A 53818-nucleotide genomic window follows, 5' to 3' on the forward strand; every position below is an offset into this window, starting at 1 on the left:
GCCGAGGCCAGGAACACGGCGGTGCCGGGGAGTCTGGCGCTGCACTGGTTGACCGCGGTCTCGATCAGATCCTCCTCGGGCTGGCGCAGCTTCGCGCGTGCGGCTTCGACGAGCTTCACGCCGCTGCGCCAGGTCAGCATCAGGAAGGCGACGAAGCCCGCCAGCATCAGCGGAAACCAGCCGCCCTCGAACAGCTTGATCGAATTGGCCGAGAAGAAGATCAAATCGATCACGAAGAAGAAGCCGTTCACGGCAACCACGAGCCACGGTGAATAGCCCCACTGGATCGCGACCAGGGCGGCGAGCAGCGTGGTGATCGCCATCAATAGCGACACCGCGATGCCGTAGGCGCCGGCCAGCGCCTCCGAGCTGCCGAAACTCAGCACGGCGCCGAGCGTTGCGGCGGCGAGCAGCCAGTTCACCAACGGCACGTAGATCTGACCGATCGCGTCGCTCGTGGTGTGACGGATCTGCATGCGCGGCAGGAAGCCGAGCTGGATCGACTGCTGCGTCAACGAGAACACGCCGGAGATGATGGCTTGCGAGGCGATCACGGTCGCGACCGCCGAGAACGCGACCAGCGGATAATGCAGGGCGTCAGGGCAGAGCTGGAAGAACGGATTTTCGATCATGGTGGGATCGGTGATCAGCAGCGCGGCCTGGCCGAAATAGTTCAGCACGAGCGCAGGCAGGCAGATCGCGAACCAGGCCAGCCGGATCGGCAGGCGGCCGAAATGCCCCATGTCGGCGTACATGGCTTCGCCGCCGGTCACCGCGAGGAAGGCGGCCCCCAGGATCGCGAAGGAGACATGAAAATCCTGATGGATCAGGAAGTCGAACGCATAGAGCGGGCTGAGCGCCGCCAGCACCGCCGGCGCCTTGACGATGCCGTGGATGCCGAGCGCTGCCAGCACGAAGAACCAGGCCAGCATCACCGGTCCGAAGATGCGGCCGATGAAGCCGGTGCCCTGCTTCTGCATCATGAACAGTCCGATCAGGATGACGACGGTCACGGGCACAACCGCCGGCGCGAGCGAGGGTGCGTCGACCTTCAGACCTTCGATGGCTGAGAGCACGGAGATGGCCGGCGTGATCGCGCCGTCCCCGTACAGTAGCGCGGCGCCGACGAGGCCGACGACCAGCAAATGCGCGCGCCAGGTACCGGGTTGAGCGTTGCGGGCATGCAGCAAGGCCAGCAGCGCGACGATGCCGCCTTCGCCGCGGTTATCCGCACGCAGAATCAACAGCGCATATTTCAGTGAGATGATCAGCAACAGCGCCCAGAGGATCAGCGAGGCGACGCCCAGAACGGCATCGTTCGTCAAAGTGCCGCCATGGGCGGCGGCCTTGGCGGCTTCCTTCAGGGCGTAGAGGGGGCTGGTGCCGATATCGCCATAGACCACCCCGAGGGCGCCCATCGTCATGGCAATCGGCAGTGGATCAGGTTGATGGCCGGAGGCGACTGCAGGCGTACTGGACAATGGCGACCCCCCGATGGGATCGCGCCCGACGGGTCATTCCGACGGGCGCGAGCATCAGGCAGTGTGCGACGGGACGTCGCAAATATCCATGGGGTATATCTTTGGGGTTTATCTTGAGAGTTAGCTGACGCGAAACTGACAGACCCCCACTACGGAGTACGGTTGGCAGTCACAAGGCGAGCCTCGCGGATGTTGGCTTTGGTGCCGGCCTGGCGGAGGCAGGACGCTTCGAAATTCGGCCAGGCCTGCTGCGAGCAGTCCTTGCCGACGGTGCGGATATCGAGCCGGTCGCTCTTGGCAAGCGGCTGCGGCACGCTCGCCTCGACGGTGGGGGCGAAGCCGGGCAGGAGCGTGAGGGTGGCAGCAACACACGCAGAAATGGCGATCGCCGAAAGAGCCTTGATCATGACAGTCCCCTGTGATGCGGCCGCTACGCCCAGTGTGCGGCCCGTCGTTCGTTGGCTGGATTAGTAACCATGGCCAGTTTCCGGACGTCTTCGCGAACGCGGGAAATGGTTTCGTTCGCGCTCCGTTTTGTGTCGTGGCCGCCCTCAGGACGAAACAATTCGGCGCATTCCGACACGCTTCTGCGGAAAAACCGCCAGGGAACCTGACCGGCTTGCCGGGCCGGGCAGGGCGCGGTAGGACGTGGCCATGCCGCGCATTGCCTTCTATCCAGGTTCCTTCGACCCCATCACCAACGGCCATCTGGACGTGGTCCGGCACAGCGTGTCGCTGTGCGACAGGCTTGTTGTCGCGATCGGGGTGCACCCCGGCAAGAAGCCTCTGTTCTCGGCCGAGGAGCGGCTGAAGATGCTCCATGACGTCTGCGGGCCGGTGGCCGCCCAGGCCGGCTGCGTGCTCGAGGCCGTGACGTTTGACGATCTGTCGGTGACCTCGGCGCGCAAGCACGGTGCCACGATCATGATTCGGGGCCTGCGCGACGGCACCGACCTCGACTACGAGATGCAGCTCGCCGGCATGAACGAGGCCATGGCGCCCGAGGTGCATACGATCTTCCTGCCGGCCTCTCCCATGGTCCGCCCGATCACCGCCACTTTGGTGCGCCAGATCGCTGCCATGGGCGGGGATGTCTCGGCCTTCGTTCCGCCGCTGGTTGCGGCCCAGCTCAAGGCAAAATTCGCCTGATAACGGCGCGTTTCCTTTCTCATCTCTGATCCGGAGTTGTCATGATCCGAATTCTCGCAGTTCTTACCGCGGTTCTGTTCGCGGTGCCGGCCTTCGCGCAAGCCTTGCCGGCCGGCCTCGACAAGGCCAACGCCATCGTCATCGACTCCACCAAGGGCCGCATCGTCGTCAAGCTCCGGCCGGACCTTGCGCCCCAGCACGCCGAGCGCATCAAGCAGCTCGCGCGCGAGGGTTTTTACAACAACGTGCCGTTCCACCGCGTCATGGATGGCTTCATGGCGCAGACCGGCGACGGTCAGAACTTCAATGGCACCGGCGGCTCGAAATATCCGAACCTGAAGCAGGAATTCTCGAAGGTGCATTTTGCGCGCGGCATCGTCGGCATGGCCCGGCGCGGCGACAGCGTCGACACCGCCAATTCGCAGTTCTTCATCATGTTTGCCGACGGCGGCAGCCTCGACAACCAGTACACCGTGATCGGCGAGGTCGTGCAGGGCATGGACGTCGTCGACAAGCTGAAGAAGGCGCCTCCCGGATCGAGCGGCGGCACCGTCACCGACCCCGACAAGATGGTGAAGGTGCAGGTCGCTTCCGACATCAAGTAGGAGCGGCGATGGCGCGCTGCGGTGGCAAGCTCCTGCTGGTTGCCGCGGTGCTGCTGCTCGGCGTCCCGGGCGCGGTCGCCGAGGACGCACAGGTCAACACCATCCAGGACATCTTCCGGCATTTGCGCACCTGCTGGAAGCCGCCGCCCGCCGCCAGGGCCCGCCCGATCGACATCACCGTCGTGGTGAGCTTCAACCGGGCTGGAAACATTCTGGGCCATCCGAGGATTACCTATGAATCCGCGGAGGCTTCCGACAATGACCGGCTGCAATACCGGGTCGCGGTGATGGAGGCATTGCAACGCTGCACGCCGATGCCATTTACCGATGCGATGGCCGGCGCCGCTGCGGGGCGTCCGTTCGCGATCCAGTTTCGCAACCGCAAATCTTCACCTGACAGGACTTCACCCCCAACCCAAGAGAGACGAGCATGAGCGCCACCGAAAACACACTGATCCTCGAGACCACGCAGGGCCCCGTCACCATCGAGATGCGGCCTGATCTGGCGCCCGGCCACGTCGCGCGCATCAAGGAACTCGTGCGCGAAGGCTTCTACGACGGCATCGTGTTTCATCGCGTGATCGACGGCTTCATGGCGCAGACCGGCTGCCCCCAGGGCACCGGCACCGGCGGCTCCGGCCAGAAGCTGAAGGCCGAGTTCAACAAGGAGCCGCATGTGCGCGGCACCACCTCGATGGCGCGCGCCGCCAGCCCGGATTCCGGCGATAGCCAGTTCTTCATCTGCTTCGACGATGCCCGCTTCCTCGACAACCAGTACACGGTGTGGGGCAAGGTCACCGAGGGCATGGAGAACGTCGACAAGATCAAGCGTGGCGAGCCCGTGCAGAACCCCGACAAGATCGTCAAGGCGCGGATGGCGGCTGACGCGGCGTAGGCGTTCAATCCTCATGGTGAGGAGGCGCGTGGCGCCGTCTCGAACCATGAAGGCCGAGCTGCAGCAGCGGGGCCTTCATCCGTCGAGACGCGCGTTCCGCACCCCTCAGGATGAGGAGTGACTGTGCGGCCCTGAGTCCGAGATGCGCACCGACCTCTTCGATTTCGACCTGCCCGCCGAGCGCATCGCATTGCGCCCGGCGAGCCCGCGCGACTCCGCGAAGATGCTGGTCGTCGATCGCGGCACGCTGCGCGACCAAATCATCACCGACCTGCCGCAATGGCTGAAGCCGGGCGACCAGCTCATCGTCAACGACACCAAGGTGATCGCGGCGCAATTGAAAGGCCGTCGCATCGGCCGCGAGACCGAGCCGAAGATCGAGGCAACGCTGATCAAGCGCCTCGACGGCTCGCGCTGGCAGGCGTTGGTGAAGCCTGCCAAGAAACTCATCGCCGGCGACCGCATCCGCTTCGGCAATGAGGGCAAGGTCTGCCTGCTCGGCCATCTCGACGCCGAGGTCGAGGCGAAGGGCGGGGAAGGCGAGGTGACGCTGTCATTTTCGTTTCACGGCCCGACGCTGGATCAAGCCATCGCCGATCTCGGCAGCCCGCCGCTGCCGCCCTACATCGCCTCGAAACGCACGCCTGATGATCAGGATCTCGCCGACTACCAGACCATGTTCGCTGTGAACGAAGGCGCCGTTGCCGCGCCGACAGCAGGCCTGCATTTCACCCCGGCGCTGGAGCAGGCGATGCACGCGCGCGGCGTCGGCATCAATCGCGTCACGCTGCATGTCGGGGCAGGGACCTTCCTGCCGGTGAAGGTGGACGACACCGAAGGCCACAAGATGCATGCCGAGTGGGGCACGCTGTCGGCCGAGACGGCGGAGCGGCTCAACACTGCGCGCAAGAACGGCGGCCGTATCATCGCGGTTGGCACCACGTCGTTGCGCCTGCTCGAAAGCGCAGCCAGCGAGGACGGCACCATTGAGCCGTTCGCCGCCGAGACGTCGATCTTCATCACCCCCGGCTATCGCTTCCGCGCCGTCGATGTTCTGCTGACCAATTTCCATTTGCCGAAGTCGACACTGTTCATGCTGGTGTCGGCGTTCTCCGGCCTGGAGGCGATGCAGCAGGCCTATGCACACGCGATCGCGACCGGCTACCGGTTCTATTCGTACGGGGATGCCTGTTTGCTGTTTCCGGCGCGGGAGTGACGCGGGCGGCGTTCTCGTGCTATATTGCTCATACGTTTTGCATGGATCGAGTGGCCGATGAACATCCGTTCCGCGAAAGTAGATGAGCTTGCCCAGCGCCTCGCCCGCCTGACGGGGGAAGATATCGAGACGGCGCTCGAACGCGCCATCGAGGAGCGCTTGTCTCGCGTGGCATCGCCGGCGGTCGATAGGAGGGCCGCCCTGACGTCGTTCTTCGAGCGAACCGCTGGCTTGCCCGTTCTCGATTCTCGGCCTGCAGACGAAATCCTCGGCTATGACCGTTTCGGGCTGCCGTCCTGATGGTGCTGGATACGTCTGCGATCGTCGCGACCGTCACCAACGAGCCAGATGGGCAGCGCTATCGGAAAGCCATGCTGGATGCTGCCAGCCTGTCGATGTCAGCAGTAGCAATCCTGGAAACCAAGATCGTTCTCTCTGCTCGCTTCGGAGCATCGGCCGTGAAGTTCTTCGACGAATTGCTGGAGACTGCCGGGATTGTCGTAGTGCCGTTCGACGCAGACATGGCGAAAGGCGCGTTCGAGGCATTTCAACGCTTCGGCAAGGGTCGGGGGACATCCGGCGCAGCTCAACATCGTCGATTGTGCGGTCTACGCTTGGCGAAAGCGCGTTCGCAACCGCTGCTCTTCAAGGGAGCCCACTTTGCTAAGACAGACATTCTCCCCGCGTTGACCTGACCGCGCTGTTTGCCATTGTAGGGTGGGCAAAGCGAAGCGTGCCGACCAACTTTCTTGATGCGAAGTGGTGGGCACGGCGCTTGCGCGCCTTTGCCCACCTTACGCATCTTCCGTTACGCCATCATCCGCTGCGGCAGGAGCTCCGCGATCTGCACCGCGTTGAGTGCAGCGCCCTTGAGCAGCTGGTCCGCCGCCACGAACATCGAGATCGAATGTCCGGAGGGGTCGCTGAGGTCCTTGCGGATGCGGCCGACCAGGACGTCGTCCTGGCCCGAGGCATCGATCGGCATCGGGAAGTAGTTCCTGGCACGGTCGTCGACGACCTTGACGCCGGGCGCTCGTGCCATGATGACGCGGACCTGGTCCTCGCTGATCGGCTTCTCGCATTCGAAGGTGATGGCCTCGCAATGAGCCCGCAGCACCGGCACGCGCACGCAGGTGACGCCGATCGCGATGTTGTCGTCCTCGAAGATCTTGCGGGTTTCGTTGATGACCTTGGTCTCTTCGTCGTTGTAGCCGGTGTCAGGGTCGATCGCCGTGTTGTGGCTGAAGAGGTTGAAGGCGTAGGGATGCGGCATCACCTTCGGCGTATAAACCTGCCCGTTGAGATTGGCGCGGGTGGACTCGACCAGCTCGTCCATGGCGGCAGCGCCGGCGCCGGAGGCCGCCTGGTAGGTCGAGATGATCACGCGCTTGATGCGGTTGCTCTGGTGGATCGGCCACAGCGGGACCAGCGCCGTGATGGCGGCGCAGTTCGGGTTGGCGATGATGCCCTTGTGGTCGCGGATGCGGTTCGCGTTGATCTCGGGGATCACCAGCGGCACGTTCGGGTCCATGCGGAAGGCGGAGGAGTTGTCGACGACGACGGCGCCGGCCTTGACCGCGATCGGCGCGAACTTCTTGGAGATGCTGCCGCCGGCGGAGAACAGGGCGATGTCAACGCCCTCGAAGGCGCGTTCGGTCAGCTCCTCGATGATGACGTCTTGCCCATGGAACGACACCGTCTTGCCGGCCGAGCGGGCGCTCGCCAGCGCCTTGAGCTTGCCGACGCGAAAGCCGCGCTTGTCCATGGTGGCGATGAATTCGGCGCCCACCGCACCGGTGACGCCGACAATCGCGACGACGGGATCGTTACTCACTTTGTCCTCCATTGAATTGCGATCTAAACAACAAAAAAGCCCCGGACCATCATGGGCGGGGCTTCGGTAGAGTGGATTGCGTTCTAGTCGACGACTACACGCGCACGCCTCCCCGGGCCCCGAAGGCCGTGGTGGTTTTAGTCGTGCGTTTGGTGGTCGCGAACATGGCGGGAGCTTATGCGGGAGAGTCCTGCCCCCGTCAATGGCTTTTCGGCGGGATTGGGGCTGCCGCTATTTGGTCCGGGCGCCCGGCGGTTCGAGGATGACCTCCTTGAGGTTGTCGCCACTGATGACGACGATCGCGAAATTCAGCCGGCCGCGTTCGCGCACCAGTCCGCCGCTGATGGCTTTGCCGGAGGCCGCGCGCTCGGCGACGTGGACGGCATCCGCAAGTCGGTGCTTGATGGCACCGAGCGCTGCGAGATTGCTGCGATCGTCGAGGTCGAGCTCGGCGAGAGGGAGGGCGGCTTCCCCGCCGACGAGCTCGCCGGTCGCGGCATTGATGGTGTGGCGCCAGATCCGGTCGTTGTGCAGGGTCTTCACCCGGTAGACCGGCACGCCTGAGGCTCCGTCGAAACTCACATCCGCCGTGGTGGCACCGACGTGGCGGGCTTCCGCAATCGCCATGGCCTGGTTGATCGAGATCGACGAGCTGCGGAAGCGCTCGATCTCGCGGCTGACCGCTTGGCGGTCGACCTCGGCGTCACCATCTGTGTCGCTGTGAAGGGTGGTCGGCGTGCCCGTGCTCACGATCGCCCGCGCCGGCGCTGCGAGGAGGAGTGCGGACAGGGCGATCGCGAGCAGTCCCGAGATCCGTCGTTTGGCCGTCGTCATGCTCGAACCCTCGGCCAGCGAGTATGCCGGATGATCGTCAAGAATTTGCGGCCGACCTTGGGCATCGGTCGGCCGCTGAGCGTCGCGACGGGCTGTACCGCCGCGACGATCGAAGCGGTGCGGACCTCTTGGGGCTGGTGAAAAAGCGATCCGCATCGCCCTATAATTAAACAATACCGTATCGTTTTGTTTCGGTCAACGGCGCGGCCACGAGATCTCCTGGAAAGATCGTAAGCTCACGGAATTGTCAGCGCGATGGGCGCCGCCGCTGCGTGCCCTTGGCGGCACTCTGGCTGCCGTCCGCTGATCCCAGCGCGCCTGCCAGGAACAGCTTGATCGCAGCGCGCATGCGCTTTTCCGCCGCCTTCATCTCCGGCGGCGTTCCAAACGTCGCCAGACGATGGTTATGACCGACGACGACGTCGAGAAACACTTCCGCCGCGATGGTGGTGTCGTCGACGTCGAGCGCGCCTTGCGCCACCAGATGGTCGAAGAAGCGTGCCGTGGTGGCGACGGCCTTGAGCCAGCCTTCCTTCTTGCCGAGCTTGGCGATGTCGGGAAAGTTGATGGCCTGCGACGTCATCATGCGGCTGAAGGCGACGGCATCGGGTCCGCAGGTGAATGTCAGCATCTCGCGCCCGATCTCGACCAGCCGTTGCTCGACCGAGATATCCGAGGCGCTGCCGAGCTGCGTCTCGGCTGCCGCGGACAGCGGTGCCAGCCATCGCGCGATCTCGCGTCTCAGCACGGCTGCAAACAGGCCGCGCTTGTCGCCGTAACGGGCATAGACGGTGGGCTTGCTCACTCGCGCGGCTTCCGCGACCGCATCGAGCGAGGTCGCGTCAAAGCCGCGATCCAGGAATAGGCGGGTGGCGACCTCGATCAGCCGCTGATCGCGCTCGATCGCGGCGCTTTTCGTCGGCCGGCCGCCGCGCGATTTCGGCACCTCGCGCCGCGGCGCCGCCGGTCTTGTCCTGGTCGCAGTCAATCCCATGCCCAATGATTCCTGCGCGGTCGTGACATCAGTCATTGCTCTATAACGCGCGGCAACGAGTGCGTCATGGCTAATCTGGCCGAATGACCGCATCGTCAACCGTCTCGGCACGGCCCCGTTCCTCACCGAGCGCTCACGGAAGCGTCGAAGTCCAGGCCTCGCCCGAAGCCGCCTTCTCGTATCCGTACTGATACAGCGCTCGCATATAAGCGGTGTCGAACCCTTCCGAGGGGGCGGCCGGATAATCGCGCGCGATATAGGAGAGATGGAAGCCCAGGCGGTTGCGCTTCGCAAAATCATAGGTCGAGAAGATGATCGACCGGGTCTGCGACTGGGTGATCGACGACAGGCTGCGGGAGGCAACGTCGATGGTGCTGTTGGAGACGAGCTCGAAATTGCGTTCGATCTTCTTGTTGACGAGGATGTAGATGTCCAGCTTCGCGGGGCCGGGCAGGCGACTGCCCTGGAAAAGCAGGGCTTCCGGCAGTGTCAGCACCGGGGCCGTCACGCCGCCGTCGACATGCATCTCCTGAAATCTGCGGCCCTCGCCTTCGGCGTCGATCATGATCGGCGGAAACACCAGCGGGATGCTGGCGGAGGCCGCCATCACGTCGCGAAACAGCTTGAGCGCCTCGGACGTGCCGACCGCGGCGATCTTGCCCATGTCCCAGATCGCGGTGCGCTGGGTGTCGAGATCGGTCGTCACCACCAGCAGCCTTCGGCCCTTGGCGTTTTCACGAGCGACTTGCGCCATGATTTCGGGGCCGACATAGCGGGCGACGAGCTCGCGCAGCCGCGTGTTGCCGAACAGGCCGGACCCGAACAGCACGCGCATGATGCTGGGATCACTCAAGAGGCTCTCCGCGACACCGCTGGTGTAGACCTCCTTCAACGTGTCGTCATATCGCGAGCCGAGAAACGCAAAGGGCGCAATCAGGCCGCCGGTGCTCACGCCCGAGACCACCGAGAAGGTGGGACGGGTTTTGGCCGCGGTCCAGCCGTTGAGCACACCGACGCCGTAGGCGCCATCTGCGCCGCCGCCTGACAGCGCCAGGTAGGACTTCGTCGCGGTGCTGGTGTCCTTCTCGAAATTGAATTTCGTGATGGGTTCGTCGGCGTAGCGCCGCAGGCCATCAATATCGAGCACGCGCGATGTGCTGGCTTCGGTGGCCGTATAGGGCGTGCGGGGCAGGGAGGTGCAGGCGCCGAGCGCCAAGCTGCACGTCAGGACCAGCAATCCGAACAGGCGGGCGCCGGTCCACCTCGTCCAGCCATGCGAACGGCCGGCTGGGTCAGTCGAACTTGAAGGGAGGGGCATTGCGGTGGCTGGCGATCACGCATCTACCGCCGCCGGCAACATCGCCGCGGCATCTCGTCCAGCCCAAGGTAAAACTACACTGTATCGTTTTGTTTAACAAGCGTCGCAGGCGCACAATTCCGTGTCCCCCAATATTTGCACCCATTGTCCCAGTCTGATGCATAAGCCGGCCGAGGCATCGCCCGAGCGGGTTGATCGGCCTGCTCCGACACGCAATAAGCACCGTCATGAATCGTCCTGACACCGGTCTGCCCAATCATTTCGAACTGCTCGCCACCGATGGCGCCGCGCGCACCGGGCGCCTGACCACGCCGCACGGCGTGGTGCGCACGCCCGCCTTCATGCCGGTCGGTACCGCCGGCGCGATGAAGGGCATGCACTGGCGCGAGGTGCGTGAGGCCGGTGCCGACATCGTGCTCGGCAACACCTATCATCTGATGCTGCGTCCCGGCGCCCAGCGGATCGCGGCGCTTGGCGGCTTGCAGACATTCACCGGCTGGAACGGGCCGATGCTGACGGATTCCGGCGGCTTCCAGGTGATGTCGCTGGCGGATCTGCGCAAGGTCAGCGAGCAGGCCGTGACCTTCCGTTCGCATATCGACGGCGCCAAGGTCGAGCTGTCGCCGGAGCGCTCGATCGAGGTGCAGCGTTTGCTCGGCTCCGATATCGCTATGCAGATGGACGAATGCGTGCGACTGCCCGCCGAGCGCGCCGACATCGACCGCGCGATGAAATTGTCGCTGCGCTGGGCCGAGCGAAGCAAGCGCGCCTTCGAGAGCGCGCCCGACGGCTACATGCTGTTCGGCATCGTGCAGGGCGGCGACATACCCCAGCTTCGCCATGCCAGCGCGCAAGGCCTCATCGAGATCGGTTTCCATGGTTATGCCATTGGCGGCCTCGCCGTCGGTGAGCCGCAGGCGGTGATGCTGGCGATGATCGACGAGACAGCGCCGCTGCTGCCGAGAGAGCGGCCGCGCTACCTGATGGGCGTCGGCACACCCGACGACATCCTCGAGGCGGTCAAGCGCGGCATCGACATGTTCGACTGCGTGATGCCGACGCGCAATGGCCGGCATGGCGTTGCCTTCACACGCTTCGGCCAGGTGAATTTGCGCAACGCGCGCCACGCCGACGATCCCCGTCCGCTCGACGAAGAGAGCTCCTGGCCGTCGGCGCGCAGCTACGCGCGCGCCTATTTGCACCATCTCGTCAAGGCGGGCGAGACGCTGGGTGCGATGCTGCTGTCCGAGATCAATATCGCTTATTACCAGTTCCTGATGCAGGGCATCAGGGACGCGATCGCACAGGGAACGTTCGAGGAGTTCTATCGGCGTACGCGCGAAGACTGGGGGAGGGGCGACATCGCCCCGCGCTAGGTCAAGTGCAAAACGTCAGTTGCAGACGAGGCGCTGCTTGACGGAGTGCTTGGTCACGAAGCCGTAGCCGCAATTGTCGCAGGTCCAGAGATAGCTGATCACGTGTTCCGACAAATACGCAGAACCTTCGGCGGCGATCATGGAGTCGGCGCAGACGGGACAGGCCGGCAACTCACTGCAACGCGGAGCGCGGTTCGGTGCGACGGTCGACAACACTTCAGCGACTGCTGACATCGTGGTGACCTCCCAGCTTGAGACCTAAGTCTAACATAAGCAGAATCAGTTGACGAGGTCGCAACACAAATGCGTTGGTTTTCTGATAATTATTGCTCACGCGATTTTGCGATGCAGCGTATTTAACATGTAACGCAATCTCGCTTGCGTGTCGCCGCAGGCTGTCTAGAAGCACAATCGTCGCCACAGGGAGTTCAGCATGGACGCATCGTCCACCACGGGTGCAGCGCACCAACCCGGCCGCGGCCGGATCTATGACTCGATCGTCGATGCTTTTGGCGACACGCCGATCGTGCGCTTGCGCCGGCTGCCGGGCATGCATGGCGTGAACGCGACCATTTTGGCAAAGCTTGAATATTTCAATCCCGCCGCAAGCGTGAAGGATCGCATCGGCGCGGCCATGATCATCGCCATGGAGAAGGCCGGAATCGTCAAGCCCGACACCGTGCTGATCGAACCGACCTCCGGCAATACCGGCATCGCGCTGGCCTTCGTCGCGGCGTCGCGCGGCTATAGGCTCAAGCTGGTCATGCCGGAGTCGATGTCGATCGAACGCCGCAAGATGCTGGCCTTTCTGGGCGCGGAGCTGGTGCTGACACCGGCCGCGCAAGGCATGAAGGGCGCGATCGCGACGGCCGAAGAGCTGTTGAAGACGACGCCGAATTCGGTGATGCCGCAGCAGTTCAAGAATCTCGCCAATCCCGAGGTGCACCGCCGCACCACCGCGGAGGAGATCTGGAATGACACCGCCGGCAACATCGACTTCTTCGTCGCCGGCGTCGGCACCGGGGGCACCGTCACCGGCGTCGGCCAGGTGCTGAAGCCGCGCAAGCCCTCGCTGCGCGTGGTTGCGGTCGAGCCGGAGGAGAGCCCGGTGCTGTCGGGTGGCCAGCACACGCCGCACAAGATCCAGGGCATCGGTGCGGGCTTCGTCCCTGACATTCTCGATCGCTCGGTGATCGACGAGATCGTCAAGGTCAACTCGACGACGGCGATCGAGACCTCGCGGGCACTGGCGCGGCATGAGGGCATTCCGGGCGGCATCTCCTCGGGCGCCGCGATTGCCGCGGCCGTCGAGATCGGCAAGCGACCCGAAGCTGCGGGAAAGACCATCCTGGCTATAGTGCCGTCCTTCTCCGAGCGGTATCTTTCGACGGCTCTGTTTGAGGGAATCTAGGACATGGCGGATCAACCACCGAGGCGGCCGCGGACGTTGGGCGACGCCAGGACGGAGGCCGAGGCGGCGTTCAAGAAGGTGACGGCGAAGGTCGCTGCGGCGCCGCCAAAGCAGAACGTGGCGCCGGGGGTCAAGGAGCAGGTCACGCTGCGGATCGACCAGGACGTGCTGGAGCATTTCCAGTCCGGCGGGCCCGGCTGGCAGGACCGCATCAACGAGGCGCTGCGAAAGGCCGCGGGGAAGTAGACGCCAAAGCTTTGGTTATTCGCAACGAAAAAGCCCGGCGCGAGCCGGGCTTTTGTATCTGCGATTGGCCTCGCCTCAGCGGCGGAACATGCCGCCCATCATGCCGCCGACGACACCGCCGACGAAGGCTGCGCCGGCAGGATCGCCGCCGCTGCTGCGATGGGGAGCCGGTGCGGGCGCGCTGCTGGCCGCGGGGGCGGCGGCCCGGCGGGCTGCCTTCTGGCTGTTGTCGCTCGCGGTCGGCGGGCCGGCCACGACTTCCGAAAGCAGAGCCTTGTGCTGGAGCTTGTTCAGGTAGCCAGACGCGGGATAGCCGCGCGCCGCCTGCCAGCGCTTGAGCACCGACCGGGTCTCGTCGCCGAAGATGCCTGTCTGTTTGTTGTCGAAGCCGAGCCCGCCCAGGCGACGCTGAACGTCGCGGCGCTGGTTCTTGTCGAGTCCGATTTGGTCCTCGGTAAGCTGGGTGGCCTCTTCGGTGAAGGTCGCGGGATCGACGCCAGCGGTGAGGGTGCGCGTCGCGGTCGAGGGGCCGCTCTTGATGGCCGCGAGGCGTGCCAGCGCAAGCGCCTTGAACTGACCGTTCGGATAGGCGGAGAGGTAAGCGTTGAGCTCTTCCGACTTATTGCTCTCCTTGACCGAACGCCAGTATTCGAGCTCGACACCGTCCGAGCTGCCGCCCGTCGCCATTGGCACGCTGCCAGCAGCCGTCGGTGCCGCATTGGCGACCTGCGTCGTCGGAGCCTGGTTGAGATAGACCGCGCCGGTCAAATTGGTGTGGCCCCAGGGCAGTTGACCCTTGTGGGTCTCCTCGTTGACCTGGGCGCGGACCGACGTCATCGCCTGCTGGATCTCGACACCAGGCTTGGTGATGTTGTCGATGAGCGCACGGGTGAACGGGCTGTTGTTGCCCTCCTGGCCGTCGAGCGCGGTCTGGCCCGGGCCGGTGGCGAACGCGATCAGCGTGCCTTCGCCGGATTTCATCTCGGCTAGACCGCTCTGCACGTTGACGCTGCGGGTCGCGGAGTTCGACTTGATCTTGGCGGCGAACGGATTGTCGCGGCAGGCGTCAAGGAAGACCAGCTTGACCTTGGCGTCGCCCATGGTCTGCTCGAGGGTCAGATCGATGTTGATGGCGGCACCGAGCTTGACGTCCATCTCCGACTTGATGTCGGCGTCGACAGGCAGAAGATAATTGGAGCCGCCGACCGCGATGCCGTGACCGGCATAATAGAACACTGCGACGTCGGAGCCCTGCGCCTTGCGGCCGAAGTCCAGCAGCTTCTCCGTCATCTGGTCGCGCGAGAGGTTCGAACCTTCGATCACCTCGAAGCCGACATTGCGCAGCGTTGCCGCCATCGCCTTGGCGTCGATCGGCGGGTTCGGCAATTGTGCGACGTTCTTGTAGGTGCCGTTGCCGACGACGAAAGCAACGCGGCGGTCGGCCTTCGCGGCACTGATCGACAGTGCCATGCACATCAGCGACGCGAGGAGGGTGAGAGTGCGCATCTGGAATCCCCAACAGAATCGAAATTGCAGGCAGCAACGAATTGGCAACGAACTTACATGAAGTGCCCGCCTCGGCGCCACCAAAACGGCAGTTCGTCGCGTTCAACCCGCTGCTGTGTGGCAGAATGTGCACGATGGAATATCCTTCCAACGTGATCTAAATCACACGGCCACTTGGTTTTGTCGCGCGAGGCGGCGCGAGGTTCAGCGTGCGGGAGCAGGATCCGCCGGAGCTGGCTTTAGATTCAGGAGATTGCCGAACAGGATCAGCGCGGCGCCGACCACCGTCCAGGTGTCAAGCCGCTCCGAATACAGCAGCCAGCCAGCGGTCGCGGTCAATGGAACTCGCAGGAAGTCCATGGGAACGACGATGGTCGCATCCGCATAGCGCATCGCGCTGGCGAGGCAGTAGTGCGAAAACGTGCCGCAGACGCCGATCACGCCGACCCATGCCCAGACATAGGCGGAGGGCCACGTCCAGACGAACAGCGTCGGAATGAAGCCTGCGACCGATTGCACCACCAGCATCCAGAACAGGATCGACAGTGCGCTTTCGGTACGGGTCAGCGATTTGACGAGCACCATGGACACGCCAAAGCCCATCGCGGCGCCGAGTGCGATGAGTTGACCGAGATTGATTTCGCCGGTGGCGGGTCGGACGATGACGATCACACCGAAAAGGCCAAGCGCGATGGCGGCGATCTTCCACGGCGTCATGCGCTCGGAGAGGAGGCTCGCTGCGAGCAGCGCCGTCCAGATTGGCATGGTGAACTCGATAGCCACCACTTGGCCGATCGGGATCAGCGTCAGCGCGAAGAACCAGCCGAGCTGCGCAACATAGTGCACCAAATTGCGCCCGATGTGCTGCGGCAGGCGCGACGTCCTGAGCACTTTGAAGCCGCCGGCCCGATAGATGATCGGCGAAAGCAAAAAGAATCCTAGCAGCGAACGCACTTCCATGATCTGAAATACATTCAGCTCGCGCGTGGTCTCGCGCCCGGCGACCGCCATGACCAGCATCAGCGACAGCCAGCCAGCCATCCACAGGGCAGCCATCGTTTTGGACGGTGTCGTGTTCATCGGCGCGGGTGTGAGAGGCGAGGGTCTTGAGGGAAGGCCGGTATCGGCGACATCCTCGCCGTTTGCAACGGTCAAATCTGCCGGTGCAGCGATGCAGGGCGCCGTGCTAAGGCATCAGTGAACAACGAGAACAATCGGGAGATCTTCGCTCATGCACATCTTGCAGCCGGCCGAGTGGAAAAAACCGCGCGGCTTTTCCCATGGTGTCGTGGTCGAGGGGCCGGGCCGCTGGGTGGTGCTGGCCGGGCAGACCGGCGGCGACGAGACTGGCAATTACGCGCCTGACATGGCAGCGCAGGTCGGGACCGCGCTGAAGCGGATCATCAAGCTCCTGGGCGAGGCCGGCGCCGGCCCCGAGCATATCGTCCGCCTGACCTGGTACCTGACCAGCCGCAGCGAATATGAGGCAGCCGGGGCCGGCATCGGCGCGGCCTGGAAGGAAACGCTGGGGCGCAATTTCCCGCCCTCGACCTTGCTCTACATCGGCGGCCTCGTGGACGACCGGGCCAAGGTCGAGATCGAGGTCACGGCGTTCGTGCCGGGCACATAAAAAATCGACCGGGCGAGATCGCCGGGTCGATTGTCAATCTATTCGTATCGGCTTAGCGCGACAGCGAGATGTTGGCGCCGCGGAACTGGCTGTCGGCGCGCATCGTGACGTTCTGCTTGTTGCCGGACGTCTTCAGCGAAATGTTGGCGTTGAAGCCGGCAGTGGAGGCGAGCAGCTCATAGTTTCCGCCGGCGCCGCGACCCGAAAGGGAGCCGCTGATATTGCGGCTGGCCTCGGACCAGCTGCCCGCGATGGCGCTGCCTTCAGCCCTGACGTTGGCGCCGAGGTTGAACTTGTAGGCGTCGCTGGCGCAGGTCAGAGACAACTCCATGGTCGGTCCGATCGGAGCGTATTTCGCCCGGCAGCGGATCCGTTCGGTCGAGCCGTCATCCAGGGTGACCGTGCCTGAGCCGCTCCAGCTGCCGGCCAGCGGGGCGAACGGGCCGGACTGGGCCTTGCTCTCGGAGTTGGCAATTCCGGCGGCAAACATAACGGCGGCCGCGATCAGCAGCCGCCGGCCCACACCGCCCGTCACGATTTTTCTATTGGCGCGATGCTTCCCACCGCCCGCTGCACGGTATGCCTGCAGATGCTCCATTCCACTTCCCCGATCCGGCGTTGCCGCTGAGTTGACCGTTGGCATATGCACCATTGATCGAAACTTTCACAAGTCCCCCGCTGCCGATGGTGCCGGAAACGTTAGCGCCGGGCGCGGTGATCTTGCCGTCGGCAACCGTCAGCAAGGAGCTCGCGGTCGGCTCGCAGGTGCCGCTCTTGGTGACGATGGTGACGTGCCAGTTGCCGTCATAGGGGGTCTGGGCAAAGGCGGGCGCGGCGAGGGTGGTAACTGAGGCGGCACAGAACGCCGCAATGCGAGCAAAACGCATAAAATCCGTCCTTGAATTTGTCTGATATGCTGACCCTTATTCGGGCCAAATGTGACGGAAATTTGGTGCAGTGCCAAATCGAAAATTGTTCCTGTGGGAACAATGGTTTATTTGGGTTTCAGGCTGGGATTCTTGAAGCAAAATCAATGCCCCGTCACGTTAAGAGTAAACGTCAGGAGATCGACTCAGGAAAAGGGCCTCAGGAAAGACTTGGCGCTGAAGTCGCGAACTGCTCGTCTTGAGTCTTGGACGGCAGCGCCTTGTGGACCTTGGCATAGTCGATCACGTCGGCCAGCAATTTGAGCCCGAGCGGGGCCAGCGCGCGCTCCCACAGTTCCCGCGCCGTCTCGCCCTTCTTGACGAAGCACCACTCCTGGGCCGCGATGGCGCCAGCGTCCATGCGATCGGCGAGGTGATAGATCGTGCCGCCGGCGATCGGATCGCCTTCCTTGATGGTCCATTCCACGGCCGCCTTGCCGCGGTGACGCGGCAGCAGCGAGGGATGATAGCCGATCCCGCCCAGCTTCGCTGCCTCAAGCGCGTCCTTGCCGATCCGGGCGTGGCTGTGCGCGGTGACGATCAGATCGGTGTCGGGGGCGATCTCGGAGGCCACCACCAGTTTGGGATTGGCCTGGACCACGACGTCGATGCCCGCCGCCTTGGCTGTTGCGGCGAGACGATCCTCGGCGTCGGCCACCACGACGCGCACGATCGAGACACCATGCTCCCGGAGCATGTTCAGGGTGGTCACGCCGAAATGGCGGGAGCCGACAAGAGTAATGCGCATGGGTGTCCGATCCGTCTCGCAACTGCGTCATCTCCCGATAACACGTCCGGACGTCCTGTCACCACCCGCGCTGGGTTTGCGCCGGTTATCAACAACGCGCCGGGCGAGGCTGCGCGATGAATTCCGCGATTGCGGTGTCGGCCGGTCCGGTGCTTCCATGCGCATGGCATCGGCTCGGAGTGAACGCATGCGGAGCGCGTGGTTTGTCCTTCTCGCGGCCCTGGTTGCAATCACTTCGGCGCGCGCTGGCGGACCGCCCTATCCCGTGGTTCCGCCCGAGGTCGGGGTGGCGCCCTTCATCGGCCCGACCTGGGACACCTATCGCTGCGCGGAAGGGCCGGTCACCAATTTTTATCACGGCGCCTATTACGGCTAAGGAGCCGCCGGCGCTCTATCGCGGCTACGCGTACCGGCCGCATTACCGCTACAGCGCCTACCGCAGGCTGCCGCGCAAATATTTCTGCGTCACAGACTAGCGTTGCCGCGCCGCCACGGTGGTGCGGCGAGTGCCGACGGCCGGTTCCTGTGTTTCGTTTTTAACAGAGAGACCCAGGATTTGCCGTTAGAACGTGGACCGACCGGGGCTGGCGACATTTCAACCCGCATCCGTTTTCGAACCCGGATTTGGCCGCTGGCGTGATCGCCAGCGGCTTTTTCATGCTCGGCCATCACGAAATCATCTGACGGTAACGTGATCTCAACCAGCTTGGCGTATCGACGAATCCGTCGCGGATTTGTATTGCGTACCGCGACACCGAGATTGTCGCGCCGGCGCGGGTGCGCCGTGCGGGCTTTTTCGCCGGGACTTATTTCATGCCGAGCGCGATTGAGCAGATCGTCGACGTCTATGTCCGGCTGAAGAACCGGCGCGGCCTCGACGAGCTGATGATGCACAGGCAACGGCTTGCAGTCGATCTGAAGAGCAGGTCCGGCTACGACTTCAGCCTGCCGATCGGGCAGATCGACGAGGAGATCGCGATCATCGAAGCCGGCCTCAGCCGGCTCAAATCGGGCGATATCGCCGCGACGGACGACGGCCGGCCAGTTTGACGTTCAGTCGCGCCGGCCACCGTCGATGACGGTGAACAACGGCCGCGCCTGGGTCGGCTCGACCAGCAATTCCTCCACCAGTGCGGTCGCCGCATCGACATATTTGCGCGTCGGCTTGTCGAGGGGACGCGTGGCTTCGTCGTCGAGCGCGACCTTGGCGGCCTCGACCAGCTTGCGCATTCGCGCCGCGTGGTCATCGCCCGCCGTCAGCGTCGCGCGGGCCAGCGAGCGCAGCACGAACAGCTCGCCCTCGAGGCGGAGCAGACGGTCGTTCAGCCTGGAGAGGACGGCGTTGAGGTCGGCCATGGCGCGCGTTCGCTGCGGAAGATGCATCCTGCTCTAGCGGCGATCGGTGAACGGAGTCCAAACGGCATCGGCGCAATTGCGGCGATCTCCCTCAAGTCTCGCTCCGCGCCAGATAGTCGCGTGCGAAGGCGAGATACCAGTCGAGACAGGCGGGATTGGCCATCGCCTCGCGGTTGATGACCTTCTCGACGGGCTGGCCGAGCAGCAGCTTCTTGATCGGCAGCTCCTGCTTCTTGCCCGAGAGCGTGCGGGGAATTTCGGCGACCGCAAAAATCTCGTTGGGCAGGAATCGGCGCGAGAGGCCGGCCTCGATCGCCTTGTTGATCTTCGCCTGCATCGCGCCGTCGAAGGCGACGCCTTCGCGCAGCACCACGAACAGGGGCATGTAGCTGTCACGGTCGAGATATTCGAGATCGACGACGAGGGAATCCAGCACCTCCGGCAAGGCCTCGATCGCGGAATAGAGTTCGCTCGTGCCCATGCGCAGGCCATGCCGGTTGATGGTGGCATCGCTGCGGCCATAGATGATGCAGGAGCCGTCCGGGTCGACCTTGAGCCAGTCGCCATGCCGCCACACCGGCCCACGGCCGGTGCCGTCGAAATTGTCCGGATAGGTCTCGAAATAGCTCGCGCGATAGCGCGCACCGCCCCTGTCGTTCCAGAAATAGAGCGGCATCGACGGCATCGGCTCGGTGCAGACGAGCTCGCCGACCTCGCCGATGACGGCGCGGCCCTGTTCGTCAAAGGCTTCCACGGCAGCACCCAGCAGACGGCACTGCATCGCGCCCGGCGTCTGCGGCAGTTCGCGATTGCCGCCAATGAACGCGCCGGCGAAATCGGTGCCGCCGGAGATATTGGCCCACCAGATATCGGCCTGCGCCTTGCTGCCGTTGGTCTTCGACAAGCCAGCGAAGCGGTTGTTGAACCAGGCTTGGGTGTCGGCGCTCAGCGGAGAGCCGGTCGAGCCGAGACATCGAAGCTGTGAGAGATCACCGGCGGCGACGAGGTCGACCTCGGCCTTGGCGCAGTTGGCGAAGAACGCGGCGCCCGCGCCGAAGAAGGTCGCTTTCGACTGCGCGACGAAGCGCCACAGCGTGGTCCAGTCTGGTTTGTCCTTGGCGCCGCCGGGGCTGCCGTCGAAGATGCAGCAGGTGGTGCCGCTGAGCAGGCCGCCGACCTGGCTGTTCCACATGATCCAGCCCGTCGAAGAGTACCAGTGATAGCGCTCGCCGAACGAGTTCTCGTGGTAGGAGCAGCCAAGATCGTTGTGCAGGCCGAGCAGCGCCAGCACCACGATGATGATACCGCCATGGCCGTGCACGATTGGCTTCGGCAGGCCGGTGGTACCGCTGGAATAGACGATCCAGAGCGGATGATCGAACGGCAGCCAGGCCGGCTCGAACGCGTCGATCTCCGCGCCGGTTGTTGCGATAATTTCGGAGAGCAGGGCGTCGGCCGCTGCGGGCGCGGCGGCCTCGCTGTGCAGGATGACGTGCTCGACCGTCGGCAGCGACCGCCGCAGCTCGGCGAGGACGTCTTTGCGATCGTGCCGGCGGCCGGCATAGGTGACGGCGTCGCAGGCAATCAGTACTTTCGGTTCGATCTGCTTGAAGCGGTCGATCACGGCGGGCGCGGCCATGTCGGGCGCGCACAGGCTCCAGATCGCGCCGATGCTGGCGCTCGCCAGGAATGCGATGATGGTCTCGGGGATGTTGGGCAGATAGGCGGCGACGCGGTCGCCGGGCTTGATGCCTTTTTCTTTCAGATGTAGCGCGAGCGCAGCCGCCTTGCGCCGCAGCTCCGGCCAGCTCGTCTCGCAAAGCCTGCCGTCCTCGCCACAGCTGACGATTGCGGGCAGGCCGGCGGCGTCAGCCGCGTCCACGTGGCGGAACACCTGCCGGGCATAGTTGACCTGCGCGCCGGGAAACCAGACCGCGCCGGGCATCTTGCGCTCGGTGATCACGGCGGCAAACGGCGTCGGCGATTGCAGATCGTAATAGTCCCAGATGGCGTGCCAGAACCCGTCGAGATCGCGCACCGACCATTGCCGCATCTCCTCGTAGCTGTCGAAGTTGAGGCCGCGCTTCTCGGCGAGCCAGGTGCGGTAAAGGGCGATCTGGGGAACGAAGGGTGAGGTCATTGCGTGTCGGCTTCAGTTGCGGGGCGGAGAGTTTAACCGTTGCCGCAGAGTAGCAGAAGCCGCAGTTCGGGCAGGGGGCGTTGACGGGAGTAGCTGGTCTGGGTCCGGTGGAAGCAGTCTACCCGCCGGCTCCGGCCCAACGCCTTCCGAACACGGGTGGCTTGGTTTTCACCGCTTCCCAGCCGAAGAAATGATGTTTGCCGGACCATGTGTGCACCACGCCGCTGCAGATGCTGCACTTGAAGGTGCCGGAATGCGCTTCGGCGTGCTCCTCCCTTGTCGCCGTGTAGTTCATGCTGCAACCCGCGCAGGTGAATTCTTCGATCGTCCAGATGGTATTGGCCATTGCACCGAAGTGGTTTGAGGGACCTCGATGGAAGCGTAGGTGCACGCCTTTGCATCGACGTAAACCGGTCGGCCGAAATCCGGTTAATCACCGTTAGCCAAGCCGGCATTACGTCGCGCACCTTGCCGGCGCTCGCCCACGGCGCCGCCGCAAGATCAATCGCCGGTCCGGATGCTTCGCATGTCCCGGTCGATGCACATCTGAACGCGCCTGATGGCGAGCAACGGCAGCCTGCCTTGCACGCGCCCGGTGCGGGCCCTGTCGCCGACGGCATAGGCGTAGCGCCAATAGCCCGGTGCGCCGTTTGGCTTCAGCGAAAAGCGGATGCCGCGGTGAATTCCCGCGTGTGCGACGGGCTCTCTGGGGCGGCGTGCCATCGTCTCGGAATGCAGAATGGCCCGATGCGTTCCTAATCGCCGGCTCGTGCCGGCCCGGTCGTCTTGACGCCGGGTGCGCGGCTGGCAATAACGCGGGGCCGCGCAAGTGCCGGAACCCGCGTCAATGCCGCAAGGAAAGCCGTGCCCGTGAAAAGTCTGCGTCAGCTCCTGACGGGCGAGGACATCATCCAGCTCGTGATCCGCGTCGGCCTGCTCGGCCTGCTGATCATCTGGACCTTGCTGATCATCCGCCCCTTCGTGCCGATCCTTGCCTGGAGCGGCGTGCTCGCGGTCGCGTTCTACCCGGCCTTCAGCTGGGTCGCCAAGATCCTCGGCGGCCGGCCCAAGACCGCAGCGGCGATCCTGACCCTGATCACGCTCGGCATCGTCATCGGTCCTGCGACCTGGCTCGGTATCAGCGCAGTGGACGGAGTGCGCGAGCTGGCGCACCAGCTCGGCACCGGCGACCTCGCGCTTCAATCGGCGCCGGAGCAGCTCAAGTCGTGGCCGGTCGTTGGCCCCTGGTTATTCGACCTCTGGGAGCAGGCCTACAACAACATCCGCGCAGTGCTGCGCGAGGTGGCGCCGTATCTCCAGCCGCTGGCGGGACCGCTCTTGTCGCTCGCGGGCGATGCCGGCGTCGGCACGCTCCAGTTCCTGGTCTCGGTGTTCGTGGCCGGCTTCCTGTTTCCGCACGGGCCGCGGCTGGTTGCGGCCGGCCGCGGTTTCCTGTTTCGCATCGTGCCCGAACAGAGCGAGCATTTCCTGGGGCTCGCGGGCGCGACCATCCGCGCCGTGGCGCAAGGCGTGATCGGCGTCGCGATCGTGCAGGCATTGCTCGCCGGCATCGGCTTCAAGCTTGCCGCGGTGCCGAGCGCCGGCCTGCTCGCCTTCATTGTGCTGCTGCTCTCGATCGTGCAGATCGGCGCCTTCCTGGTGCTGCTGCCGGTGATCATCTGGATCTGGACCGCCAAGGACGTCACCACCGCGCTCTTGCTCACCGTGTTTCTCGTCCTCGTCGGCTTCCTCGACACCATGTTGAAGCCGCTGGTGATGGGGCGCGGCCTGACCACGCCGACCATCGTCATCTTCGTCGGCGTGATCGGTGGCACGCTCGCCCACGGTATCGTCGGCCTGTTCATCGGCCCGATCATCCTGTCGGTGGCCTGGGAGATGATGATGGCCTGGATCAGGACGGAGGACCGGGCAGAGGCGGGGTCAAGGGCGGGGACAGCGACGGGCGAGGGCTGACTTGTCTATCCGACTAGACAAGTTACCATGGGCTCGATTCTATTTTCGATTACGGCGAACATGGCGAAGTCTTCCAAACTGGTTGCCGCCAAGCGCGGCAAGGTATTGTTGGTCAGACGCCGGTCGGACGGCCTGTGGATGTTCCCGGGAGGCCGCAAGCGCGCGCGCGAGTCCGACAAGGACTGCCTGCGGCGGGAGATCAAGGAAGAGCTGCCCAAGCTGAAGCTCGGCCGGATCAGCCTCTGGAAGGAAGTGACGGCTAGGAATAAGCGCTCCGGCCGCAAGATGAGCGATGCGATCTTTATTGCCAAGGGCGCCAAGGGCAGGCTCGCGATCGGGGACAAGAACGAGATCGACCGCGCCGTCTGGCAGAAGCCGCGCGGCATCCGCCTGACGCCGACCTCGCGCTACATCCGCGACCGCCTGTTTCCGCGGAAGCGCGGGTGAGCTAGTCCTCCTCGTCCTCCGACGAGTGCTGTATCCGTCCGGTCTGGGCCCGCGAAAAATTGCCGCGCACTTGCGGCGCGGACACCCTGGCCATTTCGGCTTCGCGCTGCTCCTTGCGAGCCTTGCGCGCGCGCTTCATGGCCTGCTTGACCTGAGGGTTCGGTGAATCCTCCGCGAAGAACAGCACCACCTCGCAGCTCGGACATTGCCTGGAATAGCCGTCCTGCAACCGTCCCGCGCGGTCGCGGAATACGGTCTTGCAGCGCGTGCACTGAATCTGGACGAAACTCATGCGCGGTCGATCGACAATGACTGATGAAAATGGATCGTCAGGTGATCCCAAATGTCTGAAGAAAGCTTGAACGCGTCGGCGACACCAAGCCGCTCGATCAGGCGCTATTGCTTGGCCGCCATCGTGTCCAGGCAATGGTTGAGATAGACGGTGCGATCCCTGGGCAGCACCTTCTCGAGATCCGCCTTCAGCGCGCATTCGCGCTGCCGCATCTGCTCGGCCCGCCGCTTCTCGGCCGCCTCGCGATATTCGGGAGCAACCTTGTTGGGATCGACGAGAGCCTGCGAGCGGGCGGGAGCCGTCACGGCGAGTGCAATGGCGGTGATGATCATGAACTGTTTCAAATGAGCCTCCGTAAAAGGCTCATCCTAGCGCTCGGGCGGCGAGGGCTCAAACGGCAAGTTCGCCGAGACGCCCGGAAGCCCAGTTGATTCAACTACCTGAAGTTGGGACTCGTGACGTCCGTCACTTCGGGACGTGGTCGATCTTGTGGCCGAGATGCCCGGTGTCGTGATCGCGCCGCAACTGGCTCAGCGATGTCTCGTTCAACTGATGCAAGACCTCGCTGAGTTCAGTCGTATCCGGATAACCGGCAGCAAAACCCTTGCCGTAGATCTTGCGCAACGTACCGACCAGCGTGTTGCCGTGCTTCTTGCTGATCGCGCCATCCTTGTCGCGGTGGCGATGATCCAGGCCCGTGTCCTTCATGGCTTTCTCCCTGAGCGGCGTCTGCGCGCCTGGAGAGAGCGTGCTCCCAAACGAGTTGATTGGCAACGGCACGGCGCGCGGCAGTTGAGCCTCGTCAAGATGTGGAAAGATCGAAGGCCGTGTGAAGCAGTTCACAAGCGATGGTCGAGATCGCTGCTACGAAGGCCTCATTGCTTGACCGATTGATATTTTGAAAACGCCCCAGCGCTCCACCAGGCGCTGGGGTTTTCACGTCGATCACCGCCACGGCCAGAGCGCGCGGCGCGCGATCGGTCGGGTGCTTTTCGAATGATGCCGAAGGCTGGTGCCGAAGGCGGGCGACTACGCGGCTTGCTCCTCGAACGAGGTGTAGACCTGGCCACCTGGACCGATCACCTGAACGCCCCAGCACCCGTCGGCGATGAGCTCCTTGGCCTTCTTGAGGGCGGCGGCGAGTGACAGCCGCTTGAGGCTGACGATTCCTGCCGTGTCGAAACCGCTGATTTCAAACATGCCGCTCCTCCCTGTTTTGTCGAATCCTACACTTTTTGAGCGGGTTGTCTCGCGGCTTTTGGGACAGGGGCCCGGCGCACGAGCAGGCGATGGCCAAAATCGCGAAAACAACCCCATGCACAGTAGCTAAGTCCCGCTGGCGCAACGCTTTCTTTTTGGCACATGGCGGTCCTGCATCCGGCGGAGACGCCGGGTTGACGCGTCGGGCAAAACAGGGGTCGTCTGCCAACTTCGGAAAATCCGCTTCGGACCAGGGCGGCTTCCCGGGATCGGGAGGAGCTCGCGCACCGGCCTGCCTGTCATGACCCTCGCACGACCCCGTAGTCGGCCGGGGGTGGCGGGGTCTGCAGCAGGCCGCGGCCGCTAACGTGGAATTAAGCTGAAAAGCCCACAATTTTAGACAGTTGTAGATGGGTGCTGCGTAAGGGAGCTGTCGCGAGGACGTTCCGGCGACGGCTTCCTGTTGCTCGCTCATTTGGGGTCAATGCCATGACCGCGACTTTCGAAACGCAAGGCCTTGTCGAACAGCTCGACCCTGCAGCACTGGCTGCGGCCATCGCCGCCGGCGAACCCGCAAGTTTGGACGCTCCGGAACCGATCAAGCGATCCAGCCGGACGTCCGTCATGGCGCTGTCGGTGTGTGCCCTGGCCATCAACGGCGCCGCGGCGATCTACACATGGCCGTCCGGCCTGCCATCGCTGAATCTGAGCAGCCTGGCTGATCTGCTCCCGCGCCAAGAGGCTTCAGCGCCAAAGCCGGATCCGGTTGTCGCGGCCTTGAAGGATATTCAGTCGACCCAGCAGCAACACACGGCTTCGCTGCAGGAGAGCAATCAGGCCTTGCAACAAAACGCGGCTGTGCTGCAGGCGGATTCGATGGTGCTGCTTTCGCTGCGGCAGAGCATCACGGACGAACGGGTGGATGTGAAGAAGGTATCTTCGCAGCTGTCCACGCTGATTGCGAAGATCGACTCGCTGCAAAATGCCATGATGTCGGACGTCACGTCCTCGGTTCGAAGAGCGCATGCGCGCTATGGACTGTCCGCAGCGATGCGCAAGCGGATGGTTCGGCAGTCGAAATCTGCAGGTCCCGTTTCAGTTGGAGGAGCGCCGTTGAGCGTGCCTGCCACAGTTTCGGGCCCGGAGAGCTGAAGATAGGGTCAGGCAGGTGATCTGAGACTTTGTCCGCGCTCACTTGGCGGGCTCACGTGAGCGCGGCTTTTTACCCGACTTGGAACTACGGAATGCTGGTGACAGTGCTCTCCGGCACTGTCACCGCGAATCCTAAGAAGCGATGATCAGGGGCCCGCCGGTTTGCCCTGAGGGTCTTTCAATAGTAGCGGCGCCTCGGACGGCGCTCGTAATAATCATCGCCGTAATAGCCTTGCCGGCCCTGTTGAAACTGCGGCGGAACCGTTCCGGTCGGGTAACACTGGCCGTCGCGGGTATCGATATCGGCACCGTTTCCGCAAGGAACGGGATAATGGCCATAGCCTCTACCGCCACCATTGTACTGCCGTGCGGCCTGTTCTTGCGGCGGCAAGTAGCCGTTGGGGTAGCACATGCCGTCGCGGGCGCTGACGTCCCAGCCGTGGCCGCACGGCGGTGGGTGCACAGGGACACGGTATTGAACCTGATGAACCTCACCGAGCTGTAGAGCCAGCAAGGTTGCGACAACTGCACCGATCATCGGACTTCTCCCAATCGCACTATGCCTACGCCTGAGCGGCTGAATGATCGCTGAACGGGTTCACGCCGGCGATCTTAACCTCACTTTAGGAAATCGTTGTTCGGCGGCGTGCCGTTGGGTATAAAGGGAGCCGCCGTTAGCGTCAGTTGCGTCCGTGTGTCATGATTACCTATAAGCAGTACCATATCCAGCAAGTCGAGCACGGGCCCAAGCGCTGGGTTGCTCGCATCACGCGGACAGACGGCCAAAACATCCGCACGATAATGCCAGCGACCGAGCTACCCTACCTCGACACGAAGCCGACAACGTCCCCCGAGGAAGCCGAGGCGCTTGCCAAGGAAGGCATCGACTTCGGCGGCGTGGTTTAGGCCGTCGTCGGGGTCGACTGCCATTCGTTCGCGAACTCGCCGGTGGCTTCATCCGCCTCCGCAGCCGGCTTTTCACCCGAAAACTATTGTGGCTCGGTTGGCTTGTCTCGCTCATGGCTCTCGGCTTCGGCGGCCGCGCACGCATCCATGCCATGGCATTTGCTCAGATAGTACCGGGCGCCTGCGAAGACCGAGCAAACAATCACCACGGAAACCAGCAGGAAGATCATCCACCGTCGGTTCAACATTCCCATGACCTTCTGCACCCTCCATCCGACGCAGCCCGTTCGCCTGAGCGGCCCAGCCAGGCGAGGCGAAGGGTCGATAAGCTCAAATCAGACCTTGCGCTTCGGATTCAGTCTAGCCTCACGCTCCAGCCGCTCGGACTTCAGGCGTTTGAGGTTTTCCTGAAACTCCGGAGTGGCTTGGCTGTCCGCTATTGTCTGTCTCGATCCTATCGGATTGAGGGTCCTTCGATCGGCTTCGTCCGCGACTTGTTGCGCGGCCGACCGTTTGGGTTTGATCATCTGCTTTTTGCCTTCAGGCGAGATTGACCAGGCGGGCGCCGGTCAATTCATTTTCGATTTGGCCGGTCGCGTCGAACATTCTGGAATTCCTCGGGTCCCTTGACGAGCCGCCGCTTGCGGCTGGCCTGGTCATCCGGGCTCGCTTTGTTGTCTTTGAGCTTGTCGATCGCATTACCCGCCATTTCCCGAGCCCGCTCGGACGAGGCCTTGGCGATAGACGTAACCGCGAGGGCGGGGGCGGGTTTGCCCAAGCCAATATCAACCAGCCGACGGATGGATTCAGAGCGAGCCGGAGTGTCTTCCTGCCCCGACGCCCATGCGTCGATCTGAGCGACAGTCGCCTCCGGCCAGCGCGTGCCGATCTGGACGCCTTGACCAGTAGCGGGGCGGCCGCGATGCTTTTTGGCACGAATCTTTTTTTCTGGTTTCATTTTATTTGGTACCAAAAAATCATGCCGAAGGGAAGCGCGAACTTCCGACGGCTGTGCCTGTTTAGTGCACTGGCACCGCAATCCCCACGCAACATCACGATCACAGATTGAACTCAGGCGGCCCCCGTAGAGGAAGCGCCAGTTGTACAGCAAAAGGTCGGGAAGCATTTGCTTGGACGAAGGCCTGCAAGGCCGGCGTGATCTCGCTATTCGTGACACGCTCGGCAAGCTCATCTGCGATCTCGCTGGTGGCATCGCGAGACCAGCCCTCGATGGCGTTGAAGGCGACGATACGGACGGGATATGCGTACTGCCCGGAGAGTAGGTCGCGGATGATGGTCTCGACGTCGGTATCCTGCTCGTCGGCCTCGCGCCAGGAGCAGCCGGCGCGCGCGCCGAAGTCTTCCAGTACCAGGTAAATCTCCCGGTCGAGCCGATCCAGCGGCACAATCGACGGCGCATGACGCATGACGCAACTCCTACTCAAGAGGAGCAATCGTTCGACTGTCCGTTCGTTCCGCCCGGAACTCAGGCAGATAGGCAAATGAAAGAGGCGGACGTTTGAGAAGCGGCCTTACTTCTTTGGCAGAAGTCCCAAGACGAACCATTGAGCCGGAAACAGTGGAAACAGCAGCGCTCCCCAGATGAACCAAATGCGCCTAGACCGGCCTCTCTGTGCCGCGAAATTGGCGGTCACGCGCCCACACCACATCATCAGGGTGACAATGACCAAGCCAAACATGATTGAGGCAAGCATGGAGTGGCTCCTGCCGATGGTCCGTTGGCTATCATATAGGATTGGCCTGTCGCCGGGGAGAGAGCCCAAATCAAGATTACGCGCTTAAGGCGGGGATGACCGGCCCCGCGTTACTTTACTTGTTCTCTGGCTCCGGTGACGAGGCGGAGCCCGGCGTGCGGGACGTCGGCACCGTCTGAGAGAGCGGCAACTGAGGCGGCCTATTTGGGGCGGAATGGCTTTGGGCACACCAGCTTTCCGGAAGAGTCTCGTCGGCAAGCGCCGACATCAAAGCGCCGCTCATTTGCGGCGGCAGGACGCGTCGGCAGCGGCAATTCCAGCTGCCGACACAGTGCCGACATGGAGCTTTCTGTCGAAGTTGCGTTTGGGATTACTGCTTCATTGTGTTGGTGAGCGCGCTGGGGCTCGAACCCAGGACCCCGTGATTAAAAGTCATATCCTACTCGCGGACAGAGCCGGACTAATCATAGCATCCGGCTCCGAAAAACCCCTTCAAACATTGTAAATCGCGCGATTGTCCGATATTGTCCGGGACATAGGGTAACACTTGCAGACGGCCCAAAACCGTTACCCCATGTTACCCGGAGCGGACCCAGATGGCTAAGCCACTCACGCCGATCACAGTCAAAAACGCCAAGCCCGGCAGCGAGCGCCGCGAGATGCGCGACTTCGGTTGTCAGGGGCTGTATCTCGTCATCCAGCCGAGCGGCGCGAAGTCATGGGCGTTCCGCTACCGGTTTGCCGGGAAGCCCAAGAAGCTCACGATCGGCCCCGCTTACATCAGCGATGGGAAGGGTGACGAGCCAGAGCACGCCGAACTCGACCAGCCGAACACGTTGGCCGGCGCAAGGGAGCTGGCCATCGCGGCGGCTCGACAGGTCGCGAAGGGGGTTGATCCGGCCGGCCACAAGTTCCGCGAGCGGGCTGCGGCTCGCCTGCGCGCTGAGAACGCTGAATTGTTGGAAGGCGATACGGTCGAGGCCGTCGCGCGCCTATTCATTGAGAAGTACGCCAAGGCCAAGACCAAGAGTTGGGATCAAACAGCGCGGCTGATCGGGCTGAAGGCCGACCCCGAGGACGAAACCAAGCTGGTCAAGACCGAGACCGGCGGCGAAGTGCTGAGTCGGTGGGGTAGCCGCACGGTGCATGAGATCACGCGCCGCGAGGTCCACACCCTCCTGGATGCGATTATCGCCCGTAAGGCGCCCGTCACGGCCAACCGTGTGTTGGCGGCGATTCGCAAGATGTTCAACTGGGCCGTATCGCGCGACATTATCGAGGTGTCCCCATGCGCCGGGGTGTCGGCGCCGACTGCGGAGGCTTCGCGCGATCGAATCCTTACTGACGAGGAATTGCGGCTCGTCTGGCGAGGTGCCACCGCGATTGGCTGGCCGTTCGGGCAAATGGTGCAAGAACTGATCCTGACGCTTCAGCGCCGGGATGAGGTCTCCGGTATGTCCCGCCACGAGTTGAAGCCGAAGGATCTGAATTGGATCATTCCAAAAGAGCGCACCAAGAACGGGGTTGAGCATGAGGTACCGCTTTCCAATGCAGCGTGGACCCTGCTCGAAGGATTACCCAAGATCGGCAAGGCCGGACTTGTGTTCACGGTTACCGGCGAAAGGCCGGTGTCCGGGTTTAGCAAGGCCAAGGAGCGGCTGGATCATGAGATATTGAAGATACAGCGCGCCGACGCGGTCCAGCGCGGCGAAAATCCCAACGAGGTCGAGCCTCTGCCTCATTGGACGCTGCATGACCTTCGCAGGACGGGTGCCAGCGGCATGGCACGGCTGGGCGTCCAGTTGCCGGTCATTGAGAAGATCCTCAACCACGTGTCTGGCAGCTTCCGCGGTGTTGCGGGCGTGTACCAGCGGCACAGCTTCGCGGACGAAAAGCGCAAGGCGCTGGAAACGTGGGCGAGCTTTGTGCAATCGGTCGTTTCCCGCAAGCAGCCTGACAACGTTATTCCGATGAGGGCTCAACAATGAACGAGCAGTTTGTCCCGCCGGGCTATGTCAGACTAGAGGATTTTGATACCAGCGGCAGCGAGACACCGCTGCGGCAGCGCTTCGCGAGCGGCGAACTGGTTGCTGCCGTTTGGGACAGGCAAACTGGTGAGGTAGTCGATTTGAATTCGACCAACTTCCTGGCGGACTGGACCGACAACATGATCAAGGAGAGGCGGCTCGAAAAGAAGGTGCCGCACCCAAGGGACCGGCATCGGACTGAGACCATACATCTACCCGTGCTTGTGAAGCGGCTTGCCGCAACGAATTCCCAACCCGCTCCGGTGCCCTCATACGTTTCACCATTTCTTGAGATGATGCTCACAGCAACGGTACAGTTCGGAATTACGAAGGACAAAGCCCCTCCGAAAAAGGAGGAGCTGGTCGAGTATTTCAAAAAGCAACGACTTCCTGACGGCTCCTCGCTCTCAAACAGCTTGGCTGAAGCAATGGCAACGTTTGTTCGACCCCCGGAAGCAATGAAGGGCGGCAACAAGAGGATGGGAGGGGCCAACCCTTAGACCCCAGTGCTCCGACCCCTTCCGAGGTATCGAAGCATGCCGCCCATAGCGCATTCAACCGCTCACAGGTCATTACCCGACATGGAGCAGACGTTATGGACAAGTCTACCCCCGCTGAGGCCCTGCTACCGGCCTCGAAGGTATGCGCGCGATACACCCGATCGGCAAAGACACTTGATCGCTGGCTGAAGGACGACACCCTCGGGTTTCCCCGTCCGGTCGTCATTCGCAATCGTCGTTACTTCCGTGAGGCCGAGCTAATCGACTGGGAACGTGCGCAGGCGGGAAAGAAGGCCGCCTGATCGATGAGCAGCACAACCGCTCCCGTCCGCGGAGGACGGGCATCTCGCCAAAAGGGCAACCGCGCCGAGCGCGCAATCGTGAAATACTTACAAGAACGCGGCTTCGCTGCCGAGCGCGTGCCTCTCAGTGGCTCAGCCGGTGGCTCCTACCTTGGCGACCTCACCGTTCCGGTTCTCAATGTTGACCGGGTTGTGGAAGTCAAATGCCGCGCGAAGGGCTTCCGCCAGCTCTATGACTGGCTGATCGATCGCGACATCCTAATCGTTCGCGCCGACCGCAGCGAGCCCCTGGTGGTTCTGCCGTTGCGGTTGGCGGCAGAGATCGCGTCTGCGGCCGACAAGAACAAGCTGCGGATTGAACGAGTCATTATTTGCGCCACTGGCGGTGACGCATGAACCAGGCTGGTGCTTATCAGGCTAGCCCGACAAAAAGGACTCGGGCGACAAAGGCGGAGATGCAGGAACGAAGGTCGGCGCTCTACGACATCGTTACTGCTATGAGGCCGATGACAGTGCGTCAGGTCTTCTACCAAGCTACCGTCCGCGACATCGTCGAGAAGAGTGAGGCCGGGTATACCAAGGTCCAGACCGACCTCGTGCAGATGCGCAAGGCTGGCGAATTGCCATACGACTGGCTGGCGGACAACACGCGATGGCAGCGCCGGCCGCGGACATTTGGGGGCGTTCAACAGGCGCTCGACGACACCGCGAGACTCTATCGCAAGTCGCTCTGGGCCGACGCCGGCTCCTACGTCGAGATCTGGCTGGAGAAGGACGCACTGTCCGGGGTGATCCTGCCGGTGACGTCCATGTACGACGTTCCCTTGATGGTATCTCGCGGCTACGCCAGCCTGTCGTTCCTGCACAGTTCGGCGGAATATATCGCTGCCGTCGACTTGCCCACGTACATCTATCATCTTGGTGATTTCGATCCGTCCGGGGTGAACGCCGGGGAAAAGATCGAGCAGACCCTGCGCGAGATGGCACCAGCTGCCGATATTCAGTTCCAGCGCATTGGCGTCACTTCGGAACAGATCGCTGAGTGGAGTTTGCCGACAAGACCGACCAAGCAGTCGGACACCAGGTCGAAGAACTTCGGCGACATATCGGTGGAACTCGACGCCATTGAGCCGGACATGCTCCGGGCTTTGGTGGAGGCCGCGATCCAGCGTCACCTGCCGCGCCGGCAATTCGAAATTCTGAAGGCGGCTGAAGAAAGCGAGCAATTGTTACTGCGATCATTGGTCGACGGGTTGGAGGTGGCGCGATGAGGCACGTCACCTTGGACATTCAAGCAGCGATAGCAATCGAATCCGATGACATCACCGCAGCAATGCGAGATGCCCGTCGCAACGTCGCCATTGCCAAGTTGAGCCAGTTCGAAACCGAGTGCCTCATGCTTGGCGGCATGATCCAGCGAAATCCGCGTCGCAAACAAGAGGTGGTTGACTGTCTCTATGACATAGCAACCGCCAACAATCTCCTGAGCGACCACGGAGGCGGGCTGGTCGAAGAACTCATTGCCGCTGGGTTGGGCTTCGGCGCATGAACATCCGCACAGAGCTTTCAGAGAAAATGAGCAACCATGAACTGGACGCACTGACGGCAGTTCAGGACCGGTTCGGCGCCGGCTTCAACCGAACCAACACCAACGATCTGATGGCGGCAAGTTTTGCGCCGTTAAAAGAAATCATTCCCGGCTACGTGTATGGCGGCTTCACCATCCTGGCGGGCCGGCAGAAGCTCGGTAAGACATGGTTGGCAATCGACTGGGCCGTGGCCGTTGCGACGGGCGGCGTTGCAATGGGCTGCCTCGATTGCGTGAGAGGCGATGCCCTGTACGTCGACCTGGAGAATGGTCCGCGGCGAATCCAAGCTCGGATCAAGGCACTGTTCCCGGAAGGCGAATCTCTGCCTGATATGTCGCGGCTCGAATGGGTGACTGATGCCCCTCAACTCAACGCCGGTTTCATCGAACGCCTGGAGCTTTGGCGAACCTCAGTGAGGCAGCCCCGTTTCGTCGTGGTCGACGTACTGCAGCGGATTAAGCCGCCCGGCAACAAGAACCAGAACGCGTATGAATCCGACTACTCGACTTGGGCCCCGTTGCAGAAGTGGGCCACGAAACATGGCGTGGCCGTGCTCGGTCTCCACCATCTCAAGAAGGGCGGAGCTGACGATCCCCTCGAATCGCTGTCCGGTTCGAACGGTTTGGCTGCATGCGCTGACACCACCATCGTCCTCAATCAGGATCAGAACGGCAAGACGCTCTATGTCCGAGGCCGCGACATCGAGGAGAAAGAGACTGCCGTTATCTTCGTTACCGGCAGATGGTCAGTCGTCGGTAACGCCTCAGACGTCCGCCGATCGGGTGAGAGGGCCGTTATCATGGCCGCGCTGACCGATAACGCGGGACCGATGACACCGGCTGAACTGACCGCAGCAACAGGCAAACCAGCAGCGAATATCCGCCAATTGCTGTTCAAAATGGCCAAAGCGGGGGATGTCTTCAAGGTCGGAGGAGGCCGTTACTGGGTCTCTGCCACACACCCCAGTAACAGCGATAACGCCGATAACGCAGAGCACTGAATGTCACCTCCGTTATCAGTGTTATCGGGGTTTGTGTCTTGAGGGAAAGCCGCCCAACTCAATGCCAAAACGGCCATAAAAAATCAGGCTGCACTTGACGGTTTGACCTGGTGCCTGACGCATTCGAGCGGCGGCCTTTGATATACAATCATGTGCTCGTGTCGGTAATTGTCCTTATCTGTCCGTATTTTAATTGCAGTCGAACAGGTGCATAATGCTGGCAGGGTATCAGGCGGGTAACGATACTGTCAGTTTGTTAGGAGCCGGATAGATGGCAGATGCCAACCAGTCGAACGGACGAAGCGGTGAGGTTGTCGGGCTTGATGGCCGGACCTGGCAGGCGCGACGCATCCGCGCGCTGTCAGCCATGTACACAGCGGCCCTAGGGGGCTCACTGGATGCCCTTACGCTGGAGGGAGTCCAGCGTGCAGCCGAGCTTCAGGTCACCGCTGAGTGGCTCCGCACGCGATCCCTGAAGGGTGAGGCGGTGTCTGCCAACGATCTCGTCAAGGCGGAGAACCTGGCCGATCGTGCGCGCCGTGCCTTGCGCATTGGCAACCGTCCTGCGCTGACGGTGCGCCCGATCCGCGAACGATTGGCAGCTGCGAGCGCATGACGCCAACCTCCCTCGACTTCTTCAGCCGGCTCAAGTGGCTTGATGGTCGTCCGCTGATGGACACGATTGAGCCCTACCGACGTCGGCTGTTCACGCTCGCCCTTGACACTCGCCGTGACGATGGTGCGCCGCTCTACAATCTCGTGCTGGCTGGCAGGGGCAAGAAGAACTGGAAGTCTGCCGACCTTGTGCTGACCGGCCTGTACTCGCTCCTGATCAAGGAAAGCCCGCAGGGCAGTGACGGGTTCATTCTCGGCAACGATGAGGACCAGGCCAATCAGGACCTGAGCCTCGCCAAGAAGCTGGTTGCGGTGAACGCGGAGGAGATCGGCGGCGAGGTCGAAGTCCTCTCCACCGAGATCAAGCGCACGGATGGGCGCGGCTCGCTCAAGATCCTGCCTGCCCGGAACGTATCAGGCCAGCATGGTAAAACCGCGCTGTTCATCGGCTATGACGAAATTCACGGCTATCGGACGTGGGATCTTTTCGAAGCTCTCGCACCCGATCCCACGCGCACGGATGTACTGCAGTGGGTTACTTCATACGACAGCATCTTCAACACGCCCGGTAATCCGCTCTACGATCTGAAGCAGCGCGGCATTGTCGGCGACGATCCGGGAATGCTGTTCTCCTGGTACAGCGGCGACATCTGCACCGATCCGGACTTTGCCGGCCTTCCTCCAGAACAGCGGGCCAACCCCTCTATGGCCTCCTGGCCTGATGGGGTGCGATATCTGGAGCAGCAAAAGCGCAGATTGCCAGCGCACAAGTACCGTCGCTTGCATTTGAACATGCCTGGGGCGCCGAGTGGTGCGTTCCTCGATCCCGACAGCGTGCTTGCAGCGATTGTCACCGGCCGCAAGCGGCTTGGGTACGACCAGCGCCATACCTATTACGCCTTTATAGACATGAGCGGCGGCTCCAGCGACGACGCCACGCTCGGCATTGCTCACCAAGAGGGCGGAAAGTCGGTCGTGGATGTGGTCGAGAGTCAGGCCGGCGCGCCGCCATTCAACCCGCGGCAGGCGGTTATCAAGTTCGCGAACGAGTTGCGCGCTTACAAGATCCGCTCCGTCACGGGCGACAACTACGCGGGCAACACCTTCAAGGTCGATTTTGAGGAGCTTGGCATCGGGTACACGTCCTGTCGGCTGCCAAAAACCGAGCTTTACGAGCAGATGGAGCCTCGTCTCAACGCGGGCGAGATCGAATTGCCCGACCTTCCGAAATTGCAAGAACAGGCCTTGGGCTTGGTGGTGCGCGGGACGCGCGTGGACCATTTGCCGGGCGAGCATGACGACTGGATTAACGCCGCGGCCGGCGCTGCCTGGTGCGCGGCAACACGTTCTCAAATCAACACCGGCCTGATTGGCCGATACAGCTGGGGCTGAAAAATGAGTGGAATGAGCGGGATCATAATCGATGGACTCTGGGTGCCGCCGGACACCGCAATGCGCATTAAGCACGCCGGCTTCCGACCACACGAGGATATCGTCTCGGATGTGGATGTAACAATGCCAAAACACCAGGTTAGGGCACCCTCAATGGCAAACCGATTTCTTTCTCCCGATCCGTCGCGATGGACCGGCCCGACGCACCTTGGAAGCGGGCCATATTCATCCTCAAAGCGGGTTTCAAAATTCGTCTTCGACGGCCCGACCGGATCATCGGTCGCGAAGCTGCGCACCGCATACGTTGGCGCTATCGATGCCGTCAATACGCTGAGGACCAAGCGCCAAGAAACCGATAAGTCAAAGCGGTTCACACCTCTCGGCACCTCCGAGCACGTCGCCGAACACGCGATGACGGACAACATTCCGGCCTTGCGGCGCGCACGGGCTACCGCGGAGAAGATCAAGGCTGAAATCGCCGATACACGGTCAAAGCTGACGCTGGCAAAGCCGACTGACGAACAGCGCCGCGATCATGAGGAGATCCGCGCGGCGATGCGCAGCATGACAGCAGACCAGCGCGCGAAATTCATCGACGGCAACAGGCAAAACCCGCTCGTGGTCGGCGCCATCGCACACGCGAGCATCCCGGAGCTGATCGGCATGAGCCAGCACCATCACAAAATGATCGTGGATGATCAGATGCAGCAAGAGCACGGCGAGACGCTTGCCGAGCTTGCCGACCTGGAGGAGGTGGTTGGTGTGGTCGATCGCCTCACCAATCTGGCGCGTGACGAGATGCGGGAAATCATCGGCGTTTCCAAGGACGTGTTCGAGTCCGTGGCGAGGGTCGGCGAAGCTGGGGACGGCGAACTGCCATTCCGGGTTGAGGAGCGGCAGATCGGTGGCGAGACCAAGGAGATTTGCCGGATCTACGATTTTGCAGCGAAGCAGTGGCGTGACGCCTCCGCTGATGAGATCCAGAAGGTTGCTGCGTAATGGGGTGGCTTCAGGATCTATTCGGCCAAGGGCCGCGTTACGTCACGATTGCAACGACTGGTGCTCATACGACGGGCGACACCGCAGGCCCGGACACGAAGTCCGAGGACGTCGCATGCATGGACCATAAGTGGTGCCTGATCGATGATGTACTGGAGGGCCACGACGCTATCAAGCGTGGACGTGAACGCTTTTTGCCGAGGTTTGAAAAGGAATCTGACAAGAAATATAAGCGCCGGCTTCATGATGCGCCTTGGCGTCCGATCGTTCCTGATGCGCTCGAAGGCATCACGTCGCGGCCGTTTACGTCGCCAGTGACGCTGAGCGACACCGCTCCCGCGCAACTTAAAACGTTTGCCGAGGATGTTGACGGGCAGGGCAACAGTCTCAACGTGTTTGCGCGCAACGTCTTTGATGCCTCTGTCAGTCATGGCGTCGCGGTGTTCTTTGTGGACCACACACGCGGCGTTGCACGGAAAGATGGCAAGGTCAAAACCCTCGCCGACGAAAAAGCGGAAGGCGCCCGGCCGTACTGGGTGCAGATCCCCGTTCGCGATTTGATCGATGTCCGAACTCAATTCATAAAAGGTCGCGAAGTCGTAACGCACGCCCGCTGGTGGGAATTCCCGCAGGTCGCGGACGGCTTCGCGCAATCCTGCATTCCCCAGGTCAAGGTCGTCGAGATCAAGGACGGCGGCGGCGTGTGGTGGACGATCTGGCAGAAACAGGGTGAGAAGAATTTCGCGCAAGTTGACGGCGGCCAGATTTCAGAAATGACCGAGGTGCCGCTGGTCCGTGTCTTCACCGGCAAGAAGAAGGGCGCGATTGCCTGCAAACCCTGGTCCTATGAACTCTGCCACGTCGCACTTGAGTATTATCGCGCGCTGGCTCGTCAGAATGAAATCGAGAATATGTCGGGTTGGCCCATGTTGGCGGGCCAAGGCGTCGCCAAAAGCACAGACGAGCTTGAACTCGGTCCTGATACCGTCTTGTTTGCTCCGCCGACAGACGCGACAGGTACCGCAAAATGGGAAGTTCTCGGTCCTGATGCCGCGCTTGTGGAGCAGATCGCCAAGGGTCCGGAACGCGTCTACGACGTTTTCTCCAAGCTCGCAATGCAGCCGACCATTCCGAAGGCTGGCGTTACCGCAACGGCGTCAGGCGTCGATAACTCTCGCGCCCATAGCGCAATCGAGGCGTGGGCCGGCAATCTCAAGAATGGGCTGGATGAGGGCTTAGCCTTCACCGCGAAGTGGCTCGGCATTGCAGATACGGCAACGGCGAACGTCAGCACGGACTTTGCGGCACTTACCGGCAGCACCGACGAGGCCAAGATCATCGGCGACGCGCAAAAGCGCAACGTCATCTCAGCGAAGACCGAACGCTTCGAACTGAAGCGCCGCGGCATCCTCGGTCCTGATTTCAGGGAAGAGGACGAAGAACAGCGCCTCGCCGAGGAACAGTCCAACGAAACACTCACGCCAGAGGTCCAGATTGACCCGGCGACGGGACAGGTAATTCCGTTCGAGCGAGTTGCAGAAGGAATCAACTAAGTGTCAGATCCGACGTTAGGCTTTAGTGTTGATACGAGCGGGCTTGAAAAGGGCAATCAGGCCCTTGACCAGACGCTCGACAAATCCAAGAAGGTCGAGGATCAGGCGAACAAGACGTCTGACGCGCTCGGCAAGATGGGCAGCAAGTCCGGTGACGGGCTTAGCAAAACTGCGCAGTCTGCAGACCAACTTGCCGCGTCGCTGGTTAAGGCGTCGAGCGAAGCACAAAAGCATCTCAACGTCAGCCAGTCTCTTGATACGATCGTCGCCAAGACTGGCGCCAGCTACACGCAGGCCAATGCTGCCCTAACGGCTGCGATTTCCGGCCATAAGAATGCGGCGGATGCAACCAGCAGCCACGGCAGGGCGCTGGATGCGCTGGCAGGAGCAGCCGGCGGAGTTGTCCCGCCGATCAACAGCATTGCGCAGGCGGCAGCGGCTAGCGGTTCGTCACTCGGCGGACTTACGAGCGCGATCTCCGGTGGCACCCTCGCCATCGGTGGTATCGCAGCCGCAGCGGTAAGCGCTGCTATTGAGCTTGCCAAGACTGGCGACGAACTGAACCGTCAGAAGGAGCGCTTTTCTGCGATCACCGGCAGCGCAAAGGCCGGCGCTGAATCGCTCGACCTCATCAAGCGAACTGCGAATACTACTGGCGTCGAGTTCTCCTCCCTTGCCGCCGCCACCGAAAGGGCGGTCCAAGGCATTGGGAAAATGAACACGAGCTGGCCGGTTATCAAGGTTGATACCGATGACGCTAAGCGCGTTGAGGACGTTCTCGGGACGCTCGCCAAGGTCATGCAGTCGACCGGCGCGAATGCGCGGGAGGAAGGGCAGGTTTTTGGGGCTCTTGGGGATAGCATTCAAAAAACCGGCGGACTGACGGCGGACACATTCCAGAGAATCCGAGATGCGCTGCCGCAAGTCGCTCGCGCTATCGCGTCCGCTTTCGGTGTAACCGACCTCAACGCGTTCCAGAAGGTGCTAGCGACGCACCCGAAGTCATTCCAGGACCTCGAAGACGCTATCAAACGGATCAAGCCCGCGATTGATGCTGCTTTCGATCCGAACAAGCCGAAGACGTTCGAGCAAGGAATCCGCGGTCTCAGCATCCAGTGGAATCAGTTTCTGGAGGACCTTGCCAAGACCGGCGCATTTGATGTTGCAAAGGACGCGCTTGCTGCGATGGGCAAGACGCTGAAGTCCGACCTACAGGACGCGCTTGCCTTAGTCTCGGCCCTGAATTCCGTTTCCAGCGCTGCGGCCAACGCTGCTTCCAACATCGCAAGCGTTGCTGCGGGTAAAGGTCAGGGCGGCTCCGACAACACCCAGTATGATGCTATGGGGAATGTCACGTCCAGCGCGGGCGGACCTTCGGCAGATTCCGCCTACAGCTTCGATAACTCAGACTATCTTGCCGGCCTTGCCGGCTACGCTACTGGCGGCAGTTTCACCGTTGGCGGCTCTGGCGGCACGGACAGCCAGCTCATCCAGTTCATGGCCACGCCCGGCGAGAAGGTCTCCATTGATACTCCGGGTGCGTCTTCCGCTGGCCAGACCCTCGGCTCTCTCATGCCGTCTGACAGCACAAATCCAGCCGCTGGATCAAATGTCATTTCGGCCGGCTTCGCCGATGATCTCAAGACACAGACCGCGGCGCTGTCCGACCGCATCAACGCCTCAACCAGTTCGATCACAAGTGCAGTAAACGCCTCTGCAGCAACTATCACGGCGTCGCTGAAGACTGTCACGGGGCCATCTGCCAGCCCATCGTCGTCAATCGCCGCAACTAGCTCCGCGGGCGGCGTCACGCCCCTGTCACCCTCTATTAGCGGCGGCGGCGGTGGCGCGGCTGGTGGCGGGTTGAGCGTCGAGCCTGAGAACAGCAGCTTCAGCACGCGGCAGAAGCCCAAGACTGACACGTCGCAAAATGCCGCTCCAACTATCTCGGCGCAGCAGGCGCTTGCTCTTGCTCAGCTTGGGTCCGGCGTGTCGCGCGGGCAGGCCGCTGGTGTTAGGGGTTATCAGGGCGAGGTCCCGGTTATTGGCGATACGTTCAAGAATCCGCTAAATCCTCTGGATGCCAGGCCTCAAATCAACCCGCCGTCCACCGTTCCGGTAAATCCGCAATCCATGGCGCCGGTTCAGACTGCGCCATCTGTGCCGCCAGCGCAATCAACCTATTACAACGACCATCCCTATCCCGCGCCTCCGATTGCAGATCCATTTGCAGCCGCCAAGCAATATATGGGCGGCCCGTCCTCGCCGGTCTTCCCGCCAATCCCGCCGATTGGAAACCCGATGGGAGATTTTGACCCGGGCAGTGCGTTCAAGATTGGCAAAGGCAGCGACGATGGCGTCAAGCAGCAGACAGACCAGTTAAAGAACGCGCAGAGCCAGGGCTCCAAGACAGTCGCCGATGCCGTCAAGCAGGATCAGGAGTCTCAGAAGGCGGTCGGTGACAAGACCACCTCGTCACTCGGCGACATCTCCAAATTCTCCTTCGACCAACTGAAAAGCCTCGACACCGTCCAGCAGTCCACCGAGGACGGCACCGACGCCACGAAGGCGGACACAGAAGCAACCACGTCCGGGTTTGACGACACAAAATCCGGCTTGGGTGACATTCAGACCGCGGCGACTCAGACGACTGAAGGCGTAGGCCAGGCAACGGATGCCGTCTCCACCGGCTCCAGCAACATTGTGGACGCGCTCGGCAATGCAGCGTCGTCAATCGCCGAGGCCGTATCCAGCGCTGTCAGCAGCGCCTCGAATGCCACCAGCTCCGGCGCGTCCGGGTTCGGCTCGGATATCTCGTCAGGGTCGGACTCATTCGATTCAGGTTCGGCCAGCGGGTTCGATTTCGCTGGGGCAGTTGCAGACGGCACGTTGCCGGCCTTCGCTTCTGGCGGTCAGTTCACAGTCAGCGGCTCCGGCGGCACGGACACCGAGCATATCGAGTTCATGGCTACGCCGGGCGAGGTTGTCACCGTAACGCCTCCGGGTGGACAGGCCCCGCACAATCCAGCCATGGGCGCGGGCCCTTCAACCAAGGGCAGCATCGCTGCCTATGCGACCGGCGGCCAGTTCACGGTCGGGCTGGCCACTGAAGGGGATGGTTTCAATCCGGTTGGCTCAAAGACACTTGGCTCAACCCTTGGCGCAACTGGCAATCCCGGAGCAACAGCGGATCTCATCTCTGCGCATTTCGCTGAAGCACTCAAGGAGCAGACTGCAAGCCTGAAGGACGCAATCAGCGCGAACAAGACCGCGGTCGTCAGCGCGATAACTTCCTCGACCTCGCAGACTATTGCAGAGCTTAAGCTGATAGAGGGCAAGGTCACCGCAAGCTCCGTCACATCAAGTGCGTCGTCAAGCGGCTCCGGGGCTGGCACTGGTGGCGGCAAGACCTCGTCAGGTGGCATGACGCCTTACATATCCGACATGATCCAAAGGTACGGCCTGCCGCAGAACCCCGCAATCGGGGCGCTGTTGCAGGGACCGGGATATGTAGCCAGCTATCCCGGCGCGAACCCAGCAGACGCATGGCGGGCACGACAGCAAATGGCCGGATTTGCTGAAGGCGGAAGTTTCACTGTCGGAGGAAGCGGCGGCACTGATACGCAGGTCGTGAAATTCAAGGCGACGCCGGGAGAGATTGTCTCCATCACGCCTCCAGGGAATGCGTCACAAGGCGACAACTCCATCGCTCCCCTGATCCCGCTGCACAACGACAATATCCCCGGCGCGAGCTTTGCGCCAACCCTGAGCATGACGCCGCAAGCGTCTTCTGCGGTTGTCGGCCGCGTCGTTCCACATGGCGACCCATCAGCCAACCCGGCTCAGGGGGCTCGGAACGTCAACATCTATGTGCAGCAAGGGGTTCAGGCTGACCAGTTCATCCGCTCACGCGCTGAAATGCAGAGGGCGATGCGATGATGATACCGAAACAGGATGTTACGCTCTACATTTTCAGTCGCGCGTTAGCCGAGGCGGCGAAGGAATTAGAACTGCCGGCGGGCAGGGCCGGCTTGGCCTTGATCGCAGAGGGGTTGCGCCTCGCATTCGATCTCACCGAGGCGGACGCTTACGCGCTCGCTTCGGTTTGCATGAACCATTCGTCCGATCTTGTGCTGCGGGCTGCCGCTCAACATGCACAGCGGGAAGGCGCCATCATTACCTATGCAGAAGCAGGACGAGCATGAACGAGTTTCAAGGATCAATCCGGTACTATTCCGAAAAGGGTTTCGGCTTCATCCGGCGAGATGATCGGAGCGCCGACGTCTTCTTTCATGTCAGCCAGTTCATGGCGGATATTCAGCCAGAGGCTGGGATGCGCGTGAGCTTCGACATCTCGGACAGTCAGCGAACCGGGAGGCAGCAGGCTGTTGGGCTGCAGATTCTCTAGAATCATCACTCAGCCGTTAAATCCGTCTCCTTCGGCCTTAATGCCGTGGCGGTAGAGCAGAATCTTTGTGAGGTGGTTCGTGCGGCTTACCGCTCGGTTGTCCAAAACGGCCAGATCCAAGCTTCCATGATAAGGGCTCAAATAAAATTGCAGTTCGGATGCTGCGAGTAAGGGTTGAACCTGTTTGTCCCAGGCGTCAAAAACCGACGCGTCCGCCCTCAGATGGTTGTCGTCAGTGGCTTTTTTCCAGAGCGCAAATAGTTCTGGGTAGTTCACAGCCATTGCTGGATCGGTCGGCGTACTCGCCAACATCTGGTCATAGGTAGACAAGGTTTCTACTCCGGTGAGGTCTAAAGATGGGAGCTTACTTCACGGCCTCAATGTTCGTCCAAAAACAATCAAGCGCGCCCCTGGGGCGAACACAGACCAAGCCGCTGAATATGGACGTATCAGTGAGATAGACATGATCTCCCTCATTGAAGAGGGAGCACTCGCCCGACATGACACCGACGAGAAGCGCCTTCCGAAAGGCCTCCTTATCTCCGTCGACGGTATAGCCGGTTAGTTTGCTCCGAATGTCCTTCGATTTGCACCCATAGGAGCTGTTCCGGATGACGTGGTCATCTGCAAAAGCCACTCCTGTGAACCAGGCCAGCCCAATGACGGCGGCTGCCAGCCAGCGTGAAACGTACTTGCCCATAACTATGCTCCCCAGTGCGGAAAGTGCTCAGCGTTTCGCAACCAGAGAGGGACCGCAAGCTTTATTTGCCCTTGGAGCGCAGCCCGATCTCGACTAGCCGGCGGATGGCCGTAGCTAGCGCCGGCTCGTCATCTTGATTGCTGGCCCACGTTCGGACTTCTTTCTGCAGATCTCTAGACATTCGAACGCCAACCATCGGGTCCTTGCCCGTGGCCGGTCGTCCACGCCCCTTTTTAGGATTATCCCTTATTGACTTCTTCATATTTTGGGATTATCACAAAATCAGGCCGGACGGAAGCGCCAACTTCCAATCCGGCCCTAACTCAAACCAAGGCGGTAACCATGGCCCGAGCTGATTCAAATCATAGCACAAAACTGTCCTGTCTGTTCCGGGACCCGTTCGTCGCGGCAGCCTTCCGCCGTGCCGAGGACGAAGGCCTGACTGGCGAACCCGTCATGGTGGACCAGCCGCGCACGCTGGACGGCGGCGCCGCCGTTCGCCCCGAACTTGAACTGGCCTGAGGGGTGCACGACGATGAAAATCACCGAGGAGTTTGGCAGCGAGATCGAGAAGATCAAAGCTCAGCAATCGCACGAAAACGCATTCCGGCGGCTTAAGAAGGATGGCAGCACGGCCAGAGCGAACGTCAAACGGCGACTGATGGTGATTGCCGAGGAGCGCCTGATCCCGCGCGCTGAAGTGTTGAAGGCCTGCCGATCGGATCTCGACATGAGAGATTTTTGCGTCAATCATGCCATCAGCTTTGACTGGGTTTTCCTCGGTAACCTCAAGGGCCTGCTTCGCACTGTGCGAGAGGCCAGAGTTACAACGCCCGAGGCTGAGCTGGCGCAGTCGCAGGAGGTGGCAACCCTCTTTCGGCGATTGACGCCCCGCGACCGGAGCCGGCTTCTCAATGGGCTACGGAACATGACCAGCGCGCCGAAACGGGGGCCAGCAGCATGAGCGAGATTGACACCTTTGGCGTTCAGGAGGTTTTCGTTGAGGCACTGGCCAGAGTGGAGCGGATAGGCCCAAACCGCCGGCTCGTGTTTGTGATTTCTGCGCCCAATGGCGACGGCACACGCGACCAGCAAGCCGTTCTGAAGGTTACGATGTCTGCCGAGGCGTCGCTTCAAGCCGCACTGGCAATGCTCAACGAGGCCGGCGAAATGCCGGCCGCGCTTGAAAACGCCTCAACCGGCTGGGCGAACTAGCAGGCCCACAACTTCAAAACGCCCGCTGGGTTCACGCCCGGCGGGCGTTCAACATTTCGTTACCCTTGGCGTTACCCGTGAACGAACTCCGGCTTAACGTCCAAGCTAATTTGTTGCCTAAGTCTTTGATTTTGCTGGTGAGCGCGCTGGGGCTCGAACCCAGGACCCCGTGATTAAAAGTCACGTGCTCTACCGGCTGAGCTACGCGCTCCCATGGCCGCTGATGGCTTCACAGAAATAGCCATCGTCTTCGGTCATTTGGAAAAGCATGTCTTGCCGCCACATCGACGCAAGCGTTGCGGAAAAACCGGCTGTTTCCGGATCATGCTTTCGGCCCGCGCTGTGTAGGGGGATGGGGCGCGGAGGTCAATAGCTCGGGTGGTTGCCGAACTTGAAGGCAACAGCGGGAATTCGCTCGCCGTTTCCAATGCTTGAGCCGGGATTTTCAACCCGAACGGCGGCCGTCATCCACGCCGAAGAAGCCGCGATGTCCGCCCACGGGACGGATGCCAAGTTCGGAGCCCCGTCAGTTCGCTTCCCGCCGGACCTCGCTCGGCACCGGCACTTGCTGCGGCGTGCCGGCGGGGGTCGGCAGCGCGACCGGGCGCAGGCCGATCAGCTCGGCGGTGCGGATCGCGCTGTCGCGCCAGAACTGGAACGAGTTGATGCGGCTGAGCTCGAGGATGGCGATGGCGACCGCAGCCAGGAACGGCAGGCTTTGGAGCACCAGGACGCCGGCGAAGATGTAGATCTCCGTGATCTGGCGGTAGCTGTTGGAGGCCACCAGCACGCCGGCACCGATCAGGAGCAGGGCGCCGATCACGGCCTCCCAGAACGCCTGGAACTCGATCGACATCCTCGACAGGCCGCCCTTGGAGGTGCGCGCGAACGCGATGTGCTCGGTGATCAGTCCTTGCGCCACCGCGCGCGACACCGTCCACTGCACGCTCATCGCCGCGATCATCGCGCCCAGCATCTGGCCGGGCTTGATCGCGACGCGCGCGCGGTACATCGACAAGAAGTGTACGAGCGAGACGATGAAGGCGCCGATGATCGGCAGCGTCAGGATCTTGTCGGGGATGGCGATGTCGGCGAAGGCGACGATCGGCACCCAGACGAGGTTGAGCAGCGCCACGACGACGCCGAGGCTTTCGGCACCCAGCCAGTTCAGCCAGCCGAGGCCATATTCGCGCTTCTGGTCGGGCGTCAGCCGGCTCCGTCCGGGCAGGAAGTTCCGCCAGTGCTTTTTGACGATCTGGAGGCCGCCATAGGCCCAGCGGTGACGCTGCTTCTTGAAGGCCTCATAGGTGTCGGGGAGCAGGCCCTGGCCGTAGCGGTGGTTGGTGTAGTGCGTGGTCCAGCCGAGCTGCTGGATCGAAAGGCCGAGATCGGAGTCCTCGCAGATCGTGTCGGACGACCAGCCGCCGGCCATGTCCATCGCGGCGCGGCGGATCAGGCACATCGTGCCGTGCACGATGATGGCGTTGGTCTCGTTGCGCTGGACCATGCCGATGTCGAAGAAGCCGGCATATTCGCCGTTCATGATGTAGTGCATGATCGACAGGTCGCCGTCGCGATGTTCCTGCGGCGCCTGCACCAGGCCGACGCTGGGATCGGCGAACGCCGGCACGAGGTCCTTCAGCCAGTCGGGATCGACGACGTAATCGGCATCGAGGATGCCGATGATCTCGGCGTCGACGGCGGTGCGGTCCATCGCGATGCGCAGCGCACCGGCCTTGAAGCCCTGCACCTTCTCGGCGTTGATGAACTTGAAGCGTTCACCGAGCGCGCGGCAATGATCCTGGATCGGCTGCCAGAAGGCAGGGTCCGGCGTGTTGTTGATGATGACGACGCATTCGTAGTTCGGATAGTTCAGCCGCGACAGCGCATCGAGCGTCTGCTTGAGCATCTCGACCGGTTCGAAATAGGCGGGGATGTGGATCGAGACCTTCGGGCAATAATTCTCGGGCACGTCCTCGACCGGCTTACCTTTCGTGAGCAGCCGCTGCGGCGGCCGGCCGAATGCGACGGCCGCGATCTCGTCGATGCGCGCCATCGCGATCAGCACGAGGGGAACAAGCAGGATCATGCCGAGCGTGAGCGCGAAGGCCGAGCCGAAGATGAAATAGTGCCCGTTCCAGAACGCGAACACGGTGGCAGCCCAGGCGCCGACGCCGTTGGCGGTGGCCGACAGCAGGAACGCCTGCTTCGCCGTCGGCTGCTGCAGCCGCAGGATCGGCAGCGACAGCAGGATACCGACGAGGAGCGCCACACCCATCAGCTTCCAATAATCGGGATTTTGCACCGGGCCGGTCCAGGCAAATTTCGGCTCGCGGCTGGCGTTGAGGATGCCCCAGTACGGACCGACGCCGCCTTCGAAGTATTTCCAGGGCTGATCGATGGCCTCGACGATGTTGTATTCCATGCCGATGGCGTCGGCGCGGCTGACGAAGTTGCGCAAGGTCAGTGCTTGCTGGAACGGACCGGGGTCGGCGTTGCGTAAATTGTAACCCGCGCTCGGCCAGCCGAATTCGGCGATCACGATGCGCTTGCCGGGGAACAGGTTGCGTAACAGATTGTAGCGGTCGACGGCCTGGTCGACCGCCTGATCCGAGCGGAAGTTTTCCCAATAAGGCAGCACGTGGGCGGCGATGAAGTCGACGTTGGAGCCGAGGTCGGGATTGTCGCGCCAGATGTTCCAGATCTCACCGGTCGTGACGGGTACGCGGACCGAGCCCTTGACCTTCTTGATCATCTCGATGAGGTCTTCGACCTTCTGCTCGCCGCGGTAGATCACCTCGTTGCCGACAACGACGCCGTTGACGTTGCTGTTCTTGCGCGCGAGCTCGATGGCGGCCTTGATCTCGCGCTCGTTGCGATCCTTGTCCTTGTCGATCCACGCGCCGACGGTGACCTTGAGGCCGAACTCCGCCGCGATCGGCGGCACCAGTTCCACGCCGCCCGTGGACGAATAAAGGCGGATCGCGCGCGTCATCGTCGACAGCGTCTTCAGGTCGGCGCGGATTTTCTCCACCGTCGGAATGTTGTCGATATCAGGATGAGCCGAGCCCTCGAACGGGGCGTAGGAGACGCTGGGCAGCAGGCCCTTGAAGTCGGGCGCGGGTTCCTTGTCGCGCGAGACCCCCCAGAGGCCGGCGTGGAGCGCGGACACAAGCAACAGAACGGCGGCGACAACCCGCATCGCGGCTAAACCAAAAGGGGCTGAGGGGGCAGGGAAGCGGATCCGACCCCGAGATCCGACCAAGTCCGCGGCAAATGGAGCATACCTCTGCCGCGCGGTTTCACAACTGTCATCGCCTCATGACCGAATGAGGGCATGCACATTTCGAAATTCGCAGCAGTGCCAATTGCTTCTATCGCCGATCGTTCCTGAACGGAGGCTGAAACAATCGCGGCTATTTCGGGGGCGCCGGTGACGGGCTTGCCGCCGGCGAGGGGCTCGCGGCCGGCTGCGGCTGCGCATTGCCCGATGCGGGCGCGGCCGGCTGCGAGGCCGCGGCCGCCGCCTGCTGTGGCTGCGACGCCGGGTTGATCCAGCAAGCGTGCACACGGCTGTCCAGGGTCTCGGCGACCTTGGGATCGATCTGGCCGCCGAAGCGGGTCAGGCAGCGGAAGGCGGCCTGGATGTGGCCGCCGGGGCAGCCGAAACGGTCATAGAGGTCGAGATGGCGGAATGCGGTATCGAGGTCGTCCCGCCACATCAGCCGCACCACGCGGCGGCCGAGCCAGACGCATTCGGGGTTGCCGGCCGGGCCGCTGATGACCTGGGCTGCTTCGGCGAATTCGTCGGTGCGGCGCTGATTCTGGGCGGCATCCTTGGCCGTGTCGGCGGGCTGGGCGGCTGCCTTGCTCTGGTCGGGGGCGGGCGTGCCGCTCTGGGCGGAGGCCGCGCCGATACCCATCAGGATGACAAGGGAAGAAACGGCCAAGGTGGCGGCGAACTGCCGCAGGACCGCATTTCGTAACTCGAACACCCGTTGCCGCATGAATTCCCCAATATATCACTGACCGTCCGCGTCAGGACCTTCGCGGACGCGCCCGGTGATGGCGTCCAAATGGGTCTCCAATGCGGTGGAAAAGTCCTCCCGAGTCCATGGCCTGAATCTGGAATTTTGTCCAGCAAAGTCACGATCCTAGGCCTCGGTCGAACGGCCGCAGGTAAATTCCTCAGGGGAGGGATGGATCCATAACGGAGTCACCCCCTTGGCAGACGGCGTGCTAGCAGGTAATCGACGGCCCTTCGCGGAGGACGGAACCGATTTCTCTTCGTACGCCACTGGCGCTTCTGCTCGTTTCATTGGGTGCGATCGCTGCCGTGTGGTGGTGGCTTGCCACGCCGATCTCGCTCGCGCGCGCCCCGATCGATCCCGCCGACAAGGTCCAATGCGTCTCCTACGCGCCGTTCCGCGGCGAGCAGTCGCCGCTGAACGCATGGACTCATATCGAGGCCGATCAGATCGAGCAGGACCTGCGCCAGCTCAAGGAGATCACCGACTGCGTCCGCACCTATTCGATGGAGAACGGGCTCGACCAGGTGCCGGCGATCGCGGCCCGGATCGGCGGGCTGAAGGTGCTCCAGGGCATCTGGCTCTCCAGCAACCGCACCAAGAATTTCGAGCAGGCCGCGCTCGCCATTCGCCTTTCCAAGGATTTCCCCGGGATCATCACCAGCATCATCGTCGGCAACGAAGTGCTGCTGCGCGGCGAGATGACGACCGCGGACCTCGTCTCCATCATCCGCTCGGTGAAGGCGCAGGTCAGCGTGCCCGTCACCTATGCCGATGTCTGGGAGTTCTGGCTCAGGAATCGCGAGATCTATGACGCCGTCGACTTCGTCACGATCCACATCCTGCCCTATTGGGAAGACAATCCGGTGCGGGCCAAGTTCGCCGCCTCCCATGTCGAACAGATCCGCGAGCGCATGGCGGTCGCATTTCCCGGCAAGGAGATTTTGATCGGCGAAACCGGCTGGCCGAGCGAAGGGCGCATGCGAGATGGCGCGCTGCCGTCGCGCACCAACCAGGCGCGCGTGGTCTCGGAGATCCTGAGTCTGGCGAAAGCGCAAAAATTCCGCGTCAATCTGATCGAGTCCTACGACCAGCCGTGGAAGCGCAAACTGGAAGGCACCGTCGGCGGCTATTGGGGCCTCTATGACTCGGTGCGCCGTGGCCTGAAATATCCGCCGGGCGAGCCGATCAGCAATTTCCCGTACTGGAAATGGTACATGGCCGCCGGCATGGGCCTCTCCGTGCTGGTGTTCGCGGTCGCGGGCCTGACGTTGCGGCGCAGACCGTGGACGCCGCGCTTCTCGTCCTGGCTCGGCGTGGCGATCTCGGCAACCTCGGCCGGCATTCTGCTCGGGATCGGCGCCGACAAGATGTACTACGAGAGCTACGGCATCGGCGGCTGGCTGCTGTGGGGCGCGCTGCTCGCGGCTGGCATCCTGTCGCCGATCTTCTGCGCGCAGGCGATGGTGATCGGCCGCAGCCTTCCGACCTTCCTCGATCTGCTTGGTCCGCGCGAGGGCCGGAAATGGTCGAAGCTCACCGCCGTGCTCGGCTTGACGCTGGCAGTGACGGCGGTCATCGCGGCGCAGACCGCGCTCGGATTCGTGTTCGACCCGCGCTACAAGGATTTCCCTTACGCCGCGCTGACGATGGCGGTTGTGCCGTTTGCGCTGTTGATGCTGAACCGGCCGCAGATCGGCCAGCGTCCGATCGCGGAATCGGTCTTCGCCGGCGTGCTGACGCTGTCGGCGGCCTATGTGCTGTTCAACGAGGGCCGCGACAATTGGCAGTCGCTGTGGACCTGCGCGATCTATCTCTTGTTCGCGCTCACGCTGTGGCGGGCGCGGGCCGAGCAAATCCAAGAATGAGCAGGCCGATCGCCAGGCCCGACAGCACGACATTGTAGAGCACGATGCCAAGGCCCGCGGCGATGATGCCGGCGGTGAGCAGCACGATGGACGGCCGCATCAGGTTCAGCGTTGCCACCACCAGCGCGACGATGCCGAACACCGAATTCTTGAACAGCACGGTCGAGACCGAGCGCGCCTTGCAGACCAGGGTCTGAAGCCCGGCGTCGCAGGCGAGACCGACCTGCGAGTTTTCGATTCCGAGATAGCGCAGATAGAGCGCATAGCCGACGCTGGCGAAGCCGACGACGATCAGGAACTGCACCTGGTAGGGCGTGAGGCGGAAGGGCTTTTTTGTCATGGCGGCAATATGGTCGGGATGGTGGAACGGGGCAACAGGGGAGGCGCAAGTTTCTCGCGACCTGCGTGAGATCCTTCACCCATTACGCTGATGAATTGCCGCGAGGTAAGCTACCTTCTGAAGAACGAAGACAGCGTTGATCCCGCCGACGCCGTCTCCGGCTTCGGCTGTGCGGCCGGCTGCGCCGCAGAAGCAGGCGCGGGCTCCTCGCGCTTCGATGAGCGTTTTGAGGAATAGCTGCGGCGACGCTTGTCGGGCTTGGCGGCCGGCGCGGGCGCTGGGGCGGTCTCGGCTTGCGGCACCGAGTCCTGGGGCTTGTCGGAGTTCTTCTCCTGAACCCTGTCTTGGGTCTTGTCTTGGGTCTTGTCTTGCCCCTTGTCCTGCTTCTTCTCTTGGCCGCCGCGCATTGACAGCCGCTGGCCGTCGAACACGGTGGTCTCGCAGTGGCGGTCGTTCTCGGCGAGGCCGGCGCAGAGTTTTGCTGCAGCCGCTGCATTGATCAGCGGACCGGCGCCGAGGCGGAGCTGCATGCCAAGGCCGGTGTTGCCTTCCTTGATCATGATGATCGGCCGCAGCGCTGCGATTTCGGGATTGGATTTGGTGACCCCGCGCCACAGCGCGCGCAGGCCATCGAGCGAGTTGGCGCCACCGAGATCAATCGCAAAGCGCGTCTGCTGGACCGCGATCGCGGGAGCCTCGCTTTCGACAGCGTCCGGCGGCTTGGCAGGTGCCGCGGCGACTTCGATCGGAGCGGGCGCCGGTTCTGGCTTCGTCTCGGCAGCCTTCTCGGTCGCCTTCTCTGCGGTTTCGGGCTGAACCAGTTTCGGGGCGGCCGGATCGGGGGGCGCCATGATCGATTTGGATGGGACCAACGGAAGCATCGGCAGTGCCGAATTCGTCGCCGGCAACTGCGCGACCAGCGAGGCCGCGGCCGCGCTCTGCGGCGGCGGACTCCACGGCTCCTTTGCGGCCTCGGCGCGCGGCTTGTCGTTGGCCGGAGCCGGTGTCGAGGCGACCTGCGCGATGCCGGGCGCCGGCGGGCCGATCAAGGCCGGCGCGTCCTGCGGCTTCGCAACGGACGCCTGCGGCGGCGTTGTCGTCTGCTTGGCGATGGCGCCGGTCACGGAATCGAGCCCTTGCTCCAGCACGGTGACGCGCGAATAGAGCCGGTCGCGATCGGTGTTCAGCGTCTCGATGGCGGAGGCGAGCCGGCGGGCCTCGTTCTGGCTCTCCTTGGTCAGGATCTGGAGCCGGTCGGCCTGGCGCGCGAGATCGGCGGATGCGACCTGGTCGCGCCGCCAGCCGAGCTGGGCCTGGTTGGCGAACACGGCAAGCACCACGGCGCCGACGGCCGCCACGCCCCATGAGCCCAGCTGCCACATCATGCCGCGATCGAACGAACTCTCCTCGGCCACAAGTCCGGAGAACAGCCCGCCGGTCTCCTTGGCGCCGAAGGCATCCGCCAGTGGGTCGGAATCCTTTGCCATGAACGTTAAGTGCCCAACCCCTGTCCGGCTTCCCCGAATCAATCAGGGAACATTAACAGGAAAAGCGTGTCGCACTTGAACTCCGGGCGTTTGCGGGGGTAGCAAGGCGATAGCTGATGAGGGCGGCCCGTCGCCCGCTGGCGCCGATTGATTCGGCCGATTGACAGGATTGCGATGACCGCCCGTTCCAGCCTCACGATCGTGCTCGCCGCCGGCGAAGGCACGCGTATGCGCTCACACCTGCCGAAAGTGCTGCATCCTGTCGCGCACCAGAGCCTGCTCGCCCACGTGCTCGCCGCGGCGCCCAAGGGAGCCGGCACCTCGCTCGCAGTCGTGATCGGACCCGACCATCAGGCGGTGGCGGACGAAGCAAGGCGCATCCGTCCCGACGCGCTCACCTTCGTGCAACAGGAACGGCTCGGCACCGCACATGCGGTGCTGGCG

The 53818-nt window shown here is 62.6% G+C and carries 66 protein-coding genes and 1 tRNA gene (2 of these 67 only partly in view); 36 read left to right on the forward strand and 31 right to left on the reverse strand.

Annotation, left to right across the window (positions count from 1 at the left end; genetic code table 11):
* Both RX329_RS21985 and RX329_RS21990 read right to left on the reverse strand, forming a co-directional pair.
* Positions 1–1424 carry the 5' portion of a potassium transporter Kup gene (locus RX329_RS21985; protein ID WP_085353166.1) on the reverse strand. Its footprint begins 430 nt before the window's first position, so the window shows 1424 of its 1854 coding nt (coding positions 1–1424); the start codon lies at positions 1422–1424; the stop codon falls past the left edge of the window.
* 206 nt (positions 1425–1630) lie between these two features.
* Complete coding sequence (locus tag RX329_RS21990; protein WP_018457991.1) at positions 1631–1888, reverse strand: hypothetical protein; 258 nt, start codon at positions 1886–1888, stop codon at positions 1631–1633.
* A 247-nt stretch (positions 1889–2135) separates the two neighbouring features.
* Between RX329_RS21990 and coaD the strand changes: the two genes are divergently transcribed.
* From coaD to RX329_RS22025, 7 genes are all read left to right on the forward strand, one after another.
* The gene (gene coaD, locus RX329_RS21995) at positions 2136–2630 is read left to right on the forward strand and encodes a pantetheine-phosphate adenylyltransferase (protein ID WP_317244207.1); all 495 of its coding nucleotides are present in this window, start codon (positions 2136–2138) and stop codon (positions 2628–2630) included.
* A 41-nt stretch (positions 2631–2671) separates the two neighbouring features.
* A complete protein-coding gene (locus RX329_RS22000; protein ID WP_317244208.1) occupies positions 2672–3235 on the forward strand; it encodes a peptidylprolyl isomerase in 564 nt (187 codons plus the stop codon).
* A gap of 8 nt (positions 3236–3243) precedes the next feature.
* Positions 3244–3669, forward strand: a complete 426-nt coding sequence (locus RX329_RS22005; RefSeq protein WP_018457988.1) for a hypothetical protein — start codon at positions 3244–3246, stop codon at positions 3667–3669.
* Entirely contained in the window at positions 3666–4130 is a 465-nt protein-coding gene (locus RX329_RS22010) for a peptidylprolyl isomerase (protein WP_018457987.1), read from the forward strand. Before RX329_RS22005 ends, RX329_RS22010 begins: the two co-directional genes overlap by 4 nt.
* Positions 4131–4272: 142 nt before the next feature.
* Positions 4273–5346 carry a tRNA preQ1(34) S-adenosylmethionine ribosyltransferase-isomerase QueA gene (queA, locus tag RX329_RS22015; RefSeq protein WP_317244209.1) on the forward strand — a complete coding sequence of 358 codons (1074 nt, stop codon included), beginning with the start codon at positions 4273–4275 and terminating at the stop codon, positions 5344–5346.
* A gap of 57 nt (positions 5347–5403) precedes the next feature.
* A complete protein-coding gene (locus tag RX329_RS22020) occupies positions 5404–5646 on the forward strand; it encodes a type II toxin-antitoxin system VapB family antitoxin (protein ID WP_085353162.1) in 243 nt (80 codons plus the stop codon).
* Positions 5646–6041 carry a type II toxin-antitoxin system VapC family toxin gene (locus RX329_RS22025; RefSeq protein WP_085384631.1) on the forward strand — a complete coding sequence of 132 codons (396 nt, stop codon included), beginning with the start codon at positions 5646–5648 and terminating at the stop codon, positions 6039–6041. The genes RX329_RS22020 and RX329_RS22025 overlap by 1 nt, the downstream gene beginning before the upstream one ends.
* 113 nt (positions 6042–6154) lie before the next feature.
* Here the strand turns inward: RX329_RS22025 and RX329_RS22030 are convergent, their stop codons facing one another.
* The 4 genes from RX329_RS22030 to RX329_RS22045 all read right to left on the reverse strand — a co-directional run bounded on the left by RX329_RS22030 (position 6155) and on the right by RX329_RS22045 (position 10326).
* Entirely contained in the window at positions 6155–7192 is a 1038-nt protein-coding gene (locus tag RX329_RS22030; protein WP_317244210.1) for an aspartate-semialdehyde dehydrogenase, read from the reverse strand.
* A gap of 219 nt (positions 7193–7411) precedes the next feature.
* A complete protein-coding gene (locus tag RX329_RS22035) occupies positions 7412–8014 on the reverse strand; it encodes a PepSY domain-containing protein (protein ID WP_204511270.1) in 603 nt (200 codons plus the stop codon).
* Positions 8015–8261: 247 nt separating this feature from the next.
* Positions 8262–9008 (reverse strand): TetR/AcrR family transcriptional regulator, encoded by a 747-nt coding sequence (locus RX329_RS22040; protein WP_317246438.1) that lies wholly within the window; start codon positions 9006–9008, stop codon positions 8262–8264.
* Between the two features lie 133 nt (positions 9009–9141).
* The gene (locus RX329_RS22045) at positions 9142–10326 is read right to left on the reverse strand and encodes a patatin-like phospholipase family protein (protein WP_085384037.1); all 1185 of its coding nucleotides are present in this window, start codon (positions 10324–10326) and stop codon (positions 9142–9144) included.
* Positions 10327–10553: 227 nt separating this feature from the next.
* On the opposite strand from RX329_RS22045, the gene tgt reads away from it, so the two are divergent.
* A complete protein-coding gene (gene tgt / locus RX329_RS22050; protein ID WP_317244211.1) occupies positions 10554–11702 on the forward strand; it encodes a tRNA guanosine(34) transglycosylase Tgt in 1149 nt (382 codons plus the stop codon).
* Between the two features lie 15 nt (positions 11703–11717).
* Here tgt and RX329_RS22055 read toward each other — a convergent pair whose 3' ends face one another.
* Positions 11718–11936 carry a hypothetical protein gene (locus RX329_RS22055; protein WP_026233474.1) on the reverse strand — a complete coding sequence of 73 codons (219 nt, stop codon included), beginning with the start codon at positions 11934–11936 and terminating at the stop codon, positions 11718–11720.
* A 199-nt stretch (positions 11937–12135) separates the two neighbouring features.
* On the opposite strand from RX329_RS22055, the gene cysK reads away from it, so the two are divergent.
* Both cysK and RX329_RS22065 read left to right on the forward strand, forming a co-directional pair.
* On the forward strand, positions 12136–13113 hold the full coding sequence (cysK, locus tag RX329_RS22060; protein WP_317244212.1) for a cysteine synthase A: 978 nt from the start codon (positions 12136–12138) through the stop codon (positions 13111–13113).
* Between the two features lie 3 nt (positions 13114–13116).
* The gene (locus RX329_RS22065) at positions 13117–13359 is read left to right on the forward strand and encodes a BrnA antitoxin family protein (protein ID WP_007610629.1); all 243 of its coding nucleotides are present in this window, start codon (positions 13117–13119) and stop codon (positions 13357–13359) included.
* Between the two features lie 75 nt (positions 13360–13434).
* Here RX329_RS22065 and RX329_RS22070 read toward each other — a convergent pair whose 3' ends face one another.
* Positions 13435–14865 (reverse strand): caspase family protein, encoded by a 1431-nt coding sequence (locus RX329_RS22070; protein ID WP_317244213.1) that lies wholly within the window; start codon positions 14863–14865, stop codon positions 13435–13437.
* 204 nt (positions 14866–15069) lie between these two features.
* Positions 15070–15945, reverse strand: a complete 876-nt coding sequence (locus RX329_RS22075; protein WP_317244214.1) for a DMT family transporter — start codon at positions 15943–15945, stop codon at positions 15070–15072.
* Between the two features lie 151 nt (positions 15946–16096).
* Between RX329_RS22075 and RX329_RS22080 the strand changes: the two genes are divergently transcribed.
* Complete coding sequence (locus tag RX329_RS22080) at positions 16097–16495, forward strand: RidA family protein (RefSeq protein WP_247392007.1); 399 nt, start codon at positions 16097–16099, stop codon at positions 16493–16495.
* Positions 16496–16547: 52 nt separating this feature from the next.
* On the opposite strand, the gene RX329_RS22085 is transcribed toward RX329_RS22080, so the two are convergent.
* The 3 genes from RX329_RS22085 to RX329_RS22095 form a co-directional block, all read right to left on the reverse strand.
* Positions 16548–17093: a hypothetical protein gene (locus tag RX329_RS22085; RefSeq protein WP_317244215.1), complete on the reverse strand. Its 546-nt coding sequence runs from the start codon at positions 17091–17093 to the stop codon at positions 16548–16550.
* Entirely contained in the window at positions 17038–17382 is a 345-nt protein-coding gene (locus RX329_RS22090) for a hypothetical protein (RefSeq protein WP_018457970.1), read from the reverse strand. The genes RX329_RS22085 and RX329_RS22090 overlap by 56 nt, the downstream gene beginning before the upstream one ends.
* Before the next feature lie 199 nt (positions 17383–17581).
* Entirely contained in the window at positions 17582–18169 is a 588-nt protein-coding gene (locus tag RX329_RS22095; protein ID WP_018457969.1) for a formyltransferase family protein, read from the reverse strand.
* A gap of 187 nt (positions 18170–18356) precedes the next feature.
* On the opposite strand from RX329_RS22095, the gene RX329_RS22100 reads away from it, so the two are divergent.
* Positions 18357–18545 (forward strand): hypothetical protein, encoded by a 189-nt coding sequence (locus RX329_RS22100; protein ID WP_317244216.1) that lies wholly within the window; start codon positions 18357–18359, stop codon positions 18543–18545.
* A 437-nt stretch (positions 18546–18982) separates the two neighbouring features.
* Positions 18983–19219, forward strand: a complete 237-nt coding sequence (locus RX329_RS22105) for a hypothetical protein (RefSeq protein WP_026233472.1) — start codon at positions 18983–18985, stop codon at positions 19217–19219.
* Between the two features lie 3 nt (positions 19220–19222).
* Here the strand turns inward: RX329_RS22105 and RX329_RS22110 are convergent, their stop codons facing one another.
* From RX329_RS22110 to RX329_RS22120, 3 genes are all read right to left on the reverse strand, one after another.
* Positions 19223–19525: a hypothetical protein gene (locus RX329_RS22110; RefSeq protein ID WP_085353143.1), complete on the reverse strand. Its 303-nt coding sequence runs from the start codon at positions 19523–19525 to the stop codon at positions 19223–19225.
* Positions 19526–19616: 91 nt separating this feature from the next.
* Complete coding sequence (locus tag RX329_RS22115; protein WP_317244217.1) at positions 19617–21665, reverse strand: acetoacetate--CoA ligase; 2049 nt, start codon at positions 21663–21665, stop codon at positions 19617–19619.
* Positions 21666–21783: 118 nt separating this feature from the next.
* Positions 21784–22011, reverse strand: coding sequence for a hypothetical protein (locus RX329_RS22120; RefSeq protein ID WP_018457964.1), 228 nt, complete (start codon positions 22009–22011; stop codon positions 21784–21786).
* Positions 22012–22529: 518 nt separating this feature from the next.
* Here RX329_RS22120 and RX329_RS22125 point away from each other — a divergent pair.
* Both RX329_RS22125 and RX329_RS22130 read left to right on the forward strand, forming a co-directional pair.
* Positions 22530–23639 carry an AI-2E family transporter gene (locus tag RX329_RS22125; protein ID WP_317244218.1) on the forward strand — a complete coding sequence of 370 codons (1110 nt, stop codon included), beginning with the start codon at positions 22530–22532 and terminating at the stop codon, positions 23637–23639.
* A gap of 60 nt (positions 23640–23699) precedes the next feature.
* Positions 23700–24086 (forward strand): NUDIX hydrolase, encoded by a 387-nt coding sequence (locus RX329_RS22130; RefSeq protein ID WP_027518066.1) that lies wholly within the window; start codon positions 23700–23702, stop codon positions 24084–24086.
* A 1-nt stretch (position 24087) separates the two neighbouring features.
* Here the strand turns inward: RX329_RS22130 and RX329_RS22135 are convergent, their stop codons facing one another.
* From RX329_RS22135 to RX329_RS22150, 4 genes are all read right to left on the reverse strand, one after another.
* A complete protein-coding gene (locus RX329_RS22135) occupies positions 24088–24378 on the reverse strand; it encodes a hypothetical protein (RefSeq protein ID WP_317244219.1) in 291 nt (96 codons plus the stop codon).
* Between the two features lie 104 nt (positions 24379–24482).
* Positions 24483–24710 carry a hypothetical protein gene (locus RX329_RS22140; RefSeq protein WP_018457959.1) on the reverse strand — a complete coding sequence of 76 codons (228 nt, stop codon included), beginning with the start codon at positions 24708–24710 and terminating at the stop codon, positions 24483–24485.
* Between the two features lie 133 nt (positions 24711–24843).
* Positions 24844–25086 (reverse strand): hypothetical protein, encoded by a 243-nt coding sequence (locus tag RX329_RS22145; protein ID WP_007590794.1) that lies wholly within the window; start codon positions 25084–25086, stop codon positions 24844–24846.
* Between the two features lie 321 nt (positions 25087–25407).
* Entirely contained in the window at positions 25408–25578 is a 171-nt protein-coding gene (locus RX329_RS22150; RefSeq protein WP_018457957.1) for a hypothetical protein, read from the reverse strand.
* A 489-nt stretch (positions 25579–26067) separates the two neighbouring features.
* Here RX329_RS22150 and RX329_RS22155 point away from each other — a divergent pair, with 489 nt between their 5' ends.
* Positions 26068–26730, forward strand: coding sequence for a hypothetical protein (locus RX329_RS22155; RefSeq protein ID WP_085384044.1), 663 nt, complete (start codon positions 26068–26070; stop codon positions 26728–26730).
* A 178-nt stretch (positions 26731–26908) separates the two neighbouring features.
* Here RX329_RS22155 and RX329_RS22160 read toward each other — a convergent pair whose 3' ends face one another.
* On the reverse strand, positions 26909–27268 hold the full coding sequence (locus RX329_RS22160) for a hypothetical protein (RefSeq protein WP_317244220.1): 360 nt from the start codon (positions 27266–27268) through the stop codon (positions 26909–26911).
* 161 nt (positions 27269–27429) lie between these two features.
* Here RX329_RS22160 and RX329_RS22165 point away from each other — a divergent pair, with 161 nt between their 5' ends.
* A complete protein-coding gene (locus tag RX329_RS22165) occupies positions 27430–27636 on the forward strand; it encodes a hypothetical protein (protein WP_317244221.1) in 207 nt (68 codons plus the stop codon).
* A gap of 83 nt (positions 27637–27719) precedes the next feature.
* Here RX329_RS22165 and RX329_RS22170 read toward each other — a convergent pair whose 3' ends face one another.
* The 4 genes from RX329_RS22170 to RX329_RS22185 form a co-directional block, all read right to left on the reverse strand.
* Positions 27720–27902: a hypothetical protein gene (locus RX329_RS22170; protein ID WP_317244222.1), complete on the reverse strand. Its 183-nt coding sequence runs from the start codon at positions 27900–27902 to the stop codon at positions 27720–27722.
* Between the two features lie 69 nt (positions 27903–27971).
* On the reverse strand, positions 27972–28163 hold the full coding sequence (locus RX329_RS22175) for a hypothetical protein (protein ID WP_018457953.1): 192 nt from the start codon (positions 28161–28163) through the stop codon (positions 27972–27974).
* A 47-nt stretch (positions 28164–28210) separates the two neighbouring features.
* Complete coding sequence (locus RX329_RS22180; RefSeq protein WP_317244223.1) at positions 28211–28594, reverse strand: hypothetical protein; 384 nt, start codon at positions 28592–28594, stop codon at positions 28211–28213.
* Positions 28595–28694: 100 nt separating this feature from the next.
* On the reverse strand, positions 28695–29063 hold the full coding sequence (locus RX329_RS22185; protein ID WP_317244224.1) for a hypothetical protein: 369 nt from the start codon (positions 29061–29063) through the stop codon (positions 28695–28697).
* Positions 29064–29947: 884 nt separating this feature from the next.
* On the opposite strand from RX329_RS22185, the gene RX329_RS22190 reads away from it, so the two are divergent.
* From RX329_RS22190 to RX329_RS41970, 14 genes are all read left to right on the forward strand, one after another.
* Entirely contained in the window at positions 29948–31339 is a 1392-nt protein-coding gene (locus RX329_RS22190) for a site-specific integrase (protein WP_317244225.1), read from the forward strand.
* The gene (locus RX329_RS22195; RefSeq protein ID WP_317244226.1) at positions 31336–31878 is read left to right on the forward strand and encodes a hypothetical protein; all 543 of its coding nucleotides are present in this window, start codon (positions 31336–31338) and stop codon (positions 31876–31878) included. The genes RX329_RS22190 and RX329_RS22195 overlap by 4 nt, the downstream gene beginning before the upstream one ends.
* A gap of 95 nt (positions 31879–31973) precedes the next feature.
* Positions 31974–32180, forward strand: a complete 207-nt coding sequence (locus RX329_RS22200) for a DNA-binding protein (protein WP_317244227.1) — start codon at positions 31974–31976, stop codon at positions 32178–32180.
* 3 nt (positions 32181–32183) lie between these two features.
* Positions 32184–32576, forward strand: coding sequence for a hypothetical protein (locus tag RX329_RS22205; protein WP_317244228.1), 393 nt, complete (start codon positions 32184–32186; stop codon positions 32574–32576).
* Complete coding sequence (locus tag RX329_RS22210) at positions 32573–33451, forward strand: hypothetical protein (RefSeq protein WP_317244229.1); 879 nt, start codon at positions 32573–32575, stop codon at positions 33449–33451. Before RX329_RS22205 ends, RX329_RS22210 begins: the two co-directional genes overlap by 4 nt.
* A complete protein-coding gene (locus RX329_RS22215; RefSeq protein ID WP_317244230.1) occupies positions 33448–33729 on the forward strand; it encodes a hypothetical protein in 282 nt (93 codons plus the stop codon). The genes RX329_RS22210 and RX329_RS22215 overlap by 4 nt, the downstream gene beginning before the upstream one ends.
* Positions 33726–34769: an AAA family ATPase gene (locus tag RX329_RS22220; protein WP_317244231.1), complete on the forward strand. Its 1044-nt coding sequence runs from the start codon at positions 33726–33728 to the stop codon at positions 34767–34769. The genes RX329_RS22215 and RX329_RS22220 overlap by 4 nt, the downstream gene beginning before the upstream one ends.
* Positions 34770–35040: 271 nt before the next feature.
* The gene (locus tag RX329_RS22225) at positions 35041–35385 is read left to right on the forward strand and encodes a hypothetical protein (RefSeq protein ID WP_317244232.1); all 345 of its coding nucleotides are present in this window, start codon (positions 35041–35043) and stop codon (positions 35383–35385) included.
* Positions 35382–36776, forward strand: a complete 1395-nt coding sequence (locus tag RX329_RS22230; RefSeq protein WP_317244233.1) for a hypothetical protein — start codon at positions 35382–35384, stop codon at positions 36774–36776. The genes RX329_RS22225 and RX329_RS22230 overlap by 4 nt, the downstream gene beginning before the upstream one ends.
* 60 nt (positions 36777–36836) lie before the next feature.
* A complete protein-coding gene (locus tag RX329_RS22235; RefSeq protein ID WP_317244234.1) occupies positions 36837–37775 on the forward strand; it encodes a hypothetical protein in 939 nt (312 codons plus the stop codon).
* Between the two features lie 119 nt (positions 37776–37894).
* Positions 37895–39328: a DUF4055 domain-containing protein gene (locus RX329_RS22240; protein ID WP_317244235.1), complete on the forward strand. Its 1434-nt coding sequence runs from the start codon at positions 37895–37897 to the stop codon at positions 39326–39328.
* The gene (locus RX329_RS22245) at positions 39329–43267 is read left to right on the forward strand and encodes a tape measure protein (protein ID WP_317244236.1); all 3939 of its coding nucleotides are present in this window, start codon (positions 39329–39331) and stop codon (positions 43265–43267) included.
* Positions 43264–43533, forward strand: coding sequence for a hypothetical protein (locus RX329_RS22250; RefSeq protein ID WP_317244237.1), 270 nt, complete (start codon positions 43264–43266; stop codon positions 43531–43533). The genes RX329_RS22245 and RX329_RS22250 overlap by 4 nt, the downstream gene beginning before the upstream one ends.
* Positions 43530–43736 carry a cold-shock protein gene (locus RX329_RS41970; RefSeq protein WP_410706036.1) on the forward strand — a complete coding sequence of 69 codons (207 nt, stop codon included), beginning with the start codon at positions 43530–43532 and terminating at the stop codon, positions 43734–43736. The genes RX329_RS22250 and RX329_RS41970 overlap by 4 nt, the downstream gene beginning before the upstream one ends.
* A 9-nt stretch (positions 43737–43745) precedes the next feature.
* Here the strand turns inward: RX329_RS41970 and RX329_RS22260 are convergent, their stop codons facing one another.
* Both RX329_RS22260 and RX329_RS22265 read right to left on the reverse strand, forming a co-directional pair.
* Positions 43746–44066 (reverse strand): hypothetical protein, encoded by a 321-nt coding sequence (locus tag RX329_RS22260; RefSeq protein WP_317244239.1) that lies wholly within the window; start codon positions 44064–44066, stop codon positions 43746–43748.
* 34 nt (positions 44067–44100) lie between these two features.
* Positions 44101–44436, reverse strand: a complete 336-nt coding sequence (locus tag RX329_RS22265) for a hypothetical protein (RefSeq protein ID WP_317244240.1) — start codon at positions 44434–44436, stop codon at positions 44101–44103.
* Between the two features lie 342 nt (positions 44437–44778).
* Here RX329_RS22265 and RX329_RS22270 point away from each other — a divergent pair, with 342 nt between their 5' ends.
* The 3 genes from RX329_RS22270 to RX329_RS22280 are packed head-to-tail and all read left to right on the forward strand — an operon-like array spanning position 44779 to position 45651.
* The gene (locus tag RX329_RS22270) at positions 44779–44958 is read left to right on the forward strand and encodes a hypothetical protein (protein WP_317244241.1); all 180 of its coding nucleotides are present in this window, start codon (positions 44779–44781) and stop codon (positions 44956–44958) included.
* A 13-nt stretch (positions 44959–44971) separates the two neighbouring features.
* Positions 44972–45400 (forward strand): hypothetical protein, encoded by a 429-nt coding sequence (locus RX329_RS22275; protein ID WP_317244242.1) that lies wholly within the window; start codon positions 44972–44974, stop codon positions 45398–45400.
* On the forward strand, positions 45397–45651 hold the full coding sequence (locus tag RX329_RS22280; RefSeq protein ID WP_317244243.1) for a hypothetical protein: 255 nt from the start codon (positions 45397–45399) through the stop codon (positions 45649–45651). The genes RX329_RS22275 and RX329_RS22280 overlap by 4 nt, the downstream gene beginning before the upstream one ends.
* Positions 45652–45786: 135 nt before the next feature.
* Here RX329_RS22280 and RX329_RS22285 read toward each other — a convergent pair.
* From RX329_RS22285 to RX329_RS22295, 3 genes are all read right to left on the reverse strand, one after another.
* A tRNA-Lys gene (locus RX329_RS22285) sits at positions 45787–45862 on the reverse strand.
* Positions 45863–46177: 315 nt separating this feature from the next.
* Complete coding sequence (locus RX329_RS22290; RefSeq protein WP_085353127.1) at positions 46178–48853, reverse strand: glycosyltransferase; 2676 nt, start codon at positions 48851–48853, stop codon at positions 46178–46180.
* A gap of 214 nt (positions 48854–49067) precedes the next feature.
* Positions 49068–49658 (reverse strand): beta-1-3, beta-1-6-glucan biosynthesis protein, encoded by a 591-nt coding sequence (locus tag RX329_RS22295; RefSeq protein ID WP_085353125.1) that lies wholly within the window; start codon positions 49656–49658, stop codon positions 49068–49070.
* 329 nt (positions 49659–49987) lie between these two features.
* Between RX329_RS22295 and RX329_RS22300 the strand changes: the two genes are divergently transcribed.
* Positions 49988–51547: a beta-1,6-glucan synthase gene (locus RX329_RS22300; protein WP_039800292.1), complete on the forward strand. Its 1560-nt coding sequence runs from the start codon at positions 49988–49990 to the stop codon at positions 51545–51547.
* On the opposite strand, the gene RX329_RS22305 is transcribed toward RX329_RS22300, so the two are convergent.
* Complete coding sequence (locus RX329_RS22305) at positions 51507–51887, reverse strand: hypothetical protein (RefSeq protein ID WP_018457946.1); 381 nt, start codon at positions 51885–51887, stop codon at positions 51507–51509. The two genes, RX329_RS22300 and RX329_RS22305, sit on opposite strands and share 41 nt — an antisense overlap.
* Positions 51888–51997: 110 nt before the next feature.
* Entirely contained in the window at positions 51998–53374 is a 1377-nt protein-coding gene (locus tag RX329_RS22310; RefSeq protein WP_317244245.1) for a hypothetical protein, read from the reverse strand.
* 174 nt (positions 53375–53548) lie between these two features.
* Between RX329_RS22310 and glmU the strand changes: the two genes are divergently transcribed.
* On the forward strand, positions 53549–53818 hold the 5' end (the start) of the coding sequence (gene glmU / locus RX329_RS22315) for a bifunctional UDP-N-acetylglucosamine diphosphorylase/glucosamine-1-phosphate N-acetyltransferase GlmU (RefSeq protein WP_317244247.1). It continues 1086 nt past the right edge of the window; the window shows 270 of its 1356 coding nt (coding positions 1–270); it begins with the start codon at positions 53549–53551; its stop codon lies beyond the right edge, outside the window.

It is taken from the genome of Bradyrhizobium sp. BWC-3-1 (genome assembly GCF_032917965.1).
Taxonomy (GTDB): Bacteria; Pseudomonadota; Alphaproteobacteria; order Rhizobiales; family Xanthobacteraceae; genus Bradyrhizobium; species Bradyrhizobium canariense_D.

Coding starts and splice junctions, on each gene's coding strand:
- RX329_RS22200 (WP_317244227.1), top strand. CDS start 31,974: ATGGACAAGTCTACCCCCGCTGAGGCCCTGCTACCGGCCTCGAAGGTA.
- tgt (WP_317244211.1), top strand. CDS start 10,554: ATGAATCGTCCTGACACCGGTCTGCCCAATCATTTCGAACTGCTCGCC.
- RX329_RS22065 (WP_007610629.1), top strand. CDS start 13,117: ATGGCGGATCAACCACCGAGGCGGCCGCGGACGTTGGGCGACGCCAGG.
- RX329_RS22090 (WP_018457970.1), bottom strand. CDS start 17,382: ATGCGTTTTGCTCGCATTGCGGCGTTCTGTGCCGCCTCAGTTACCACC.
- coaD (WP_317244207.1), top strand. CDS start 2,136: ATGCCGCGCATTGCCTTCTATCCAGGTTCCTTCGACCCCATCACCAAC.
- RX329_RS22185 (WP_317244224.1), bottom strand. CDS start 29,063: ATGCGTCATGCGCCGTCGATTGTGCCGCTGGATCGGCTCGACCGGGAG.
- RX329_RS22250 (WP_317244237.1), top strand. CDS start 43,264: ATGATGATACCGAAACAGGATGTTACGCTCTACATTTTCAGTCGCGCG.
- RX329_RS22195 (WP_317244226.1), top strand. CDS start 31,336: ATGAACGAGCAGTTTGTCCCGCCGGGCTATGTCAGACTAGAGGATTTT.
- RX329_RS22220 (WP_317244231.1), top strand. CDS start 33,726: ATGAACATCCGCACAGAGCTTTCAGAGAAAATGAGCAACCATGAACTG.
- RX329_RS22070 (WP_317244213.1), bottom strand. CDS start 14,865: ATGCGCACTCTCACCCTCCTCGCGTCGCTGATGTGCATGGCACTGTCG.
- RX329_RS22030 (WP_317244210.1), bottom strand. CDS start 7,192: ATGGAGGACAAAGTGAGTAACGATCCCGTCGTCGCGATTGTCGGCGTC.
- RX329_RS22130 (WP_027518066.1), top strand. CDS start 23,700: ATGGCGAAGTCTTCCAAACTGGTTGCCGCCAAGCGCGGCAAGGTATTG.
- RX329_RS22140 (WP_018457959.1), bottom strand. CDS start 24,710: ATGATCATCACCGCCATTGCACTCGCCGTGACGGCTCCCGCCCGCTCG.
- RX329_RS22190 (WP_317244225.1), top strand. CDS start 29,948: ATGGCTAAGCCACTCACGCCGATCACAGTCAAAAACGCCAAGCCCGGC.
- RX329_RS22235 (WP_317244234.1), top strand. CDS start 36,837: ATGCGCATTAAGCACGCCGGCTTCCGACCACACGAGGATATCGTCTCG.
- RX329_RS22180 (WP_317244223.1), bottom strand. CDS start 28,594: ATGAAACCAGAAAAAAAGATTCGTGCCAAAAAGCATCGCGGCCGCCCC.
- RX329_RS22120 (WP_018457964.1), bottom strand. CDS start 22,011: ATGGCCAATACCATCTGGACGATCGAAGAATTCACCTGCGCGGGTTGC.
- RX329_RS22085 (WP_317244215.1), bottom strand. CDS start 17,093: ATGGAGCATCTGCAGGCATACCGTGCAGCGGGCGGTGGGAAGCATCGC.
- RX329_RS21990 (WP_018457991.1), bottom strand. CDS start 1,888: ATGATCAAGGCTCTTTCGGCGATCGCCATTTCTGCGTGTGTTGCTGCC.
- RX329_RS22150 (WP_018457957.1), bottom strand. CDS start 25,578: ATGTTTGAAATCAGCGGTTTCGACACGGCAGGAATCGTCAGCCTCAAG.
- RX329_RS22145 (WP_007590794.1), bottom strand. CDS start 25,086: ATGAAGGACACGGGCCTGGATCATCGCCACCGCGACAAGGATGGCGCG.
- RX329_RS22075 (WP_317244214.1), bottom strand. CDS start 15,945: ATGAACACGACACCGTCCAAAACGATGGCTGCCCTGTGGATGGCTGGC.
- RX329_RS22055 (WP_026233474.1), bottom strand. CDS start 11,936: ATGTCAGCAGTCGCTGAAGTGTTGTCGACCGTCGCACCGAACCGCGCT.
- RX329_RS22000 (WP_317244208.1), top strand. CDS start 2,672: ATGATCCGAATTCTCGCAGTTCTTACCGCGGTTCTGTTCGCGGTGCCG.
- RX329_RS22040 (WP_317246438.1), bottom strand. CDS start 9,008: ATGGGATTGACTGCGACCAGGACAAGACCGGCGGCGCCGCGGCGCGAG.
- RX329_RS22215 (WP_317244230.1), top strand. CDS start 33,448: ATGAGGCACGTCACCTTGGACATTCAAGCAGCGATAGCAATCGAATCC.
- RX329_RS22010 (WP_018457987.1), top strand. CDS start 3,666: ATGAGCGCCACCGAAAACACACTGATCCTCGAGACCACGCAGGGCCCC.
- RX329_RS22095 (WP_018457969.1), bottom strand. CDS start 18,169: ATGCGCATTACTCTTGTCGGCTCCCGCCATTTCGGCGTGACCACCCTG.
- RX329_RS22100 (WP_317244216.1), top strand. CDS start 18,357: ATGCGGAGCGCGTGGTTTGTCCTTCTCGCGGCCCTGGTTGCAATCACT.
- RX329_RS22310 (WP_317244245.1), bottom strand. CDS start 53,374: ATGGCAAAGGATTCCGACCCACTGGCGGATGCCTTCGGCGCCAAGGAG.
- RX329_RS22230 (WP_317244233.1), top strand. CDS start 35,382: ATGACGCCAACCTCCCTCGACTTCTTCAGCCGGCTCAAGTGGCTTGAT.
- cysK (WP_317244212.1), top strand. CDS start 12,136: ATGGACGCATCGTCCACCACGGGTGCAGCGCACCAACCCGGCCGCGGC.
- RX329_RS22155 (WP_085384044.1), top strand. CDS start 26,068: ATGACCGCGACTTTCGAAACGCAAGGCCTTGTCGAACAGCTCGACCCT.
- RX329_RS22160 (WP_317244220.1), bottom strand. CDS start 27,268: ATGATCGGTGCAGTTGTCGCAACCTTGCTGGCTCTACAGCTCGGTGAG.
- RX329_RS22275 (WP_317244242.1), top strand. CDS start 44,972: ATGAAAATCACCGAGGAGTTTGGCAGCGAGATCGAGAAGATCAAAGCT.
- RX329_RS22210 (WP_317244229.1), top strand. CDS start 32,573: ATGAACCAGGCTGGTGCTTATCAGGCTAGCCCGACAAAAAGGACTCGG.
- RX329_RS22240 (WP_317244235.1), top strand. CDS start 37,895: ATGGACCATAAGTGGTGCCTGATCGATGATGTACTGGAGGGCCACGAC.
- RX329_RS22110 (WP_085353143.1), bottom strand. CDS start 19,525: ATGGCCGACCTCAACGCCGTCCTCTCCAGGCTGAACGACCGTCTGCTC.
- RX329_RS22005 (WP_018457988.1), top strand. CDS start 3,244: ATGGCGCGCTGCGGTGGCAAGCTCCTGCTGGTTGCCGCGGTGCTGCTG.
- RX329_RS22025 (WP_085384631.1), top strand. CDS start 5,646: ATGGTGCTGGATACGTCTGCGATCGTCGCGACCGTCACCAACGAGCCA.
- RX329_RS22045 (WP_085384037.1), bottom strand. CDS start 10,326: ATGCCCCTCCCTTCAAGTTCGACTGACCCAGCCGGCCGTTCGCATGGC.
- RX329_RS22115 (WP_317244217.1), bottom strand. CDS start 21,665: ATGACCTCACCCTTCGTTCCCCAGATCGCCCTTTACCGCACCTGGCTC.
- RX329_RS22295 (WP_085353125.1), bottom strand. CDS start 49,658: ATGCGGCAACGGGTGTTCGAGTTACGAAATGCGGTCCTGCGGCAGTTC.
- RX329_RS22280 (WP_317244243.1), top strand. CDS start 45,397: ATGAGCGAGATTGACACCTTTGGCGTTCAGGAGGTTTTCGTTGAGGCA.
- RX329_RS22020 (WP_085353162.1), top strand. CDS start 5,404: ATGAACATCCGTTCCGCGAAAGTAGATGAGCTTGCCCAGCGCCTCGCC.
- RX329_RS22205 (WP_317244228.1), top strand. CDS start 32,184: ATGAGCAGCACAACCGCTCCCGTCCGCGGAGGACGGGCATCTCGCCAA.
- RX329_RS41970 (WP_410706036.1), top strand. CDS start 43,530: ATGAACGAGTTTCAAGGATCAATCCGGTACTATTCCGAAAAGGGTTTC.
- RX329_RS22225 (WP_317244232.1), top strand. CDS start 35,041: ATGGCAGATGCCAACCAGTCGAACGGACGAAGCGGTGAGGTTGTCGGG.
- RX329_RS22165 (WP_317244221.1), top strand. CDS start 27,430: ATGATTACCTATAAGCAGTACCATATCCAGCAAGTCGAGCACGGGCCC.
- RX329_RS22035 (WP_204511270.1), bottom strand. CDS start 8,014: ATGACGACGGCCAAACGACGGATCTCGGGACTGCTCGCGATCGCCCTG.
- RX329_RS22135 (WP_317244219.1), bottom strand. CDS start 24,378: ATGAGTTTCGTCCAGATTCAGTGCACGCGCTGCAAGACCGTATTCCGC.
- RX329_RS22175 (WP_018457953.1), bottom strand. CDS start 28,163: ATGATCAAACCCAAACGGTCGGCCGCGCAACAAGTCGCGGACGAAGCC.
- queA (WP_317244209.1), top strand. CDS start 4,273: ATGCGCACCGACCTCTTCGATTTCGACCTGCCCGCCGAGCGCATCGCA.
- RX329_RS22270 (WP_317244241.1), top strand. CDS start 44,779: ATGGCCCGAGCTGATTCAAATCATAGCACAAAACTGTCCTGTCTGTTC.
- RX329_RS22265 (WP_317244240.1), bottom strand. CDS start 44,436: ATGGGCAAGTACGTTTCACGCTGGCTGGCAGCCGCCGTCATTGGGCTG.
- RX329_RS22080 (WP_247392007.1), top strand. CDS start 16,097: ATGCACATCTTGCAGCCGGCCGAGTGGAAAAAACCGCGCGGCTTTTCC.
- RX329_RS22105 (WP_026233472.1), top strand. CDS start 18,983: ATGCCGAGCGCGATTGAGCAGATCGTCGACGTCTATGTCCGGCTGAAG.
- RX329_RS22290 (WP_085353127.1), bottom strand. CDS start 48,853: ATGCGGGTTGTCGCCGCCGTTCTGTTGCTTGTGTCCGCGCTCCACGCC.
- RX329_RS22305 (WP_018457946.1), bottom strand. CDS start 51,887: ATGACAAAAAAGCCCTTCCGCCTCACGCCCTACCAGGTGCAGTTCCTG.